Origin of the sequence: Corynebacterium sp. HMSC05D08, from assembly GCF_001807215.1 — a bacterium.
Lineage (GTDB): Bacteria > Actinomycetota > Actinomycetes > Mycobacteriales > Mycobacteriaceae > Corynebacterium > Corynebacterium striatum.
Genome location: NZ_KV788283.1, coordinates 1 through 56807 on the forward strand (window position 1 = coordinate 1; position 56807 = coordinate 56807).

Consider the following 56807-nt stretch of genomic DNA (forward strand, 5'->3'; position numbering starts at 1 on the left):
CCCCCGATGTGTCCACTTTCCGGGGGTCGGGCCCGATCCACACTCGCCGTGGCAACGTCCTACTAACGAAAACACCAACGGGCTAGTCAGAGACTTCCTGCCCGAAGGAAGCGACTTTAGTGCCCTGACCGACAAGGATGTCCAACACATTCAAGACCTTCTCAACGGGCGCCCCAGAAAAGTCCTCAACTGGTATAAACCAGAAGAGAAGATACAAGAACTATTCAAGTGATGCATCCACCACTTGAAACCGCCGAACTTTTTTGCTCACGATTTGGCATCTGGGGCGGTTTCGGCCGCATCTTCGGCGCCGTCTGCAGCGGGTTGTGCGCTCCCACCGTCTTGCGGTTGGGCCTCCCACTGCGTGGTAACCGGCCACATCTCGGTGATGGACTCCCATTCTTCCTTCCAGTCCTCGCCGATGGCTTGGTCTTGGAGCATGCGTACCTGCTGGGCAGGCATCGGCGGCTTGGGCCCCAGCTTCGGAGGCAGGACGGGGCGGTTGACCTTGGGGGCGAAGGGGGAAAGCGGCACGCGCGGAATGCGTGGCTTGCGGGCAGCTAGGCGGCTGGCCTGGTGGAAGGAGAAGTGGCCCACGCGTTTGATGGTGGCATAAGGACGGAAGTACTGCGGGCGACGCAGGCGGCGGGCCACGCGCTCGCCCAGCACAACGCCAGCAGCCAGCGCACCAGCGATGGCAATAGCGCGGGCAAGGTTGGTAAAGCCCACAATCATTTGCTCATTCAGCGAGGCGTACATGCCGCGGTACAAGGTCAGACCCGGCAGCATCGGGGTATAGCCCACGATCATCGTGATGAGCGGTGGCATCATCCACCGGCGGGAGAGCAAGCCACCGGCCAGTCCCACGGCCACTGCGGAAATGCCGCTGGCCACCACAGCGCCCACGCCAAATGGAATGACCACGAAGTAGTAGAAGAGCATACCGGCGCCGGCCGTCAGACCAGAGATGGTGACCTCAATCCACGAGGCGCCACAAGCCAGTGCAAAGGCCGCCGAACCGATGCTGCCGCACAGAATGAGCAGCGGAACCTGGTGGTAGACCGGCGGTGCGAGTGTCGCCAGCGGCGGCAGCGTAAAGCCCATCCAGTCCGAGAACTGAATACCAACGCCAACGCCCGCGATGATAGCGCCCGTGGCTAGCATTGCCTCAAAGAAGCGAGCCGCCGAGGTCACCGGTGCGCGCGTGATGCCGTCAACCAAGCATTGCACCAGCGTAAGGCCAGCAACGAGGACGATGATTCCCGAACCAATAATCTGCGAAGGCGAGAACGTAATGCCCATGCCCGCAGCCAAGTTGTAGAGGATTGCCGCAGGCACGACGGCCAAGAATCCGCCAATAATGTTCTGGTAGAACGGCGGCACTCGGAACTTTGCGGCCCACGTGTTCACACCCATGATGAGCAAAGAGACGAAAAACGCCACGACGCCAACCAAGGCGTCGCCACCCAGCATGACCGCGAAGGAACCGCCCATAACGCCCCAGCCCGCCAGAACCGTGGAGGTGCGATAAGGCGCCTTCATGTTGTTGATCTCATCGAGGACGCGCTCAGCCATCGCCGGCGGGGTGGCGCCCGAACGGATGGAGTAGATCAGGCGGTCTACAGCAGAGAGCTTGGAAAAGTCCACGGTAATAGCCGGTGCCACGCGGAAGACGTGGAGGTTGCGGCGGTTGGCGCCGGTGCCAATTGCAGTGTGGATCGTGATCGTATTCATCATGATGTCCACGTGGCAGTAGTGCAGACCATAAGACGACGCCACGAGGTGAATCTGCGCCTTCGCGTCTGAGTTCGCGGTGCCAGCGCTGATGAGGATTTCACCCACGCGGGCCGCGATCTCCATGACGCCCGTGACTTGGGCGGCATCGGTCAGGTCAACCGGCGCCAGCGGCGATGGTGGCGGCGCGGCCTTAGCCGCGTCGATCGTGGCAACGTAGCCGGAAGAGGCGCTAAAACGCTCTCTCCATGCGGAAAAGAAAGACACCCAACTAACCCTTAAACACGAACCCTAGAAATGACCAAAACTTGCGCGGAGACTATTCCTGCACTCTAACTGTTGTGACTCGCGTGCGCACAGGCCACCCCAGCATTTTTCTAGGGCGCGGTGCTCAGGTACGATTCTTCGCAGCGGTATTAACCGCGGTGCTGGAGTGGCGCAATCGGTAGCGCAACGCACTTGTAATGCGTAGGTTGCGAGTTCAAGTCTCGTCTCCAGCTCAAGACTGCTTTACGTGGAGCTCCCCGGTGTCCAAGAACGCCAGGAGGAGCTCCACTATTTTTTTGCGTGAAGTCGCCGGAATCTTGCGCTCGGTCAGGTGGTCATGCACCCACAAGCCGTTGCCCAACAGCGTTACGATGAGCGGGCTGAGGTTATTTCCGGCTGGGTCGGGCATCCAGCGCTTGTCGACGCCACTCCATTGCTCCATGAAGTCCGCGTGTTGCTGTGAGTGAATGCTCATCAGCAGCTCGATGAGCGGATCGTTCTTGCCCAAGGACAAGATGAGTGCCCGGTAGCGCTCCTTCTCACTGAGCTCCTCCGCCTTCTTGCCACCAGCCAGCGCCTCCAGCTCGTCCTCCCAACGCTGCGCGCAGAAGCGGTGGCAGTCCACCAGCAGCGCGTGCCGGGAGGGGAAGTGGTAGATGAGCCCCGACTTGGAGATGCCGGTGGCGGTGGCGAGGGCGTCGTAAGTCACGGCGTGCACGCCCTCCGCCTCGATGATGGCGAGGGCGGTCTCGAGGGCCTCGGTCTTCTTGCTAATGCGCGGCATTATTGCCTCCAGACTTGGGGTTGTGCTTGAAGCACCAGCCGGTTACTGCGGCTAGAACCAGCATAAAGGCCATGAGCCCGCCCAAGGTGGTGAGGTAGGCCTCGTTGTAGGCGCTGGCGGCGGTGTCGTGGGTCGCGGCGTCGTAAAGCGCCTGCATGCCTGAGATGCCTTCGGGGAGGTTGCGGGCGTAGAGCAACGGGAGGATGGATCCCGTGATTGCGATGGACAGCAACGTGCCGAACTCGTAGGAGACCTCCTCCACGCCCGCGGCCATGCCGGAGCGGTGCGCCGGTGCCGCGCCGATGATGGCCGTGGAGGACACGGACATCGTCAAGCCCGCGCCAATACCCATCGTGAGCATGCCCGCGACGAAGAGCCAGAAGATGCCGTGGTGGCCGGCCCACATTGCGATGCCGATGCCGGCCCCCATGCACAGGAAACCGCCCGCGATGATGGGCAGAAAACCCCAGCGGTGCAGGTTAGCACCGCCCAGCGTGGACATCGGGAGTGCGGCGATGGCCACCGCGGAGATGGTCAGGCCGGCGTGGAGGGGCGAGAAGCCGTCGACAAGCTGCAGCTTCTGGGTAGTGAGCATCTCCAAGCCGGACATGCCAAACATGGCGCCGCCCGCGGTGATGACGCCGCCGGTAAAGACGGGGGAGCGGAAGATGTCGAAGGTCAGCAGTGGGTCCGTGAGCTGGTTCTGGCGGCGGGCAAAGAGGAATGCGCCGACGAGGAAGACCAGCAGCGCGCCACCGGCGAGACTGAACTGGGAGCCCGCGAAGGACTTGATGGAAAGCACCAGCGAGGACAGCGTCACCAGGGCGAAGAGCGAGGAGATGAAGTCCCAATGCTTCTCGGGATTCGGCTGATTGGGAGGTGCGAGAAAGTAGGTCAGGGTCAGAGCAATGAGGACGATGGGCACGTTGATGAGGAAGACCGAACCCCACCAAAAGTGCTCCAACAGGAATCCTCCCACGGTGGGGCCGGCGGCGGCGCCGACTACGGCGACCGAGCCCCAGATGCCGATGGCGGTGTTGCGCTCGATTTCGTCGTCGAAGGTCAGGCGAATGAGCGCGAGGGTCGCGGGCATCATGACGGCAGCGCCGAGTCCGAGCAGCGCGCGGGCGCCGACGAGGAACCATGCGCTGGGGGCGAGGGCTGCAGCTAGGGAGGCTCCGCCAAACAGGAAGAGGCCGATGACGAACATGCGGCGGTGGCCGATGCGGTCACCCAAGGTGCCGGTTCCTAAAAGAAGGCCGGCAAGCACTAGCGCGTAAGCGTTGATGATCCACAGCTGTTGAGTCGAGGTGGTGTGGAGCTGCTCAGCGAGTGCGGGGAGCGCGGTGTACAGGATGGAGTTATCCAGGCCGATCATGAGCAGACCGAGCGAGACCACAGCGAAGAACGTCCAGCGCTGGGCCTTTGTCGATTGGGTGGCGGCGTGATTGTGCTCGGAATCTAGTGTGAACATGCGTGAAACTGTACCGAACGGTCATTGCAATTTCAAACCCGTGGAAGGGCGTGTGCTCCGTGTCACTCGAGTGGCGTGAGCGTGAGTCTTAAGCAATTTGTTGGCATGGCAGTGACTGTACGGGGACACTGGGGTGTGGAGATTTTCTAAAGACTTTCTAGTTACAAAATCCTTAAGACTAATTCTGAAAGAAGCAGTGATATGGCGAAAAATTACGCAGAACAGCTCGTAGAAACTCTCGAGGCGCAGGGTGTCGAGCGCATTTATGGCCTCGTGGGTGACTCCCTGAACCCTATTGTTGACGCAGTCCGCCGCTCCTCGATCGACTGGGTTCACGTCCGCAACGAGGAGGCCGCAGCCTTCGCCGCTGAGGCGGATTCCCTGACCACCGGCAAGCTTGCTGTATGCGCGGCATCGTGCGGCCCTGGTAACACCCACTTGGTGCAGGGGCTTTACGACGCCCACCGCAACGGCGCCAAGGTCCTAGCCATCGCCTCCCACATCCCATCCCGCCAGATCGGCTCCAAGTTCTTCCAGGAGACCCACCCGGAGATGCTCTTCAACGAGTGCTCCGCTTACTGCGAGATGGTCAATTCTGCTGATCAGGGCGGCGTTATCCTGCACCACGCAATCCAGTCCACCATGGCTGGCAAGGGTGTATCCGTGCTGGTCATCCCGGGCGACGTTTCCACGCAGGAGGCTGGGGACGACACCTTCACCACCTCCACCATCTCCGCCGGCCGCCCGGTTGTGTTCCCAGACCCAGCCGAGGCTGCAGCCCTGACTCAGGCCATCAATGAGGCTAAGACCGTGGCGCTCTTCGTCGGTGCAGGCGTCAAGGATGCGCGTGAGCAGGTGCTGGCTCTGGCTGAGAAGATCAAGGCGCCAATCGGCCACGCCCTGGGCGGCAAGATGTACATCCAGTACGACAACCCGTTCGACGTCGGCATGTCCGGTCTGCTGGGCTACGGCGCGGCTCACGACGCCACCCACGAGGCCGATCTGCTCATCCTGCTGGGCACCGACTTCCCGTACAACGATTTCCTGCCGAAGGAGAACGTGGCGCAGGTCGACATCGACGGCTCCCACATCGGCCGCCGCACCAAGATCAAGTACCCGGTCACCGGTGACGTTGCTGCCACCATCGAGAACATCCTTCCGCACATTGATGAGAAGAAGGATCGCCGCTTCCTGGACAAGATGCTCAAGGAGCACTACAACAAGCTCAACCACGTGGTGGAGGCCTACACCAAGAAGGCTGAGAAGATGAAGCCTATCCACCCAGAGTTCGTGGCCAACATCATCGATGAAGAAGCGGCTGACGACGCCGTCTTCACCGTCGACACCGGCATGTGCAACGTCTGGGGCGCGCGCTACATCACGCCGAACGGCAAGCGCGAGCAGATCGGCTCCTTCCGCCACGGCACCATGGCCAACGCCCTTCCGATGGCCATTGGAGCACAGGCCGCTAACGAAGGCCGCCAGGTCATTTCCTTCTCCGGCGACGGCGGACTGTCCATGCTGATGGGTGAGCTGCTGACCGTGAAGCTGCACAACCTGCCGGTGAAGACCTTCGTCTTCAATAACTCCTCCCTGGGCATGGTCAAGCTGGAGATGCTGGTGCAGGGCCTGCCGGAGCACGAGACCGACCACGCACACGTGGACTACGCGGCGATTGCTGAGGCTGCGGGCATCAAGCACATCCGCATCGAGGACCCAAAGAAGGCGCGCAAGCAGATTCGCGAGGCTATGGACTTCGATGGCCCAGTTCTGGTGGACATGGTCACCGACCCGAACGCACTGTCCATCCCGCCGACACTGACCTTCGAGCAGCTGCTGGGCTTCTCCAAGGCAGCTACCCGCACCGTCTTCGGCGGTGGCGTTGGTCAGATGCTGCAGCTGGCGCAGTCCAACCTGCGTAACATCCCGCGTCCGTAGCGAGCTAAAGCTCGCTACGGACGGCCAAGCGGCTCGCTACGGACGGCCAAGCGGCTCGCTACGGACGGCCAAGCGGCTCGCTAGCTTTTGTGCGGATCGCGCACCGGAATGAGGATGAGCGCGCCGACGAGCAGGACCAGGCCGATGGCCAGCACGCCGCCGCGGTCGCCTTGGCCGAGCCACGACACAAACAGGCCGAAGAGCAGGGGAGTCAGCCAGCTCACCGCGCGGCCGGTCGTGGCATAAAGGCCGAACATCTCACCCTCGCGGCCCGCAGGGGCAACGCGGGCGAGGAAGCCACGGGCCGAAGCCTGCGCCGGGCCCACGCATAGGCACAGGACGAGCCCGCAAATCCAGAAGGCCGTGGCGCCCGAAGCAAAATACATCACAATGGCCATCGCCGTGAGCGTGATGAGACAGGTGACGATGATGGCCTTGGGGCCCACATGGTCGTCGATAAGCCCGCCTATCACCGCACCCAGTGCAGCGGCGACGTTGGCGGTAACGCCGAAGATGAGGACGTCGCCAGGCAAAAGCCCATAGACGGATACGCCGAGCACGGCACCAAAACTAAACACCGCGGACAATCCGTCGCGGAATATGGCGGAGGCGAAAAGAAAGTAGACCGCATTGCGGTCCACCTGCCACAGATCCCGCAGCGTGCGGAAGAGCTCCTTGTAGGAATCCACCACGCCGCCGGCCGCACCGCCCGAAGGCGTAATTTCCGGAACACGAAACAGCACTGGCAGGGCGCTCACACCAAACCAGATGGCCGCCAGCAGCGCCACCATGCGCATGTTGAAGCCGCCCTCCGTGGAAAGCCCCAGCGCGCCGCCATCCCCGGACACGAACCCGAAGTAGCAGATGAGCAGCAGCACGATGCCGCCAAAATAGCCCGCGGACCAGCCCAGACCGGAGACCCTGCCCACCTTGTCCTCCTCAGCCACCTGATTGAGCTGCGCGAAGTAGTTGACCTCAGCGAACTGGATGGTCACTGAGCCCACCGCGAGGCCCAGCAGGCCCAGCCAGAAGTACACGGGCGCATCGTTGCGGATGAATGCGAGTGCCGCCATGGCAAGGAACGTCATAAGCGACCAAAAGCCCAGCGCGCGGCGGCGCCTGCCCAGCCGGTCGGAGCGCTGCCCCATGACCGGGGTGACCGCAAAGATAACAAGGCCCGCCACCGTCATGGACCATGACAGCCACTGTGCGGGAGTGAACTGGGAATCGATCTGCTTGCCCACCGAGTCGGTCAAGTAGACGGAGAAGATGAAGGTCACCAGCACCGCGTTGAACGCAGCCGAACCCCAGTCCCACATTGCCCAAGCTGCCACGGTCGCCTTGTCTGTGCGCATGTTTGTGCGCTTGCGCGTGGGCGTATCAAAACCCGTACTAGGAGAGGCGAGCGAGTTGGCCGGGGAGTCAGTCATAAGTCGAAATACTAAGGCCTAGAAAAGGATTCTGCTTGACTTAGGGAAAATAGCTAGCCTGGAGGTTCACAGGTTGCGTCCAGAATCTCTTCAGTGCCCTTGGATGACGAGGTGCCATTATCTAAAAGAAGCTCAAGAGAGAAACATTTAATCCGCAATCTCCCAACATCTGCCAAACGCAGCCACTTAAGGAAGTTACAAGAAACAATGGACGATAGTAAAGAAGTAAAAGTCCTCGTCGTTGACGATGAGCCAAATATCGTGGAGTTACTCACCGTATCCCTGAAGTTCCAGGGATTCGAAGTATTTAGTGCTAACTCTGGCACCGAAGCGCTGCGCGTGGCCCGCGAAGTCAACCCCGACGCCTACATCATGGACGTCATGATGCCCGGCATGGATGGCTTTGAGCTCCTAGGCAAGCTGCGCCAGGAAGGCCTCGACGGCCCGGTCCTTTACCTGACCGCCAAGGACAGCGTGGATCAGCGCATCCACGGCCTGACCATCGGCGCCGATGACTATGTGACCAAGCCATTCAGCCTAGAAGAGGTCATCACCCGCCTGCGCGTCATCCTGCGCCGCGGCGCCAACGTGGACGACGTTAACAATGACGCCACCATCTCCTATGCGGATCTGACCCTCAACGATGACACCCACGAGGTCACCAAGGGCGGCGAAATCGTCGAGCTTTCGCCCACAGAGTTCAACCTTTTGCGCTACCTGATGCAGAACAAGGAAGTCGTGCTTTCCAAGTCCAAGATTCTGGACAACGTGTGGCACTACGACTTCGGTGGTGACGGCAACGTCGTCGAATCTTATATTTCCTACCTGCGCCGCAAGATCGATACCGGGGATACCCAGCTCATCCACACCGTCCGCGGTGTCGGCTATGTGCTGCGTATGCCGCGCTCCTAAGCGTCCTCAAAGTCCGAGAAACTAAAACCTAATGAGCACTTCTGATTCCGCGGCACCAAAGGTACCGCTTGATTCGCCTGAACCGGTGGTAACTACGGGCGCTGCGGCTCTCGTCGGCGAGCCTGCTAAGCGACGCCGCGTGCAGCGACCCAAGGCGATGCCTTTGCGCACTTGGTTGCTCGTGCTCATGGTCTTGGTCTCTGGTCTGGGTCTTGCCGGTTCCTCGTTGGCTGTTTCCTCGATCATGACTGACGTCATGTACGCGAACGTGGACGAGCAGCTCAAAGAGGCCACCAATGGCTGGGTTCGCAACCTGAGCAACGATTCCTACGCGGGCGACTACTCCCGGCGTCCACCGACGGAATACGTTGTTTTGTCCTATCTGCCGGACGGAACCATTCTCTACACCGGCCCCAATGCCAGCATGCCGGACGCCAAGAAGCTCTATATCGATGACGAGCCGGCAACCATCAAATCAGTGGGAGATTCTGAAACCAAGTGGCGTGCCGTGGCCATCAAGCAAAACGGCACGGTCACCATCGTGGCCAAAGACCTGACCCGTGAGACGATCATGCTGCGCGGTCTCGCGATCGTGCAGATCATCATTACAGCGGTGGTCATGGGCATCATCGCTGTAGTCGGTATGTGGTTCATCCGCCGCGCGCTGCGCCCATTGCGAGTGGTGGAGAAAACTGCCTCGCAGATTGCGGCGGGAGACCTCGACAAGCGTGTCCCGGATTGGCCGCTACACACCGAGGTGGGCCAGCTTTCCGCCGCCCTCAACATCATGCTGGGGCAGTTGCAGCGTTCCGTGGTGCAGGCGCAGGAGAAAGAGGAACAGATGCGCCGCTTTGTGGGCGATGCCTCCCACGAGTTGCGCACCCCGCTTACCAGTTTGCGTGGCTACACCGAGTTGTATCGCTCCGGCGCCACGCAGGACGTGGACATGGTCTTTTCCAAGATTGATGATGAGTCCAAGCGCATGTCCCTGCTGGTTGAGGATCTCCTCGCGTTGACCCGCGCGGAGGGTTCGCGCCTAGACATGGGCACCGTGGATATGCTTGAGCTAGTGCTCTCAGCTGGTTCTTCGGCCCGCGCGGCCTTCCCTGGTCGCCAGATCGATGTGGTCAATGAGGCCGCCGATATCCCGCTGGTTAAGGGTGATCCTGACCGTCTGCACCAGGTGCTGCTCAACCTGGTCTCCAACGCGCTTCGCCACGGTGGCGAGGAGGCGAAGGTCAAGCTCACCATCCGCGAGGAAGCGGGGGAGAAGGGCACTGATGTGCTTATCGACGTCGCGGATGATGGCAAGGGCATGGCCCCCGAGGATGCCAGCCACATCTTTGAACGCTTCTACCGCGCGGATACCTCGCGTACCCGCGATACAGGCGGCTCCGGTTTAGGCCTGGCCATTGTGAAGTCCCTTGTGGAACAACACGGAGGCAGGATCTCTGTGGAGTCTGCGCTGGGCGAAGGCTCAACGTTTACGTTGCGCCTGCCCGCGCTGGCTGCCTAGCGGCGGCCTTCCTCGTCAGTGCCGAGGTGCTGACGGATGCGGGCTGCTGCCTCATCCATGGCGGCCGGGTCGGTGGCGTCGGCAGCATAAGCCTTGGCGAAGTCATACTCCTCCATCTTCTCGGTGGGGAAGAGGTGGATGTGGGTGTGTGGCACATCGAAGCCCGCGATGATGTAGCCGGTGCGTGGGGTGTCAAAGGCGGTCTTGATAGCAGCGCCAATTTCCAGTGCCACCGCATTGAGGTGCGCCCACGTAGCTGGGTCAAGGTCAGTCCACTTATCTACTTCCTCGACTGGTACCACGAGGGTGTGGCCGTAGCGCAGCGGTTCGATGGACAAAAAAGCCACGCAGGTTTCATCGCGGTAGACAAAGCGGCCTGGCAGCTCGCCATTAATAATCTTGGTAAATACAGAAGACATGGTGACTAGGCTACCGCCAGTTAAGATAGGCGGCATGCGCATTCTCGTAATTGGCTCGGGCGGCCGCGAACACGCCCTGCTCAAAGGTCTCAAGGCAGATCCACTGACCACCGAACTTCACGTTGCCCCTGGCTCGCCTAATTTCGCGGACTTGGCCACCGTGCACCCTGCGTACTCCAAGGTTGATGACCCAGCTCAGATGCTTCAGCTGGCGAAGAAGATTGACGCTGAGCTCGTCGTCGTCGGCCCCGAGGTGCCGCTTGTGGCCGGCGTTGCCGACGAGCTGCGTGCCAACGGCATCGCCGTGTTTGGCCCCAACAAGTCCGCAGCTCAGATCGAGGGTTCCAAGGCTTTTGCCAAGGACATCATGAACGCAGCTGGCGTGAAGACGGCGCGTGCGGAGCAGCTCGTGCCGGGCACTTCCGATGCCGAGATCGAGGCAGCACTCGACCGCTTCGGCCCGCACTTCGTGGTCAAGGATGATGGACTTGCTGGCGGCAAGGGTGTTGTGGTCACCGATGATCGCGCTGCTGCCAAAGAGCACGTGAACGAGGTTCACGCGGCAGGAAACCCGGTCCTGCTCGAATCTTTCCTCGATGGCCCTGAGGTCTCCCTGTTCTGTCTCGTTGACGGCGAGACTGTAGTCCCGCTGCTGCCGGCACAGGACCACAAGCGTGCCTACGACAATGACGAGGGTCCCAATACCGGCGGCATGGGGGCGTACACCCCGTTACCGTGGCTGCCTGCCGACGGCGTGCAGCGCATCGTGGATGAAGTGTGCAAGCCGGTTGCCGCAGAAATGGTCAAGCGCGGCAACCCGTACTCGGGCTTGCTTTACGCCGGTCTGGCGTGGGGCAAGGAAGGCATTGCCGTCGTTGAGTTCAACTGCCGCTTCGGCGACCCAGAAACCCAGGCTGTTTTGTCCATGTTGGAGTCCCCGTTGGCGGAGGCGCTGAACGCCACCGCTACTGGCACGCTCGCGGAGCTGGACGAGCTGAAGTGGAAGGACGGCTACGCCGTTACCGTCGTCCTGGCAGCAGAGGGCTACCCGGCCTCCCCACGCAAGGGCGACGTCATCACTGGCCCAGGTCTGGATGACCCGAACAAGGTTCTCCACGCGGGCACCTCGCAAGCCGAAGGCTCGCCAGGTGTTGAAGAGGAAGTCGATGTCATCTCCAACGGCGGCCGCGTGCTCAATGTCTTGGGCCAGGGCGCCACGCTCGCCGAGGCACGAGCTGCCGCCTACGAGGTGCTAGAAGGCCTCAAACTGGAAGGCAGCTTCTACCGTCGCGACATCGGAAAGCGTGCCGAAGACGGCGAGATTTCTATCTAGCTTTTTCTAACGCACCCCCGTATAGCCCAGCTTGCTTCCAAAAGGTTCAGGCTGGGCTTTATACGTGGAATAATGTTTCCCGTGGCTGATAAGAAGAACATTTCCAACGTCCTGTCCTCTCGTTATGCTTCCGCTGAGTTGTCCAACATTTGGAGCCCGGAGCACAAGATCATCCTCGAGCGCCAGCTGTGGATCGCTGTCATGCGCGCGCAGAAGGATCTGGGAGTAGATATCCCCGCCGAAGCTATCTCGGCATACGAGTCCGTGATTGACCAGGTTGATCTCGAGTCCATTGCCGCTCGCGAGCGCGTCACGCGCCACGACGTCAAGGCCCGTATCGAGGAGTTCAACGCGCTAGCTGGCTACGAGCACATCCACAAGGGCATGACCAGCCGCGACCTCACGGAGAACGTCGAGCAGCTGCAGATTCACTCCTCCCTGCGCCTCATCCGTGATAAAGCCATTGCTGTGCTTGCGCGCATCGGCAAGCACGCCGCCGATTACCGGACGCTAGTGATGGCAGGTCGTTCGCACAACGTTGCCGCCCAGGCCACCACCTTGGGCAAGCGCTTTGCTTCCGCAGCTGATGAAATGCTGCTGGGCATCGAGCGCGTGGAGTCCCTGCTCGCGCGATACCCGCTGCGCGGCATCAAGGGCCCGATGGGCACCTCCCAGGACATGCTCGACCTGATGGGCGGTTCCGAGGACAAGCTTGCTTCCCTGGAGACCGCAATTGCGGATCACCTGGGCTTCCACCGCATCTTCAACTCCGTGGGCCAGGTCTACCCACGCTCCCTCGACTTTGACGCAGTTTCGGCTCTGGTGGAGCTCGGCGCTGGTCCGTCCTCGCTGGCTACCACCATCCGCCTCATGGCCGGCAACGAGACCGTGACCGAGGGCTTCAAGGAAGGCCAGGTTGGCTCTTCTGCAATGCCGCACAAGATGAATGCTCGTTCTTGTGAGCGCGTGTGCGGTTTCCAGGTCATCCTGCGCGGCTACCTGACCATGGTGGCCGATCTGTCTGGCCAGCAGTGGAACGAGGGCGACGTGTTCTGCTCCGTGGTTCGCCGCGTGGCACTTCCGGATGCATTCTTCGCTCTCGATGGCCAGTTTGAGACCTTCCTGACCGTCCTGGACGAGTTCGGTGCTTTCCCTGCCATGATTAACCGCGAGCTGGAGCGCTACCTGCCGTTCCTGGCCACCACCCGCATCCTCATGGCCGCCGTGCGCGCTGGTGTGGGCCGCGAGACCGCACACGAGGTCATCAAGGAAAATGCCGTGGCAGTTGCACTCAATATGCGTGAAAACGGTGGCGAGCAGGACCTCGTCGAGCGCCTTGCAGCCGATGAACGTCTGCCGATGAACGCAGCGGATCTTGAGGCCGCATTGGCTGACAAGCACGCTTTCATTGGCGCTGCTGAGTCCCAGGTTAATCAGGTTCTCACCCGCATCAACAACCTGGTCAGCGAGCACCCGAAGGCCGCCGCTTATACCCCAGGCGAGATTCTCTAAAAGCGAATTAGGATAAGACTCATGCGCCCAGAACTTTCTTCTTATAAGCACCTTGCATCAGGCAAGGTTCGCGACATCTATGATGTCGATGAAAATACCTTGTTGATGGTCGTCTCCGACCGCATCTCGGCCTACGACCACTCCCTGGACCCGGCTATCCCGGACAAGGGTCGTGTTCTGACCGCGACGTCGAAGTTCTTCTTTGATTCCATTGACTTCCCCAACCACCTGGCGGGTCCGCTTGATGACGAGCGCATCCCAGAAGAGGTCTTGGGCCGTGCAATGGTGGTCAAAAAGCTCGACATGCTGCCTTTCGAGTGCGTCGCGCGCGGCTACCTTACCGGCTCGGGACTTAAGGAATATCAGGAGAGCGGCACCGTCTGCGGCATCGAGCTGCCGGAGGGCCTCACCGAGGCCTCCCGCCTGCCGGAGCCGATCTTTACTCCGGCCACTAAGGCGGAGCAGGGCGAGCATGATGAGAACGTGTCTTTTGACGCGGTCGTCGCCAAGCTGGGCAAAGAACGTGCGGAAGAGCTGCGCGCTGCCACCCTGCGCATCTACTCCGAGGCCGCCCGCATCGCGGGGGAAAAGGGCATCATCCTGGCTGATACCAAGTTCGAGTTCGGTCTCGATGAAAATGGCACCCTGATTCTTGCCGATGAGGTCCTAACCCCGGATTCCTCCCGCTACTGGCCAGCCGATACTTATGAGGAGGGCAAGGTTCAGCCTTCCTTTGACAAGCAGTACGTCCGCAACTGGCTGACCTCGCCGGAATCCGGCTGGGACCAGGCCTCTGATACCAAGCCGCCGCGCCTGCCTGACGACGTCGTCGAGGCCACCCGTGCTCGCTACGTTGAGGCTTATGAGCGTCTTTCGGGAAACTCCTTCTAAGGTTACTTCTAGCCGCAGATTGCGTAAAGTGGGGCGGCATGACTGAATTGACCCCGCCGATTGCCGCAAAACACCCCATCACCCGCGAGTTCCATGGCCGCAGCTTCGTGGATGATTACGAATGGATGCGGGATAAAGAATCTGCAGAAACGCTCGATTATCTGCGCGCGGAGAATGCTTATACTGAGCAGGAGACTGCGCACCTTAAAGAGCTGACTGAGAACATCTTCCAGGAAGTAAAGTCGCGCGTGAAGGAAACGGATATGTCCGTGCCTTCGCGCAGGGGCCAGTACTGGTATTACGGCCGCTCTGTCGAGGGCAAGAACTATGGCATTAGCTGCCGCGTTCCGGTGGCCGAAGGTGCTGACCCGTGGACCGCTCCCGTTATTCCAGAAGAAGGCGCGCCTGAGGGCGAGGAAATCCTCTTAGATGCCAACGAGCTAGCAGAAGGCACCGAATTCTTCGCGATGGGTGCCTCCACCGTCTCTGACTCTGGCAACCTGCTGGCTTATTCCGTGGATACCGCTGGCGACGAGCGTTTTTCTCTGGTCATCAAGGACTTGCGTACCGGCGAGCTGCTCTCCGACCGCCTCGAAGGCATCTTCTACGGTGCGACCTGGGTGGGTGATGACTACATCTTTTACACCACGGTCGATGATGCCTGGCGCCCAGATACCGTCTGGCGCCACAAGGTGGGAACCGAGCAGTCCGAAGACGTGCAGGTCATGCATGAAGCCGACGAGCACTTCAATATCGGCGTCGGCAGTATTCGCAGCGAGAAGTACCTGTTCATCGTCATTTGCTCGAAGCTGACCTCAGAGACCTGGGTGCTGGATCGCACGGACCCGGAAGGCGAATTCCAGGTTCTGTGGCAGCGCGAAGCAGGCGTTGACTACGACGTCGACTATGCCGAGATAGACGGCCAGGCCTATTGGTTTGTTACCCACAACGCCTCAGGCCCGAACTTCACCCTGGTCACCACGCCGCTGGCCGTAGGGGAGGACCTCGCACCGCTCCGCGAGCTCGATGTGCTGATTCCGCATCGCGAGGATGTGCGCCTGGAAGGCGTGGATACCTATCGCGACCAGGTTGTCGTAGGCTACCGCCGCGGCGGCATCGGGCGTGCCGCAATCATGGATGTACGCCATGGTTGGTCCGATTTTAAAGAACTAAACTTCAACGAAGAGCTCTACACCGTGAGCGTTGGCGGCAACCCAGAATGGGATGCTCCGGTACTGCGCGTGAGCTACACCTCCTTCATCCAGCCTTCGCAGCTTTTCGATTACCGCGTTGAGACTGGCGAGTACACCGTGCTCAAGGAACAAGAAGTCCCGGGCGGTTACAACAAGGATGACTACGTTGCCTACCGCATGTGGACGCAGGCTTCCGACGGCACCCAGATTCCGGTCTCCATCGTGCACCGCGCTGATCTTGACCGCACCAAAGCTAATCCGACGCTTCTCTACGGATACGGCTCTTATGAGACCAGCATGGACCCATACTTCTCCGTCTTCCGTCTGTCATTGATGGATCGCGGCATGATCTTCGCCATGGCGCACGTCCGCGGCGGCGGCGAAATGGGCCGCACCTGGTACGACGACGGCAAGCTTTTGCAGAAAAAGAACACTTTCACCGACTTCATCGCGGTGGCCGATGACCTCATCGCGCGCGGCGTAACCACCGCAGATCAGATGGTGGCTGAAGGCGGCTCCGCCGGCGGCCTGCTGATGGGCGCGGTGGCAAACATGGCCCCGGACCGCTTCACGGCCATCCAGGCTTCTGTACCATTCGTGGATCCGCTGACTTCCATCCTGAAGCCGGAGCTGCCGCTGACGGTCATCGAGTGGGAAGAGTGGGGCGACCCGTACCACGACCCAGAGGTCTATGACTACATGAAGTCCTATGCGCCTTATGAGAACGTCACTGCGCAGAACTACCCGGACATTCTGGCGATTACCTCGCTCAACGACACTCGCGTGCTCTACGTGGAACCGGCGAAGTGGATTGCCAAGCTGCGTGATACCGCAAAGGGCGGGCAGTTCCTCCTCAAGACGGAGATGGTTGCCGGCCACGGTGGCGTTTCAGGGCGTTATGACAAGTGGCGCCAGAATGCCTTCGAGTACGCGTGGGCCATTAACAAGGCCACGGGGCTGAAAGCCTAGAAGCTCTTCGCCGCGCGGACTCGCGGTGGCTGTGCGATAATTGCACTTATGCATGGCCACCTTCTAGTTTCGATTTCCAGCATCTTTTCTGACACGCGGAAGCAAACTAGTAACCTCCTCAAAGAACTAGACCGGGAAGAAATCCCGGTCTCTTTGCTGGTTGCCCCACACATTGATGGCAATTGGCACCTGGCCAAGGATGACAAGACCTTAGGCTTTCTCAAAGAGCAGGAATCCGCGGGTAGGTTGCTCATCCTGAATGGCTTCGACCAAGCGGTGCAAGGCCGCCGCGCTGAGTTTGCCAACCTCGACTCGCACGAGGCAGATCTTCGTTTGAAGGGTGCCACGCGGCAGATGGCCAAGCTGGGCTTTGAGCCGAGCATCTTTGCACCTCCACGCTGGCGTATGTCGCCTGGCACCTTGGAGGTCCTGCCGAACTTTGCTTTCGATGTCGCGGCCTCCACGCGCGGCATTCACGAGCTGCGCTCCGGCAAGTTCCACCAGACCCGCAACCTGTCCTTCGGCGAGGGCTTCGGCGCGGCGAAGTGGTGGCGCCGCAACATTATTCGCGCTGCGGAGCGCTCCGCGCTGCGTGGCAACACCGTGCGTCTTTCCATCTCCGGCCGCAACCTTAATGACAGGAAAGTGGTCTCGGACTTCATCAAGGCGGTTGACCGCGCCGCAAGCGCCGGAGCGCAGCCAGCGGACTACGGCGTCTTTTTGGCGAAGCGTTAAAAGCCTCCCGCGGAAGTGCATCCCAAGCGTGCACCGAAGGCACGCCGAACGCGCAAAAGCGCACAATTTGCCAAGCAATCCCGGAAAATCAGCAAATTTTGGCGCACTATTTGGCAAATTGTGCCCACGCGAGGCCTCGGCGCCAGTAATCCCCCGGACCAAACCACCCCCAACCCGCCGCCCTATAGAATTGGTTTTCGTTCCCCGCGGGAAATACTGTGGGCACTAAGTCGACTACCGAGTTAAAACTTGAGCTGAATGAAACTGGAGGCACGATGGTTCAGCGCGTGTACGTGGAAAATCGCGAGGGTGGGCATGCCGCGGCATTGTCGAAAGAGTACGGCGTCAAAGTGCGCCTGCTCAACCGCTATGACGTAGAGGGCACCACGGATGAGGAGTTCGCCACCGCGGTTCAGCTGGTTCTCTCCGAACCGCAGGTAGACACAACCTATTCCACGTTGGACGAGGCTGGCATCGACGGAGAGGTCCTCGCGGTCGAGCCGCTGCCTGGTCAGTTCGATCAACGCGCGGACTCCGCTGCGCAGTGTATTCAGTTCCTTTTTGAAAAGGAGCGCCCGCGCGTTCGCACCGCTGTGGTCTACGCAGTCGAGGGCGCCATTCCGGAGGCCATGCGCGCAGGCCTCATCAACCCGGTGGAGGCCCGCGAGGCTTCCCTGGAGCTGCCTGAGACGCTGGCACTGCAGGTGGCCACGCCCGCTGACGTGGAGACCCTTGAGGGCTTTACTGCGCTTTCCGACGCCGCCCTCCCCGAATTCGTCGCATCCCACGGCCTGGCCATGGACGCTGACGACGCCACCTTGATTCGTAACTACTTTGCTTCCGAAGACCGCGAACCCACCATCACCGAGCTCAAGGTGATCGACACCTACTGGTCCGATCACTGCCGCCACACCACTTTTGAGACGGTTCTCGACTCCATCACCTTCAACGAGCCAGCCGTCGAGGCTGCTTACCAGGACTACCTCGCAGCCCGTGAGTCCATCGGCCGCACCAAGCCGGTGACCCTGATGGACATGGGCACCATCGCGGGCAAGGTCCTGCGTGCCACGGGCAAGCTCGACGCCATGGACGTCTCCGAAGAGATCAACGCCTGCACCGTGCACGTCACCATCACCGTGGATGGCAAGGAAGAGCCATGGCTGCTGCTCTTTAAAAACGAGACCCACAACCACCCAACTGAGATCGAGCCTTTCGGTGGCGCCGCTACCTGTATCGGTGGCGCTATCCGTGACCCGCTGTCCGGCCGCGGCTACGTCTACGGCGCCATGCGCATCTCCGGCTCCGGCAACCCACTGGAGACCACCACGCGCGCGGGCAAGCTGCCGCAGAAGACCATCGCGCGCGTAGCCGCTGCCGGTAACTCCTCCTACGGCAACCAGATCGGCCTGGCCACCGGCCTCGTCGACGAGCTCTATCACCCGGGCTATGTGGCCAAGCACCTCGAGATGGGTGCAGTTGTCGCGGGCGCGCCAGCAGCCAACGTGCGCCGCGAGGTGCCGACCGCAGGTGACCTCGTGGTCTTGGTCGGAGGTGCAACCGGCCGCGACGGCATCGGCGGAGCCACCGGTTCCTCCAAGTCCCACACCGTGGAGTCGCTGACCACCGCGGGCGCGGAGGTGCAGAAGGGTAATGCGCCGGAGGAGCGAAAGCTGCAGCGTCTGTTCCGCAACCCGGAATTCTCCAAGCTCATCAAGCGCTGCAACGACTTCGGCGCCGGCGGCGTCGCCGTGGCTGTGGGCGAGCTGGCTGATTCCCTCGAGATCAACCTGGACGCCGTTCCAAAGAAGTACGAGGGCCTCGACGGCACCGAGCTGGCGCTGTCTGAGTCCCAGGAGCGCATGGCTACCGTGATTGAGGCAGGCGACGTCGACAAGCTCATCGCCCTCGCCAACGAGGAGAACCTCAACGCAGTCATTGTCGCTGAGGTCACCGATTCCGGCCGCATGCGCATGCACTGGCGCGGCACCACCATCGTGGATCTCTCACGCGAGTTCCTCAACACCAACGGCGCGGACAAGCACGCCACCGCTGACGTCGCCCCTGCTGGTGATTGGCGCGGCGCGTCCCGTGAGTGGGCGCGCCAGGAGGACTTCAACGCGTCCTTCCTCGGCATGGCCTCTGACCTCAACGTTGCCTCCAAGCAAGGCCTCTCCGAGCGCTTCGACTCCACCGTCGGCGCGGGTACCGTGCTCATGCCTTTCGGCGGCACGCGTCAGGCCACCCCGATTCAGGCAATGGCCAACACCCTCCCGGCGCTGGGCGAGACCACCAACTGCTCCGTGATGTCCTGGGGCTACAACCCATACGTCACCGAGGCCAGCCCGTACCACGGCGCCTACCTCGCCGTTGTGGAGTCCGTGTCCAAGCTGATTGCCACCGGCGCCTCCTTCGATGAGACCTACCTGTCCTTCCAGGAGTACTTCGAGCGCATGGACTCTGCCTCCGCGTGGGGTAAGCCAACTGCTGCGCTGCTGGGCACCATCAAGGCCCAGCTTGGCCTCGGCGTCGCCGCGATTGGCGGCAAGGACTCCATGTCCGGAACCTTCGAAGAGCTGCACGTTCCGCCAACGGTTATTTCGGTTGCCGTCAGCCACGACGACGCGGGCAACATGGTCCCTAACCACTTCAAGGCCGCAGGCCACCAGGTGACGCTGCTTTCGCCTGCGCTTGCCGACGCCTCCGATACCGCCCTCGCCGGCCTGCCTACCCCAGAGTCGCTGGTGGAGAACTTCCGTACCGTGACTGAGCTGCTGCGCTCAGGCAAGGTCGTCTCCGCGTACACCCCCGGCTTTGGCGGCCCTGCCGAGTCAGTCCTGAAGATGGGCCTGGGTGAGGGCATCGGCTTCGCCTTCGCTGACGACGCCCCTCTCTACGATTACGCCTACGGCGCCTTCGTCCTCGAGTGGGCAGAAGGCCAGGAGCCCGTTGCCGGCTCTGCCCTGGGTACCACCACCGCTGGCGGCTTCAGCTACCGCGGCGCGGAGGTCAGCTTTGCTGACGCTGAGGCTGCCTACTTGGGCACCCTGGAAGAGATTTACCCGACCACGGTGGAGCAGGCTGGCTCTGTTGACCTCGGCGCTGCTGCTAAGGGGGAGACGGTCGCACGGACCATCACCCCGACCTTCGGTGGGGCAAAGGCCACGGCGCTCATCCCGGTCTTCCCGGGCACCAACTGCGAGTACGACTCTGCGGCAGCGCTGCGTCGCGCGGGTATCGAGTCTGAGATTCTCGTGGTGCGCAACCGCACCCCTGAAGACATTGCTGAGTCCGTGGACCGCATGGCGGCTGCACTGGACCGCTCGCAGATGCTCTTCCTGCCGGGCGGCTTCTCTGGCGGCGACGAGCCGGATGGCTCCGCGAAGTTCATCACCTCCTTCCTGCGCAACCCGTCCCTGTCCGCAGGCGTGCAGGGCCTCCTTGACGAGCGCGGCGGCCTCATCCTGGGCATCTGCAACGGCTTCCAGGCGCTCATCAAGCTCGGCCTGGTTCCGTTCGGAGCCATCTCCGAGCCAGGCACTGAGACCCCGACCCTGACCTTCAACAGCATCGGCCGCCACCAGTCGCGCATCTCCCGCGTCCGCGTGGTCAACAACGATTCGCCATGGCTGTCCAAGGTCAATGAAGGCGACGTCTTCTCCGTCCCGATTTCGCATGGCGAGGGCCGCATCACCGCTGGTGAATCTGAGTGGGAGTGCCTCAAGGCTGCCGCAGTGACTCAGTACGTGGACGCTGCAGGCAACCCGCTGATGGATATCTCTGTGAACCCGAACGGTGGCCTCTTCGCCCTTGAAGGAATCATGTCCGAGGACGGCCGCGTCCTGGGCAAGATGGGCCACTCTGAGCGCATCTCGCCGTCGACGTACAAGAACGTGCCGGGCGAGTACGACATGTTGCTCTTTGAGTCCGCGGCGGACTTCTTCCGCAAGTAGTTCCGAGCCCGGACTGGCCTGACGCGTGCCGAAGGCCAGCCGGTTTGGTCCCCCTGGTTAGGTCCCATTCATTGGCTCCCTTTGCTAGCAAAGGGAGCCTTTTTCATCCCAAAACACAAAACTCCACTCGCAATAGGACCCAACCAATGGGACCCAAAGACGGGGACCCAACCGGTGTGGGAGCCTCAGAGCGAGCGATGGTCTGTGCTCAGCTGATCTTCATCTGTTGCTCGAACCAGCCGAAGGAGTGCGCGCCCTGGTCAGTGGAGACAGCTCCTGGGTCATCCGGTTCATGCCTTCTTGGCCGCCCTGTACACCTGGCAAGAGGTAGAAGGTCGGGCGTGGCTGGTCACCACCGGGGAGCAGAACATTGTTGGAGATCCCCTTGAACCCCTGAGGCTAGGCCCGTATAGTTACGGAAACGTAAGTTTAGTGTTGAGGCTAAATAGATTCCCAAAGTAAGGCTTTCTTGATGGCGATCCAACATGGGGTCACGACCCCCGATGAAAAAAGCGAAACCGGCGCTTTAGAAAAACTCATTGAGCGCCGCTATTTCGTGGCAGACCGCGGCGAACGCCCACTAACGCGTGGGTGGGGTCATCTCTTCGCGGCTATTGCTTCCGTGATTGCCTCCACTGTCTTAATTACGTTTGCGTGGATGAGCATCTCGTGGGACCAGGCGCTTGCAGTGACCGTCTATGGCGTTGGGGTGGTGGGGCTCTTCGGCGTTTCGGCCCTCTATCACCGTTGGCCATGGCCCACCGCGCGGGCGGTGCGATGGTGTCGGCGCGCTGACCATGCCACCATCGCGGTGTTTATTGCTGCCACCTATACGCCGCTCTGTGCGATTGTGCTTGAGCCAGTCCAGGCTGCTTGGATGCTGGGCATAGCGTGGGTTGGTGCAATTATGGGCGTCATCCTGAATCTGGTGTGGATTGACCACCCACGCTGGCTCGATGTGGTGGTGTACCTGACCTTGGGATGGTTGGTGTTGCCTTTGATTCCAACGTTGTGGACTGAGGCGGGGCCCGCTGTGGTGTGGCTGCTGTTCGCAGGCGGCGTCATCTATTCCGTGGGCGCGTTGGCCTATGGCTTTAAATGGCCAGGCCGCAACGCCCGGTGGTACGGCTACCACGAGCACTTTCACACGGCGACTATCGCCGCCGCCGTTGTACACATGGTCGCTGTCTGGATGGTCGTTGCGGCCTAACTAGTGGTGCGGCGCTTTAGTTAGTGGCGAAGCGGGTCTACGCCTGCCTCGGTGAGCATCGGAATGTTGGATACCTCGGAAGGCAGGCCGAACGCGTCTACCAAGACCACCGACCAGGGCGCCAGGGAATCGACGAGGTCGTTGATGGCGGCGCGAGCAGCCTTCATACGGCCTGCGGGAAGCAGGTTGTGCTCCTGATACCAGCCGGCGTGTTCCACCAGGGTGGTCAGCACGAATAGGTGGCGCAGCTGCTCGAATACCTGGCGCGCCAGCGAACCCTCTTCCAGGCGCTCCTCTGCTTCGATCATGGCCTGGACCAGCAGGGTATCCACGCGGGCCCAACCAGCCGCGATGAGGTGGTCCTGGCACTTGTCCACGATGGCGGCCGCCTGCACCTTATCCGCCTTGCGGGCTGGCTGGATGCGGCGCACGAGGGAGAAGAGCACGGACTGGGCGCGATCGTCGATGAGCTTGGCCTGGTACACGGCGTCGAAAAGCGATGCCTCATTCGGGTTCACCAAGTCCACCAGCCCCTGCAAGCGAGTGGTGAAGCCGGTGCGGCGGCGGACCACTTCGGTGGCGGTCGTCGCGGCGTAACGCACGGTGTCCCATGGGGACATGTCATTCATCGCGCGGCCATATGCCGTGAGTAGATTCTTGCCCACCATCTGGATGAGGACGGTGTTGTCGCCCTCGAAGGTGGCGAAGACATCCGAGTCGGCACGGTATGTGGTCAGGCGGTTCTCCGACATGTAGCCGGCGCCGCCGCAGGCCTCACGGCATTCTTGAATGGTGCGGATGGCGTGCTGGGTCTGCGCTGCCTTGATGGCGCCGGCGAGGGACTCCATCTCGCGGGAGGCGAACTTCTGCTCCTCATCCGGGGTGGTCACGGACCACGTGCCGGACTCCTGCTGGTCATTCATTTCCTGGTAGCGCTCCAGGATCTGGTTGTGGAGCAGGTGCAGCGCATAGGTACGTGCGAGCGGGATGAGCAGGCGGCGGCGGTGCTGGCGGTGATCGATGAGACGCTTTTCGGAACCGGTTGCGCCTTCGAACTGGCGACGTCGGTTGGCGTAGCGCAGTGCAATATCCAACGAGGCTTCAGTCGCGGCACCGGCAGCGCCCGCCACGCCCATGCGGCCGCGGATGAGCGTGCCCAGCATGGTGAAAAAGCGGGCGTTGGGATTCTCAATAGGGGAGGTGTACTTGCCTTTCTCGTCGACATCGGCGAACCGGTTGAGCAGGTTTACACGGGGAACCCGGACATTGTCGAAGCGCAATGTGCCGTTGTCCACGCCGACCAGGCCGCCCTTGTGGCCGTGGTCGCCCAAGGTGACACCCGGCAGGGAGTTACCCTCTTCGTCACGAATCGGCACGATGATGGCGTGCACGCCGTGGCTGCGACCATCGCTTCCCGGGGTGTAGAGCTGTGTAAAGACCACTGCAGCGCGGCCGTCCTTTGCGGCGTTGCCGATGTAGTTCTTTACCGCGGTGTCCTTTGGAGTGTTGATGATGAACTCATCAGTCTCCGGATCATAGGTAGCGGTAGTCTCCAGGGACTGGACGTCAGAACCGTGACCGCGCTCGGTCATGGCGAAGCAACCAGGTAGTTCAAGGCAGCTTGCCTTTTCTACCCATTCGAGGTGGCGTTCGGTGCCCAGCTGGTCGAGCGCACCTCCCCACAGGCCCCACTGCACGCCGGACTTGATGGCCAGGGAACCGTCGGCCCATGCCAGGCCTTCCAGAGTGAAGGTGGAAAGAATCGGCTTGCCCGGACCGCCATTGTCGCGGCGCAGTCCCTTTTGGAAGCCGCCGAAGTCGCGGACCTTTGCAAGGTTGTTAAAGGTGTGCTCGCGCTGCTCGGCAACCGAGAGCTCAGGACGTGGGAAGAGGCTTGGATTGTCGATGAATTCGCGCAACTCGTGGCGGAAAGAGGCGTGTGGGCCGTCGAGAAGCGCTCCCAGCTCGGTGGCCACGGAAGGCTTCGGAGTGGTGGGCAGGCGGCCTGGGCTGCGCGGCTCGGCTTGGGCTGGTGCAGAACGGCCGTCGCCGCGGCCAGGGTTTTGTTCCTTGTTGGAGTCTCTGCTCAGAGTCTTGGTGAGTGCCATGATGGGTTTCCTTAATTGATTGGGGAGTTTGGGCAGGTGGTCTCGTTGGTGTTCTAGTGCTCGACGATGGCAGCCACGCCCTGGCCGCCGGCTGCGCAGATGGAAATCAGAGCGCGGCCGCCGCCGTTTTCTTCCAGAATCTTGGCGGTGGTGGCCAGGATGCGGGTGCCGGTTGCGGCGAACGGGTGGCCCGCTGCCAGGGAGGAGCCCTTTACGTTGAGCTTAGTGCGGTCGATGGGGCCGAGCGCGCCGGGCAGTCCGAGGCGCTCGCGGCAGTAGGTCTCGTCTTCCCAGGCGGTCAGCGTGGCTAGTACCTGGGAGGCAAATGCCTCGTGGACCTCATAGAAGTCGAAGTCCTGCAGGCTGAGGCCGTTGCGCTCAAGCAGGCGAGGAACCGCGTAGGTCGGTGCCATAAGCAGGCCGTCGCCGCCGTGGATGAAGTCCACTGCAGCGGTCTCGGAGTCCACCAGGTAAGCAAGCGGTTCGAGGTTATGCTGTGCGGCCCAGTCCTCGTTGCCAAGCAGCGCCACCGAGGCGCCATCGGTAAGCGGCGTGGAGTTGCCTGCAGTCATCGTGGCCTGGGTGCCGTGCTGCTGGGCGTCGCGCTTGCCGAAGACTGGCTTGAGTTGTCCGAGCTTTTCCAAGGTGGAGTCCGCGCGCAGGTTGGTGTCGCGGTTGACGCCCAAGTAGCCGGTGGTCAGGTCAGTAAAAAAGCCCTCTTCCCAGGCCTGGTGTAGCTTCTGGTGGGACTCCAACGCCAGCTGGTCTTGGTCGGCGCGGGTGACCTTCAACTCGCGGGCGGTGATGGCTGCATGGTCACCCATGGAAAGGCCGGTGCGTGGCTCGCCGTTCTGGGGCTGCTCGGGCGCCAGCTGTCCCGGGCGAATGGAGCCAATGAGCTGTGCACGCTGGGCCACGGTCTTGGTGCGGGAGAGGTTAATGAGGGTCCGGCGCAGAGAGTCGTTGACGGCGAGCGGTGCGTCCGAGGTGGTGTCGGTGCCACCCGCGATGCCGGAGCTGATGCGGCCCCGGGCGATGGCGTCACCGACGTGGATGGCCGCTGCCAGCGAGGTGCAGCATGCCTGCTGGAGGTCGATGGCTGGGGTAGTGGAGTCGAGCGCAGAACCCAGGACCACCTCACGGGTGAGGTTGAAATCGCGAGAGTGCTTGAGAACTGCGCCGGCGGCGACGAGTCCTAGGCGCTCGTCGTGCAGTCCATAGCGGGCGACGAGGCCGTCGAGCGCGCTCGTCAGCATGTCTTGGTTGGAGGCATGCGCGTATTCCTTGTTGGAACGAGCGAACGGGATGCGGTTGCCGCCTAGGATTGCTACGCGGTGCGAAGTGGTGGTCATTGCGACTCCTTGGTGGGAAATCCTTGCTAGGAACGTGCTAGGAAAAGTTTTCAATCAAATGCTCTACATCACAGGCTGAATGATATTGTTAGTTCTATCACTTAATTAACTAAACTTGCAAGCTACTTCATAAAGGCTTGCAACCTTGTTAAGGGAAGGAATTGAAATGCCAAAAATTAACTTCGCCGAGAAACTGATCAACTCCCCTGTCGCGGCCAAGGCAGGCGTGCCGCAGGGGTATCCATTGCGCCGCTTCACCCCCGGCGAGCCAGCTCTCGACGGCCCGGTTGTCATCGGCGCAGCAGGGGAGGGACGCATCGCCGCATTCCTTAACTCGCAGCTCGCGGTGGACTATCAGCTGTTGTCCGTGACTGCGGAGTCCAAGCGCGCAGCGCTCGTCTTCGACGCCACCGGGATCTGCAAGCTCGAACAGTTGCGCGAGCTCTACGACTTCTTCCACCCGCAGCTGCGCAACCTCACCGCCAACGCGCGCCTGCTGGTCATCGGCACCACCCCGGAGGCCGCCGATACCGTCGACGCCCGCATTGCGGCCCGTGCCCTCGAAGGCTTCACGCGCTCCCTCGCAAAAGAAATGCGGAAGGGCGGCACCGTAAATCTGGTGTGGGTCGACCCGGCAGCCACCGCTGAGGTGGAGTCCACCGTGCGCTTCTTCCTCTCCGGCAAGTCAGCGTTTGTGGACGGCCAGGTGGTTCGCGTTAAGGCTGGTTCTGGCGGCAAGGACCATGATTGGTCCGCCCCATTGGCTGGCCGTTTAGCCGTGGTCACGGGCGCTGCGCGCGGCATCGGAGCCACCATCGCGGAGGTCTTCGCTCGCGATGGCGCAGACATTATTTGCATCGATATTCCGGGCGCCAGCGAGCACCTCAGCGCCACTGCCAACAAGGTGAAGGGCACGGCGCTGCCGCTCGACGTCACGGATGCCGGTGCCGCCGCGGCCATCGCCAAGCATGCGCAGGATCGCTACGGCCGCGCCATCGACGTTATCGTCCACAACGCCGGCATCACTCGCGACAAGCTGCTGGCCAACATGAACGAAGGCCAGTGGGATGCAGTGTTGGCCGTCAACCTCCTGGCACCGGTGCGCATCACCGAGGAGCTCATCGAAAATGGTGACCTCGCCTCGGGCGCAGCCGTTGTGGGCGTGTCCTCCATGGCGGGTATTTCTGGCAACCGCGGCCAGACCAACTACGCCACCACCAAGGCGGGCGTCATCGGGCTTGTCGACGCCCTCCAACCGCTCCTCGCCGAGTCCGGTTCCACTATCAACGCGGTGGCCCCTGGCTTCATCGAGACCGCGATGACCGCCGCCATGCCTACCGGCCCGCGCGAGATTGGCCGCCGCATCAACTCGCTGCAACAGGGCGGCCAGCCTGTCGACGTCGCTGAGACTGTGGCTTACTTCGCGGCCGCCTCCTCCGCGGCCGTTTCCGGCAATACCGTCCGCGTCTGCGGCCAGAACATGATGGGAGCCTAAATGACTGCGCTCAACGTAGTGAACCTGCCCGCCATTCCGGAGCTCAGCGAGCTCTACCGCAAGCAGGTGACTAAAGCGGTTCCCGCCATGGTGCCGGGCCTAAAACCCAAACGCACAATCGATGACCCGGCAACCGCCTTCCGTGTTGATGACGTCTGCATCGATCCCATTCACCTCGCCCGCTACTGCCAGGCAGTGGGATTCCGCCTTGGCAACGAAGCGCCGGTGACTTACCCCTACGCCCTGGCCTTCCCCTTAGCGGTGAAAGTAATGGACTCACCGGGTTTTCCATTCCCCGCGATGGGTATCGTGCACCTGTCCAACAAGATTGAACAGTTCCGCCCCCTCCATATCGAGGACACGTTCACCATCGATGTCCACGCGGAAAACCTCCGCCCGCACCGCAAGGGTTTGGTCCTGGACATGATTACGTCCATCTACGTCGAGGGCGTGTTGGTCTGGCAGCAGACCTCCGCCTTCCTAGGCCCTGGCGCCAAGTTCTCTTCCTCCACCCCAGAAGAAGTTGCATCCCGCCCAGAAGCCACGCGCTTCCTGCCGCAGCCGCAGGCCTCAGCTGCCGGAACCAACCCCGTTTCGACCCTGCGCTTTAGCACCGAGTCCACGAAGGTCTATGCGGAAGCGTCCGGCGATAAGAACCCGATTCACACCTCACGGGCGGGCGCCAAGCTCTTTGGCTTCCCCAGCACCATTGCCCACGGCATGTACACGCATGCCTCGATGCTCACCGCGCTGGAGGGACGGCTCCCCGAAGCCGTCCGCGTCCAAGCCGACTTCTACAAGCCGGTCATTCTTCCCGCGTCCACCGCGCTCTTTGCCAGCGCGCACGACCGCGCGTGGACGCTCGAACTACGCAAGGCCAAGGACGTCGACAAGCTGCACGTGGCAGCCGCCGTCGAATCGCTCAGCTAATCAGCACCTAGCTGGGCTCACCGCATGGCTAGTCTAGGTGCTGGTGCTGCGGTGCCACCACGAGCGGCTTCGGGGAGTATTGTCCGCGCAGGTTACGCAGAATGCCGGCGTGCTCCCACAGCGCCTTGTCTTCGGCCGTCTTCGGCGTGAACTGGCGTGCTGCAATCGGCTGCCAGTCCGCGTCCATCGCCATGTAGGATACCGTGGCGTGGATGGCGGTCTCCAAGTTCTGGCGTCCGCCGCGTGGGTTGCCCGAGCGCACGTGAATGGACATCTGCATTGAGCGGGCGTCGGTTCGCATCATGCGGGCATCGACCTCGATGAGGTCACCGATGGAAATCGGGCGGTAGAAGCGAATGCCGCCGGCGTAGACTGCCACGGTGTGCTCGCCGGACCACTCCATGGTGCAGGCAGCGCCCGCCTCATCGATCCACTCCATTGCCGTGCCGCCGTGGACCTTGCCGCCCCAGTTGACGTCGGTCGGCTTGGCCAGGAAGCGGTTGATCATGCGCGGGGCGTCGGAGGGCCCGTCATAAGTCTGCTTCTCCATCTCTTCCTCGATGGCCTTGCGCAGCTCAATGCGGGATTCCGCGGCTTCCCACACGCGGCGGTGATCGTCGGAGGAAGGTTCAAAGGAAGGAACTGGGGTGGACTTGCCGGTTTCCGGGTCCTTGGCCACGAAGATGACCAGGCAGTCGCACGCGCGGGTGAAGATGCCGTCGCGCGGATCGGCAGATAGCACCTCGTTCACGATGTGCATCGAAGAACGGCCCGTCATTGCGATGCGCGAGCGCACCTCTACCAGGTGGCCCGAAGGGATCGGGCGAGTGAAGTGAATGTGTCCCACATAGGCGGTCACGCAGTACATTCCGGACCACTGCACCGCGCATGCGTACGCGGCCTTATCGATCCACTCCAGGACGCGGCCGCCGCCAATGCCTTGCGCGCCAGCGATGGTCATATCCGTTGGAGCAGCCATGAATCGAAGCGTGATCGATGGCGACTTCCCGGTTTCAGTATTCTCTTGTTCCGGAAGGGTAAGTGACATGCATAGAAAGTTATCAGGGAGGCCGAATTAGCGCATGAAAAATAAGGTAGACTCAGCGGCCACGCGCGCCGCCGTGGTGGCGGTCCAAGACTGGATAAAACACCCCGATGAGGTGGAAAAACCAGGTAGGGCATTGCTTGCCGACGCCGTCCGTCGCACCGCCCGCACCCTCGAAGCCGACGCGCCGGGGCACTCGGTGGAACTGCGGGTGCCCCCATTCGTGGCAGTCCAGTGCATCGAGGGTCCCCGTCATACCCGCGGCACACCACCCAATGTGGTGGAGACCGACGCTTTGACATGGTTGCAGCTGGCTACAGGCTTGCTCAGCTGGGAGGATGCCGTTAGCGCAGCTCAGGTGGATGCCTCTGGCTCGCGCTCAGGGGAAATCGCTGCATGGCTGCCCATCATTCCGTTAGTTTCTCCTGCCCACAACGACTAGGATTGCAGCCGTGGTAGCTGAACTAACTCCCCATATCGCCAATCTCGATGATCACAGCGAGACCGAACCGCGCGAGGAATGCGGCGTCTTTGGCGTCTGGGCCCCGGGCGAAGAAGTCTCGAAGTTGACCTACTTCGGTCTGTTTGCACTGCAGCACCGCGGCCAGGAGGCTGCCGGTATCGCTGTGGGTGATGATGACAGCATCGTCGTATTCAAAGACATGGGCCTCGTGGCCAACATCTTTGATGAATCCATCCTCGCGTCCCTGCAGGGCAACGTCGCCGTGGGACACACGCGCTACTCCACTGCGGGCGGTAAGGAATGGTCCAACGTGCAGCCCATGTTCGGCACCTCGCCGAGCGGCGTCGATATCGCGCTGGGCCACAACGGCAACCTAGTCAACTACCTTGAGCTGCGCGCTGAGGCAATCGAGCGAGGGCTCATTAAGCCGCATGAAGAGTCGGTTTCTGACTCCATGTGCTTGTCCATGCTGCTTGCCGACGGCGTGAGTGAGGACGTTAGCGTCTTTGAATCGGCGCGCGCCCTGCTCCCTCGTGTTAAAGGTGCATTCTGCCTGACCTTTACTGATGGCCACACTCTCTACGCTGCGCGCGACCCGCACGGCGTGCGCCCGCTGGTGCTGGGCCGTTTGCCAAAGGGCTGGGTCGTGGCTTCGGAGACTTGTGCGCTCGACATCGTCGGCGCGCAGTTCATCCGCGAGATTGAACCGGGCGAGCTCACCTCCATCAACGAGGCGGGTATCCGATCGGAGAAGTTCGCGGAGCCAACTCACCACGGTTGCGTCTTCGAGTACGTCTACCTGGCACGTCCTGATACCGACATCAAGGGCCGTTCGGTGAACGCGACGCGTGTGGAAATTGGGCGTCGTCTAGCGCGGCAATACCCGGCCCCAGATGCGGACCTAGTCATTCCTGTGCCTGAGTCTGGTAACCCGGCGGCCGTGGGCTATGCCCGCGAGTCCGGCATCACCTTCGCGCACGGCCTGGTGAAGAATGCGTACGTTGGTCGCACCTTCATTCAGCCCACACAGACCCTGCGCCAGCTGGGCATCCGCCTGAAACTGAACCCGTTGCGCGAGGTCATCGAAGGCAAGAGCCTCGTGGTGGTGGATGACTCCATCGTCCGAGGCAACACCCAGCGTGCGCTCATCCGCATGCTGCGTGAGGCAGGCGCTGCCGAGGTGCACGTGCGCATCGCCTCGCCACCGGTGAAGTGGCCGTGCTTCTACGGCATTGACTTCGCCTCCCCGGGCGAGCTCATCGCTAACGCCAACCCGTCTGATGACCCGGAAGTAGTCTGCAAGACTATCTGCGACGCCATCGGTGCGGACTCCCTCGGCTTCGTCTCCATTGCGGAGATGGTCGCCGCGACCGAACAGCCGCAACACGAGCTGTGCACCGCTTGCTTTGACGGTGTCTACCCACTCGGCCTCCCGGCCGGCAACCCGAACGCTGAGGCCGTGCGCTCCTTGCTCGGCTCTGAATCTTAAAAGACTTGAAGGACTCAACAATGAGCGAGAACACTTACGCCGCAGCAGGCGTCAGCATCGAAGAAGGCGACCGTGCCGTTACCCTGTTTGCCCCGCACGCAAAGCGTGCCTCCCGCCCGGAGGTCATGGGCGGTCTCGGCGGTTTCGCCGGCCTGTTCAAGCTGGGCGATTACAAGGAGCCGGTCCTGGCCGCGGGTTCCGACGGCGTGGGCACCAAGCTGGCTGTGGCGCAGGCCATGGACAAGCACGACACCATCGGCATCGACCTCGTGGCAATGTGTGTGGATGACCTCGTGGTCTGTGGCGCTGAGCCGCTGTTCCTGCAGGACTACATCGCTGTGGGCAAGGTCGTGCCGGAGAAGGTCGCGGAGATCGTGAAGGGTATCGCTGAGGGCTGCGTCCAGGCTGGCGCTGCGCTCCTCGGTGGCGAGACCGCTGAGCACCCGGGCGTAATGGATCCGGAGGAGTACGACGTTTCCGCAACTGCAGTCGGCGTTGTGGAGGCGGACTCCATCCTGGGCCCGGACAAGGTCCGCGACGGAGACGTCCTCATCGCCATGGCTTCCTCTGGTCTGCACTCTAACGGCTACTCCTTGGCTCGTTACGTCCTGCTGGAGCAGGCTGGCCTGCCTCTTGACGGTCACATCGAAGAGCTTGGCCGTACCCTGGGCGAGGAGCTGCTTGAGCCGACCCGCATTTACGCCAAGGACTGCCTGGCGCTGACCGCTGAGTGCAACGTTTCCACCTTCTGCCACGTCACTGGCGGTGGCCTGGCTGGCAACTTGGAGCGCGTTATCCCTGAGGGCCTGACCGCTGAGGTCAACCGCTCTACGTGGACCCCAGGCCAGATTTTCAAGACCATCTCCTCCGTGGGCAAGGTTTCCCTCGAAGAGATGGAGAAGACCTTCAACATGGGCGTTGGCATGATTGCGGTTGTCTCCCCGGAGGACCGCGAGCGCGCTATGGCCATGATGGCTGCCCGCCACGTGGATGCCTGGGAGTTGGGCACCATTCGCGCTGCTGGCGAGGGTGAAGCTCGCGTCATCATGAATGGTGAGCACCCTAACTTCTAAGCTTGCCCAACCACTTCTACTTTCGGCCTTCCAGTCTCTGCCACATCGCGGTGGAGGAGGGGAGGCCGTTTGTGGTTTGCCATTTGGGGCGTCTGTCCCGCGGCCGCCAAATGCAGTCGGAGCCTAGTGTGGCTCCAAATGGTGAGGCCGCACTGTAACCACTGTGACTGCAGTGAGCTCCTGGGGCGGGTGACGCCTCACCTCACCATTTGTTCCTCACCATTTGGAAATGCCGGCCGAGGGAAGGCCGAGGGAAGGTCGAGGGAAGAGCAGGGGCGGCTCAGGCAGACCAGGGAAGAGGCCGTGAAGAGCAGGACAGTGCGGGTAAGAGCAGGGCAACGCGGGAAAGAGCCGGACAGCGGCCAAAAGCAAAAGGCCGCAACCGTGCGAAGCGGCTGCGGCCTACAGCTGGAGTTCCAGCGGCGAAAAGGAAAGCGCCTTAGCGCTTGCCCTCGTCGTCTTGGTCGTCTTCGTCCCACTCGTCGACGTAGTCGGCATAAGGATCTTCGTCCTCATAATCGTGGGAGTTATTCGGGTTTTGGGAGGCGAGCTCCCGCTGGAGCGAATCCAGATCCATTTCGGGCGAATTGTACTTCAGCTGGCGTGCAACTTTGGTCTGCTTTGCCTTTGCGCGTCCGCGTCCCATGTGCATGACCCCCTTGAGGTGAGTAGGGCGTTCCAGGGATTCTTGGACGCCCCATCGGCTTAAATCTAAAAGTGAATCTTCCTGTTAGACACAATAGCCTGTGTGACGAAAAAATTCCGAACCACCCCCTAGTTATTGCAAAAGTAGTGGTATAACTCGCCTCTTTCGGCCATTGAGTTAGCGGCCACGCAGCTTTTCCACGGCCGCGCGCCCAGCCTTGGACCCTTCGTCGGTAGGCAAGGAGTCCTCTTCCACAGACGCGGCAACGTCGCCGATCGTTAGCGTTCCGCCCGTGAGCGCGGAACGCTTGATCAATGCCAGGGCAATCGGGCCATAGTCGCAGTCATCGACAATGGTGCCCAGTCGCCCCACACGGCGCCCGCCCAGTGTTACCTCGTCACCAATCGCAGGCCGGTTCGGAGCCGAGCCATCGAGGTAAAGCATCACCAGCAAGCGCGGGGAACGGCCGAGGTTCTCCACGCGGGCCACGGTTTCCTGCCCGCGGTAGCAACCCTTGTCCAAGTGCACAAAGGCCGGTCCCTGCGAGCGGCGAATCCAGTGCGGTACCTCATGCGCGATTGCTTTGTCGTCCAAGTCCGCGGCGAGCTCAGGTTCCAACGCGCGCACGCGCTCCGCGGTAAATGCCATCAACCCCACGAGGGTTCCGCCGGCTGCCTCCAGCTCTGCCACGGCCTCAGCGAGGCGCGAGCGCGGAATCAGGTGGTCGGTGCGATGGGGCCCGCGCCAGACGACCTCCCGGGAAAGTACCGCATCAGCCGGTGCGGGAAGCGCTTCGCCCAGCACAGTCACCACGGCTAGATCCGCCTCTTCCACGGTTACCTGGGACCAGAAGATCATCTTGGTCAAAAAGCTCAGCAGCGAATCGAACTGCGCTGCAGGCACGTCGAGATAGAAGGCATCCTCGACACGGGAGAGGTCTATCTGGTGGAGTACGTGGCCCTGTATATCGAGGTCGAGTGCGCCGGCGTGGAAGCCAGATGAGACGTCGTCTAGCTTCTGCGAAAGCAGATTGTTTAGGAACGTTGCGGCTTCAGGTCCCGCAACTTTGATGACGCGGCGCTGGGATCGGTCCACAATTGCGGAACCGGTCTCTACTGATCGCTGCTCCACGAGCGGATCGCCATAGTGCCAGGCGATACCGACGGCATCGATAAGCGTGGCGTCTTGGATTTCTGATGCGCCGGGGCGCTGAAGAAGTGGCGAAGAATAACTCACGGGTTCCGATGGTAGGGCATAATGAAAAATATGGAGTTCACGCCTCGAAAAGAGCCGGTCATCTACGTTGTTGAGCCTTATGGCGGCTCGGTGCGCAAGCATTTGCCGTCGTTGCCGCTCGTCTATTGGGATGACGCCGCAGTTACCCGGGGAGACGGAATCTTTGAGTCTCTGCTTATCCGCGATGGCAAGGCCGCGAACCTCGCGCGCCATGGCCAACGTTTTATTAACTCGGCGCTGGCTCTCGAGCTGCCCGAGCCGCAGTTGGAGAAGTGGGAAGAGGCCACCAACCTGGCTATCGCCGACTATTTCGGGCCTGATGGCCAAGGCGAGGCCAAGTGCACCTGGACCTATACCCGCGGGCGCGCCTCGACCGGACACCCCACCGCGTGGGTAGTGGTGCAGCCCATCGACGCCAAGATTATTGAGCAGCGTGCCAAGGGAGTGAAGGTCATGACCACCCCGCGGTTGTGGCAGGTGGCTGAGGAGCTTCCCGCCAAGACCCTGAACTACGCGGCCACAATGGCCACGCTGCGCCTGGCGCGAGGCAAGGGCTTTGAGGACGTGATCTTCACCGACCCGGAGACGGGCTTGGTGCTGGAGGGCGCGACGTCGACAGTCGTGGCGGTACGCGGTGACAAGCTGCGTACCCCGGCGGGCAAGGGAATCCTGCCGGGCACTACCCAGGCCGCGCTTTTCGAGTACGCCACGGAAAAGGGCTATCGCTGCAAGGCCAAGGAGATCACCCCTGGATACCTGGAGCGCTCTGACTCTGTGTGGTTGGTCTCCTCGGTACGTACCGCTGTGCGCGTGACTAACCTTGATGGGACAAGGCTAAAGGCCCCAGATAACGCTGCGGAAATCCGGGACCTCTTGGATGCTGCTCTGGCGCGTTAGCCTGCCACGCGGGTGAGCTCAGCGGACATGTAAGGGCGCATCTCGCCGTCGACCATGCGCTCGTCTACCCAGCCGAGGTTGTTGTTCGGCATCAAGCCGTACATGCGCTTGCCCGGGCCAAAGTTCTTCGGGCCCGTCTCCGTGACCATGGTGGAGGCGGATTCCAGCTGCCATGCACGCTCGTTGAAAGGCTCGCCGTAGAAGATTTCCACGATGCCGTTGGAGGAGGTGTAGGTCATTTCGATCTCGTCCTTGAGCGAGATGCGCCAGAAGCCGCTTTCACGGATATCCGCGCCGCTTGGCTTGCCTTCGGAATCGATGCGCCAGGTGCGGGAACTAAAGGTGAGGTAATTTTCGCCGTCGTGGCTCACGATGAGCTGCTGGCCAAAGCTGTACTGCTCGCCGGTGGTGTCATGTGCTTGGCCTTCGCCCTGCCACACGCCCACGAGGGGAAGGAGAGCCAGCAGGCCGTCGTGCAGGGAAGGGCCCTGGCGCAGGTTAGCGGTCTCTTGCGCGAGTGGGTTCTCCACGATGTCTACTGCAGGGATATTGCGGGAAGCTGCGTCTTTCCACGCCTCCGCGGCGTGGTTTACGGCGTCGTTGCCGTTGATCTTCTGGGTGCTATTTTCGTTGCTATTTTCGCTCATGACGCACCAGCCTAGTCGTCTATGTACGTCAACAACCACTAGGCTGGTTCGCTGTGCGAGTACTAATGATTTCAAATCCAAACTCGACTTCTCAGAGCGATGCCTTGTTCCGGCAGGTCATTCCGCTGCTTCGCGACGTCGAAGGCGCTCACATGCGCATGCAGTTCACCCATTACGCGGGGCATGCGGAGGAGATCGTGCGCGGAATGACACGCACTGATTTCGACGCCATCGTGGTCTTTGGCGGCGACGGGACCGTTAACGAGGTGGTCAACGGCCTGTTGGGGCCGGCTGACCGAAAGGACCGTCCGCGACCTGAAGAGCTTCCTGTCCTCGGCGTAGTCCCCACCGGTTCCGCGAACGTCTTTGTGCGTGCACTGGGAATTCCCAATACCCCGGTGGAGGCGGCCCACGTCTTGGCTCGCCTCATGGAGCGCGACACCCGCCGCAAGATTCACCTGGGTACGTGGAACGACCGTTGGTTCGCGGTCAACGCTGGTTTTGGTTTGGACGCCGACGTTCTTGCCCGAGTCGATCGCGCACGAGAGATGGGCTTTTCGGCCACGCCGCTGCGCTACCTCGCGGTTTCCGCGCAGGCTTACCTGCGGGCGCGCGTCATCCCACCGGAGATTTCCGTGCACGCCGTCAGCCGGGCAGGCGAGCAATTCACCGCGCACAAGGTTCCGCTGATGTTTACCTCGAATACCAACCCGTGGACGTTCCTGGGCCCGCTTCCCGTGGTGACCAACCCGCGCAACTCCTTCGACGCGGGCCTGGGGCTATTTGGAGTGTCTGACTTGGGCGGCATCCATGGCCTAGTGGGCATGCTGCACCTGATGGGCGTGGACCGTCGGCGCATGCTGTCCAAGATCACCCAGGCGCGTGCGCTGCAGTTCGATGATGCACAATCGGTTGATTTGGAGACGCCAACTCCGAAGCGCTTCCAAGCCGACGGCGAGTCCGTGGGCAAGTTCACCGAGGTGCACCTCGAATCGGTGGCAGATGCCATTGAGGTCTTCGCGCCCCTGCAGCCGCGCCCGCCCCACGAGCGGAGCGTGCGAGAGATTCTGCGCGACTTGATTCGCATCAAGTAGGCGCTGCCAGGCAACCGAGTCGCTAGTCCGCGAGCCACCCCCAGGGCTAGCTGCCCTCGTTAACCTTCTCCGCAGTGTCCTCCGCCTTTTGCTCGGCGTCCTTAACGGCCTTCTCCGCTGAGCCCTCTATTTCGAGAGGGGACAGCTGCGTGGACTTGAGCTTGATGTTGCGGCGTTGGACCTCGAAGGTGATCGAGCCGCCGTGGAGCTTGACGGACGTCGCCTGTGCAGGAAGTGGCAGCTCGCGGGTATCGAACTGGAGGGTAAAGGCCTTGATAAGGCGCGGGTCTTCGGTGTCGTAGACGTTCATGTGGAACTGCTCGCCGACCAAGCGTAGCGCCACCTTAGCGGTGGACTTCTTCGTATCGCCCGGCAGCGTGCCCGTCAGCTCAGCCTCTGCCGCGGTGCCTCCGATGGGGGAGATGTTGTCGGGGTTGGCAATCGAGAGATCCGTAATCCCCAACAAACGTCCGAGCGCTACGCCGTCGAGGCTGATACCGCGCGTGTACGTGGATACGGGTGCGCCCTCAAATTTGCCGCTGAAAACCTGCTGCGGCGTGATGGAGATGTCACGCATTGTGGTTGAGGCGTTGACCATGCCGAGCTTGGGTACCTCGACGTCGAGCGACTGTACCTCGAGATAAGGAATCTCCTTGGTTAGCGCAGCCAATGTATAAGGGATGCCGCCAATATAGACGTCGGGAGTGTTCTCCAGGCGCGAGACCGCCTTCGATTCCTGAGCCACTGTGTGCTCAGCGTGCATGGCTACTGCGGAGTCGCTAAGCCAAGCGATGCCGCCCACCAAGGCGACGACACCAAGGCGGACAATATGGCGGTTGATTTGGAGAACAGTCACCCCTCTATTCTTACCGCACGTACCCTGGTGGGCATGAATATCGAATCCCTGAATCTCACCCAAGACGCCGATCTCGCAGACAAGGTACGCGCTGGTGCCGAGCAAGCGCGCCAGGCAGATGGCATCGCGCCCTTGTCCGAGCAGTTCCTGCTTGGCCTGAGCGATGCGCGCTTGGAACACCAGCATTACCTCGCCAAGGAAGGCGAGCAGGTAGTCGGTATCGCCGCTGTGGCCGGGCAGGATGTGGAGCTTTTTGTTCACCCCTCTCATCGCGGGCACGGCCTGGGCCAGGACCTCATTGAACACGTTCGCGCCGCCCAGCCGCATGCCCAGTTCTGGGCGCACGGAAACCTGCCGGCAGCACGCGCGTTGGCGGCCCGCAACGATCTGCACCTGGTGCGACAGCTGCTGGTGATGGAGGTAAACGGGCAGAACCTGGCCAAGCACGCCGCGCTTGACGACGCCCCCTTTACCCACCTTAACTACACCGATTCCGTTCAGCGGTGGGGCAAGGACTGGGCGGAACAGGAATGGGTGCGCGCCAACAACGAGGCATTCTCGTGGCACCCCGAGCAAGGTGGCTGGGATCTTGAGCGCTTGCACCGTGGAATGGAGGCGGATTGGTTCGATCCGGCGGACGTCCAATTCATGTGGGATGAGGAGAAAACCTCACCTCAGGGTGCTCCAACGATGGTCGGATTCCACTGGACCAAATGGCACACAGAAGAAACTCCTGAGTTTGGTGAGGTCTACGTGATCGGTCTTTCGGAGGCTTATCGCGGTCAAAAGCTAGGCGGTCCATTGCTCCACGACGGCCTTCACCGCATGGTGGAAAAGGGAGCTGAGCGGGTAATTCTCTATGTTGAGGCGGATAACGAGCCGGCCGTGAGGGCGTATGAACGTTTGGGCTTCGAAGTTATTGAAGACCATTCCGTCTATTCGGATCGTGATTAGCCTCACGCGGATTGGGGACATGTTCACTTTTTGTTCACCTGAAACTACTACTGCGGTTAACCCGCTCCGGTTAGCTTTACATCCCGTGAGTTAACCGCGGTGTTGGTAATCATCTTTCAGCTCTTTCGCGAAATGCCAATGCGAAGTGCGGTTTCCTCGGACTAACAATCTCTGTTCTTCGTTGAAAGGTTTCCCCGTGACCCGCAACTTCAAGCGCACTGCTGCAATCTTCGGCATCATCGCCGCAACTTCCACCGGCCTCGTCGCCTGCTCTGAGTCCGGCTCCGGCTCTGAGGGCGGCTCTGAGGTCTCCGGTGACCTCACCGGCGAGGGTGCTTCTTCCCAGAAGAGCGCAATGTCCGTCTTTGAGAAGGCATTCCTGGCTGACTACCCAGACGCTAACTTCTCTTACACCTCTTCCGGTTCCGGCGCGGGTGTTGAGGCCTTCACCAACGGCACCGTTGACTTTGCTGGTTCCGACTCCGCTCTGAAGGAAGACAAGGGTGAGGTTGAGGCTGCCAAGGAGCGTTGCGAGGGCAACGACGCATGGCACCTGCCAACCACCATCGGCCCAGTTGCTATCGCTTATAACCTGGGTGACACCGAGGTCAACCTGAAGACCGAGACCCTGGCAAAGATCTTCAAGGGCGAGATCACCAAGTGGAACGACAAAGAGATTAAGGCTGCCAACGAGGGAACCGAGCTTCCTGACACCGACATCACCGTCATCTTCCGTTCTGACGAGTCTGGTACCTCTGACAACTTCCAGAAGTTCCTGAAGACCGCTACCGGTAACTGGGACGACGAGGGCAAGCAGTTCCCAGACGCTGTCGGTGAGGGCGCAAACGGCTCCTCCGGTGTTGCTGACCAGGTTGCTTCCATCGAGGGTGCAATCACCTACGTTGAGGCTGGCTACGCACACCAGAAGGAAGGCGACGGCGTTAAGATTGCCAAGATCGACTTCGGCAACGGCCCTGTAGAGCTCTCCAACGAGTCCGTCGGCGTTGCACTCGACAACCTGGCATTCAAGGAGACCGGCTCCGAGCACAACATGGTTGTTGACTCCGAGGCTCTCTTCGGTTCCGACACCGCTGGTGCTTACCCACTCATCCTCACCACCTACAACATCGTTTGCTCCGCTGGTTACGATGAGGAGACCTCCGCTCTGGTGAAGGCCTTCATGAACACCGTTCTGGAGAACCAGAACGCTGACCTCGAGGCTGCTGGCTTCATCCCAGTCGCCGGCGACCACCTTGACCGCCTGAAGGCTGCGGTCGAAGCAATCCAGTAATCCTCTGGGCCCATACACTGCTTGCCCCCAAATCCGTTCCACTGAGCGCCTTTGGGGGCTGCGGTATGTCTTATAATTTCCAAACTTTCCGTTGAAAAGGATTTCGTAGTCTCATGGCAGACAACAATCTCACCACGGCGCCGGTCGATGAGCAGGACGTAATCACAACGTCCCAGCCTGCACTCGGCACTGACGGTCCTGAGGTAGCTTCCGTTGCTACCGGCGCGGGCGTAAAGCGCCCCGGCGACCGCGTCTTTGAGTTCCTCTCCACTGCTTCCGCAACGCTCATCACGGTGATGATTGCGGCTATCGCTGCCTTCCTGATTTGGCGCGCAGTTCCTGCGCTCAACGTCAATGAGGGCGGATTCCTGGGATTCTTTACCTACGGTCAGCGTTGGGAAACCAACGACACCGACGCAATGAAGTTCGGTATCCCGACCATGTTCGGATCGACGATCCTCATCTCCGTCGTGGCTTTGTTGATTGCCATGCCGATTGCACTCGGTATCGCCATCTTCCTTTCCAACTACGCTCCGGCACGCGCGGTTAAGCCACTGGGCTTCCTCGTTGACATGCTCGCAGCAGTTCCTTCGATTGTTTACGGTCTGTGGGGCTGGCAGGTGCTCGGCCCAGCTTTGTCCGGTTTCTACACCTGGCTGCACTCTTGGGCTGGTGGCTTCTTCCTCTTCACGACGTACGACAACTCGCCGTCCTTCACTACCGGCCGCAACATCTTTACCGGTGGCATCGTGCTGGCAGTGATGATTCTGCCGATTATCGCTGCTACCGCACGTGAGGTCTTTGTCCAGACGCCTCCGGGCCAGATCGAGTCCGCTTTGGCACTCGGCGCGACCCGGTGGGAAGTTATCCGCATGACCGTTCTGCCATTCGGTATGTCCGGCTACATCGCAGGCTCCATGCTGGGTCTGGGCCGTGCACTGGGTGAGACCATGGCTCTGTACATGGTTGTCTCCCCGCTGATTGACTTCCGCTTCTCGCTCTTCGACGGAGGTACTACCTTCGCAACGGCGATTGCTCTAGCAGCTTCCGAGTTCGGTAACGAGATGCGTGCAGGTGCATACATCGCGGCCGGTCTCATGCTGTTCTTCCTGACCTTCGTGGTCAACGCCATTGCCCGTTCCATCGTGAAGAACAAGTAGGAGGAAGAAAACAATGTCTACTCCAGTAAAGACTCTGCCTCAGAATTCCGGTTCTGTCTTCCTCGATATCTCTGCAGGCCGCAAGACTGCCAACAACGTCGCCACCATCATCGTGTGGGCCACGATGATTCTGGCTATGATTCCGCTCGTCTGGGTTCTGTGGGAGCTCTTCTCCCGCGGTGCTGGTGCCATCCTCACCCCCGAGTGGTGGACCCTTTCCCAGCGCGGAATCCTCGACACCGAAGCTGGTGGTGGTGCACTACACGCCATTATCGGTACTTTCGTGCAGACGATTCTCGCGACGCTTATCTCCGTGCCAATCGGAATCTTCACCGCTATCTATCTGGTGGAGTACTCCCGCGGTGGCCTGCTTAGCCGCCTGACCACCTTCATGGTGGACATCCTCTCTGGTGTTCCCTCCATCGTTGCTGCACTGTTCGTCTTCGCAATGTGGATTACTCTCTTCGGCTTCGAGCGCTCCGGTATGGCTGTGGCACTTTCTTTGGTTCTGCTGATGATTCCAATCGTCGTCCGCAACACCGAGGAAATGCTCCGTGTGGTCCCAATGGACCTGCGTGAGGCCTCTTACGCCCTGGGCGTTCCAAAGTGGAAGACCATTGCGCGAATCGTTCTGCCGACCGCCCTCTCCGGCATCGTCACCGGCATCATGCTGGCTGTGGCCCGTGTTATGGGTGAATCCGCTCCGGTTCTGGTCTTGGTGGGTTCCACCTCTTCCATCAACTGGGATGCAATGGACGGCGCTATGTCCTCCTTGCCGCTGATGATGCTCGACATGTACAAGTCCGGTGCACAGCCGGCTGTTCTGGACAAACTGTGGGGCGCTGCGCTCACCCTGGTCCTCATCATCGCAATCCTCAACATTGGAGCTCGCATCATTTCTGCGAAGTTCTCCGTCAAGAAGTAAAACGCCGTCCCACTTAAAACCTCTCAACAGGAGTATCTTTCAATGTCAAAGCTTGAGCTCAATGACGTGAACATCTACTACGGTGACTTCCACGCCGTACAGAACGTCAACATGCAGATCCCAGCACAGGCAGTCACCGCATTCATTGGCCCTTCTGGCTGTGGCAAGTCCACCGTTCTGCGTACCCTCAACCGCATGCACGAGGTCATCCCAGGTGCATCCGTGAAGGGTGAAATTCTTCTCGACGGCCAGAACATCTACGGCCCGAAGGTTGACCCAGTTTCCGTTCGCAACACCATCGGCATGGTGTTCCAGAAGGCGAACCCATTCCCAACCATGTCCATCGAGGACAACGTCGTGGCTGGCCTGCGTCTGTCTGGCGAGAAGAACAAAAAGAAGCTGAAGGAAGTCGCTGAGAAATCCCTGCGTGGCGCAAACCTCTGGGACGAGGTTAAGGACCGTCTGGACAAGCCGGGCGGCGGCCTCTCCGGTGGTCAGCAGCAGCGTCTGTGCATCGCTCGTGCGATTGCAGTCGAGCCAGAGGTTCTCCTCATGGATGAGCCTTGCTCCGCACTTGACCCAATTTCCACCCTGGCGGTGGAGGACCTCATCCACGAGCTGAAGGAAAACTTCACCATCGTTATCGTTACCCACAACATGCAGCAGGCAGCTCGTGTCTCTGACAAGACCGGTTTCTTCTCCCTCGAGGCGACCGGTAAGCCGGGCCACCTCGTAGAGTTCGATGACACCACCACCATCTTCAAGAATCCATCCAAGAAGGACACCGAGGACTACATCTCCGGTCGCTTCGGCTAAAGACACCAGTCTCACTTCTTGCTCGTTCCTGTGAATGAGTGGGGCCCTCGCACTCCTGCGGCTATATTGCTGCGGAATGCGAGGGCCCCTTTTATTCCCCGGATTGCGTGATACCGAATCCTGAAGTGTATTTAGACTTGCGTAGATAATTTATGTGCAAAACGCAGAAACCCGACTTATCCTCTCCATTTGCGGCTTGAAAAGGTCTAGTCGGGTTATTGCTTTTAGCGGCGGAACTGACGCTCCAATTCGGCCATGCGGGATTCGAATTCCTTATCCCGCTCCTCCTCGCTTAGCTTGGCCATGTATTCCTCTGGCGCCAAGCCTGTGGACAGGTAAATGATGCGGCCTGCCACAGCGACGCAGTGGTCCGCGAAGCGCTCGTAGTAGCGCGTCATTTGTGCGGTTTCAACTGCTTCGCGCACGCTTGCTTTCCACTCTCGTTGCGTTAAGTAGGAGAGGAGATAGTGGTTTATGTCGTCGACAGCGTCATCCTCAGAAGCCATCTTCAATGCGGTGTCGGGATCCGGCGTAACGAGGATTTCGCGGAGCATTTTACTCATGTCAGCGACGAGTCGGTAGAGCTCCTCGAAGTAGCCGATGCAGTCAGCAGGGAGGACGGACTCGGGGTGGCGGCGCCGCGCGGCGGAGGCGACGTGCTGCGCCAGGCGGCCCATGCGGTAGAGATCCTCGACGATGTAGATGGAGGAAACTACCTGGCGAAGATCCTTGGCCATGGGGTTTTCGAGGGCGAGGAGTAGCACTGCGCGTTCCTCGCAGCGAGTGCGAACCTCGTCGAGGTCATCGCGCAGCGACAGGGACTCCTCGGCCGACTGGAGTTCGGATTCTAGAAGGGCTTCGGAGGCTTTGGTCATGATGGTGTGGACGATGTCTCGCATGATGATGAGGTCATGCGAGAAGTCGTCGAGGTGTTCGCGATAAGCGGTACGCATGTCGAAAATAATAGACCAATTTTTGGTCTAGCGCTCGTTAAGGTTTTATTTATCCACCGGAGTGCATGATTTCCGCGCCCTCCGGCACGGTAGCGTCCTCTGGGTCGTCCAGCCAACCTTCCGGAAGGACCACCTTGGCGGGTGAGCCTTGACGCCCACGGGCGCCATCCGCGTCGTCGGCAAGCGCCTGCGAATTAGCCCACGGTGCCAATAGTTCCCGCAGGTTATCCACGGATTCGACGCGCGCCAGGCCCGAGCGAACCTCGCCGCCGACTGGGAATCCACGCAGGTACCAACCCACGTGCTTGCGGATATCGCGGCTTGCCTGGCGCTCGCCGTCGTGCTGTGCAAGTAACTCTGCGTGGCGAATCATAGTCTTCGTTACTTCGCCCAGTGTCGGCTCTGCCGGGATGGGCTCGCCGCGCAGCTCGGCGGATAGTTCTGCAAAGAGCCACGGGCGGCCCAAGCAGCCGCGACCGACGACGACGCCGTCGCAGCCTGTCTGCTCCATCATCGCGCGCGCATCGGTGGCCTTGAAGATGTCGCCGTTGCCAAGCACGGGAATGCCCGAGTCGGCGAGATGTTCCTTCAGGCGTGCGATCTCGTTCCAATCGGCATGACCCGAGTAGCGCTGCGCGGCAGTGCGTCCGTGGAGTGCAACCGCGGCTGCACCTTCCTCGACGGCGATACGGCCGGCGTCGAGGTGCGTATGGTGCTCGTCATCGATGCCCACGCGCATCTTTACGGTAACCGGGATGTCGGTTCCTTCAGTTGCCTTTACCGCTGCTGCGATAATGTTGCCGAAGAGGCGGCGTTTGTAGGGCAGGGCGGAGCCGCCACCACGACGGGTCACCTTAGGTACGGGGCAGCCGAAGTTCATGTCGATGTGGTCTGCCAAGTTCTCGTCCACAATCATCTTGGCTGCTTTGTATGTGTACTCCGGATCGACGGTATACAGCTGCAATGAACGGGGGTTTTCTTCCGGCCCAAAGGTGGTCATGTGCATGGTCTTTTCATTGCGCTCCACGAGGGCGCGCGCCGTCACCATTTCGCACACATACAGGCCTGAGACGGTGCCTGTTTTCTCTATTTCTTGTTCGCGGCAGAGCGTGCGGAAAGCCACGTTGGTCACGCCCGCCATAGGGGCTAGGACAACGGGGGAGTTGAGCTCGATTTTTCCGATTGCAAGATTCACGCAGCCAATTGTGCTCTTTTAGCAGGTTGGGTGGCAAGTTGTGGAAGACGGTGTGACGGGGGTGTGTAAGTTTGCGAAGATTTCGGTAAAACCTCAACAAGTTCGCTAATGTGGTGCATGTAACTCGCAGGGGTGGACCGTTACCTAGGTCTTTTCCCGTATAAAAAGGAGGATTTACCTTGTCCGATAGGATCGCATACGCGCCATTTAAGGACCTCGTTGTTTCGGCTGACGAGGCTGCAAAGTTTGTCAACAACGGTGACCGCGTCGGAATCTCCGGCTTCACCGGAGCTGGCTATCCAAAGGCGCTGCCGACCGCCATCGCTGAAAAGGCTAAGGCTGCACACGCAGCTGGCGAAGAATTCAAGATCGATCTCTTCTCCGGTGCTTCCACCGCTCCGGACTGTGACGGTGTTCTGGCGGAGGCAGACGCTCTGCGCTTCCGCTCCCCGTACAACTCCGATCCGATTCTGCGTAACAAGGCAAACGCCGGTGAGATTCTTTACCAGGACATCCACCTGTCCCACTCTGGCCAGCAGGTTGAAGAGGGCTTCTACGGTGACTTCCAGGTCGCAATCATCGAGGTTGTCCGCATCTTGGAAGACGGCAACATCATCCCGTCTTCTGCAGTGGGCAATAACCTGGAATACATCGAGGCTGCAGACAAGATTATTCTCGAGGTAAACACCTGGCAGTCCGAGAACCTCGAGGGCATGCACGACATTTACAAGATCGAGAAGCTGCCTAACCGCCAGCCAATCCCGATCACCAAGGTTGATGACCGCATTGGTACCCCGTACATTGAGCTGCCGACCGAAAAGGTCGTCGCAGTCGTTGAGACCAACGCTCCGGACCGCAACGCGCCATTTAAGGCTCCGGATGAGGTTTCCGAGAAGATCGCCGCTAACTTCATCGAGTTCCTCGAGGGCGAGGTTGCGGCTGGACGCCTGGAGTATGACAAGTTCATCATGCAGTCCGGCGTGGGTAATGTCCCTAACGCTGTGATGGCAGGCCTGCTGGAGTCCAAGTTTGAAAACATTCAGGCATACACTGAGGTCATCCAGGACGGCATGCTTGACCTTATCGACGCCGGCAAGATGACTGTCGCTTCCGCTACCTCCTTTGCACTTTCCCCGGAATACGCAGAGAAGATGAACGCTGAGGCAGAGCGCTACCGCAAGCACATCATCCTGCGTCCGCAGCAGGTCTCCAACCACCCGGAGGTTATCCGCCGCGTGGGTCTTATCTCCTCCAACGGCATGATTGAGGCCGATATTTACGGCAACATCAACTCCACCAACGTTGGCGGCTCCCGCATCATGAACGGCACCGGCGGCTCCGGTGACTTCACCCGCAACGGTTACATCACCACGTTCGTTTCCCCGTCTGTGGCAAAGGACGGCGCAATCTCCGCGATTGTTCCTTTCGTTTCCCACACTGACCACACCGAGCACGACACCATGGTCATCATCACCGAGTACGGTGTCGCTGACTTGCGTGGTCTCGCACCGCGTGAGCGCGTGGAGAAGGTAATCGCCGTGGCACACCCGGATTACCGTCCGATGCTGGAGGAGTACTTTGAGCGCGCGAAGGCGAACAAGTTCGTCCACACCCCGCACGATCTGAAGACCGCATTCGATTTCCAGATCAACTTCGCTGAGAAGGGCGACATGCGCGGCTAATGTGCCCTCGTTGCTCATGCTGATGCCCGTCCCGGAACCTTCGGGGCGGGCGTTTGCGCGTCAGTAGGCAATCGCGTGCCGCGGGGCTAGTGAGCACAGGGGCGAGGAAGTACCGTCACGCTGGGAGTGGCAAGCGCCGCCGAGGCGCCTGGCACGGGAGAGTGGGTGACGAGAATGACGGTGCGCTCTGCACGTGCGCCGGGCAGCGGCCCGCAGGCGAGTATGCGCAGCAGGGATGTGGCATCGGCATCAGCAATGTGCTCGGTGGGCTCGTCGAGAAGCAGGACTTGTGCATCGCTGCACAGCGCGCGGGCGAGCAACAGACGGCGACGTTGGCCAGAGGAGAGCGAGCCGGGGCCATCCGCGAGCACAAGATCTAAGTCGAGTTCGAAGTCGAGGGCGGCAAGCACGCGGCGCATGAGCTTCTCGCTGGCCGCGGGAGCGGCGACGCGCAGGTTCTCGCGCACCGACGTAGCGAAGATCCATGCGTCCTCCGCGCAATAATGACACGAGTTCGGCACGGTAACGGTGCCCGCCCGCGGGCTACGCAGTCCGGCAATGGTCTCGAGGAGCTGCGTCTTGCCCACCCCAGAGGGGCCACGCACGATGACGCGGGAATTTTCAGGGGCATGAAAGTCCCAGGTGGCCTGACCAAATTCGGTGCGCAACCCCGATACTGTGACTGCTGCGGTGCGCTCGCGCGGGATCTTTGTGTGGCGCGGGGTTGTCAGTAGCGTGGATACGCAGCGGAGAGAGGGCGCGGCCTCTACACCGGCGAGAGTTGCTGCCGCGAGTTGGCCGTGGGCCTCGAAGGCCGCGAGCGGCATGAGTACGAGCGCGCCCAACCACATTGGGTTGCCAGCATAGAAATGCACAGCGCAGACCAGCACGCCCCATGCCGCGAGCCCCGTAGCGAGGGTGAAGAGGCTGGTGGCGCGGGCCAAGGGGGCATCGGCAGCAACGCGTGCGGAGCTATCGCTTTCCGATGCCGCCGCGGCGTGGTCCAGCAGCTCTTCCGCGCGCCCCAAGGCCGTGAATTCGACGCGGTGTTCAAGTACGAGATCGAGGCGCTCGATGAAGCGGGCGCGCTCGCGGGCAGCACGGTTGCGGGTGGCAGCGCGAGCGACGAGCCCCGGCACGGCAATGCCGGTGACGAGGAAGGCCGCAAGCATGATCGCCGCTGCATGCAGACTCAGCAGCGCCGTGGTGATGACCGCGAGCACGCTCATGGCGGCGGCGGTACCGGAGGGGAGGAGCCCCCGCACGAGGAAATCGGTGATGGCGTCAGCGTCGCGGACAAGCCGAACGTGGGCGCGTCCGCGGCTGAAGGACGGGGACTCACGTTCGACGAGCGCGGTGAAGATGGCGCTGCGCAGACGCGTGAGGGCGCGAAGCGCCATGTGGTGCGCGTAGAGACGGTCGACGTAGCGGAAGAGAGCACGGGAGATGCCGAGCGCGCGCACGCTCGTCACGGCGACAGAGAGCACCAGCACGGGCGGCATCTGCCAAGCTCGGGTGATGAGCCAGCCAGAGGTGAGCGTGAGCGCTAGCGCCGCAGTGAGCGTTACCGTGCTGAGCGCGATGGCGGCGATGAGTTCGCGTCTGCGCACGCCAGCTGCGCGCAGGATGAAGCGGAGATCGGAGACGAAAGAAGAAGTCATAGCTCAATCACCTCGTCGGCTTTCGCGATAAGGCGCGGATCATGGCTGGCCACGAGCACAACAGCGCCCGCGTGTGCCCGCGCCTGGAGGGCCGCGATGACGTTGGTGACGAGCTCGGGGGAGAGGTGGGCGGTGGGCTCGTCGAGGAGATAGCACGGTGCGTCCACCGCGAGGGTGCGTACGATGCCCACGCGTTCGCGCTGGCCCGCGGAAATACCTGTGCCGCCGGTGGCCACGTCATGAGCGTGCCCCACCCCGAGCGGGACAGCATCCTGCGCGGCGGCGAGCGCGGAATCGGTGGCATCGGTGAGCGCCAGGTTCTCAGCGACCGTGCCAGTAACCAGCGCCGGGCTGGCGGCAAGATATGCGGAGCCTGGAGGCAGGCGGACGGTCCCGGTAACGGCGGCGTCTGGAAGTGCGCCCAGAAGAGCAAGCAAAACGGTGGATTTTCCAGAGCCGTTGGCGCCGCTGAGCACCGTGAGCGCGCCAGGCCGTGCTTTAAAAGTCAGATCCTGAGGCCGCATGCCATCACGGCCAGAGATACTCACGTGAGAGACCGAGACTTCCGAACCAGCCAGCGTGCGATATCCACCCGTGACCTCTGGCTTTGCGGCGGCGCTGTCGATGACCCCGAGGAGCATCTGGGCGGCTTCTAAGCCATCGGCCGCGGCATGGAAGCTGGAACCCACCGCGCGCACCGGGTTGAAGACCTCAGGCACGATGATGAGCACGACCAGCGCGGGGAGTAGCTCGATGGAGCCAGTGACGAGGCGCAGGCCGATATTGACGGCAACGAGTGCCACGGAGAGCGTAGCCAGAAACTCGAGCGCAAAGGATGATAGGAAGGCCAGACGCAGCACGCCCATCGTGGCCTTGGAATGGCGCTCGCCCAGACTTCCCACGGATCGCGTTGGCTGCTTGGTCGCGTGCAGCGCCCGCAGCGTGGGCGCACCTCGCACGAGATCCGCGAGCTGGCCGCCGAGCCCGGCGGTGACGGCTAGGCGTCGCTGCGTGTGTTGCGCGGTGAGCGCGCCGATGAGCACCATAAACGCCGGGATGAGGGGCAGCGTCACTAGAGCGAAGACAGCAGAGACCCAATCGAAATAGGCTATGGTAACAAGCGCCGCAGGGGTCGCGATGCAGACCGCCACGAGAGCGGGCAGAAACTGCGACAGATACGGCCGGAAGTCCTCCATGCCGCGGGTGAGCACGTGGCGCCACTGTCCGGACTCTTCTTGCACGACGCGTGGGTCGCGAGTAGCCAGGGCGCGCAGGGTACGCATGCGCAGCGCGTCGACGGTCTTGCCCACCGCGTGGGCCTGCGCGCGGGAACTCGCCCAGGCAGCGGCCGCATGGAGCAGTACCACCGCGAGTACTGCCAACAGCAGCGGCCACAGTTCACGAAGGTGAGCGTCGGACGTGATGGTTCGCGCGGCCACTGTGCCGATAAGCACGCCGCGCGCGATGACGAGCACAGTATCGAGCGCCTGAAAGCTGCCGGTACGCAGAATGAGGCCGCGCACTGGCGGCACGAGGCGCATAAGCCGCGGATCGAGGGGAGCAGCCATGGCTGGGCTCGCCTTAAGCGTCGACGCCGATGCGCGCGCGGAACTGCCAGTAGGTCCAGCCTTGGCCGATGAGGACGGCTGGCGCGAGCACCACCGCAGCCCACGTCATGATCTTCAGGGTGTACGGGCTCGCGGACGCAGTGTAAATATCCAGGCCTGCCACGTCCGTGACGGAAGGCAGGACGTTGGGGAAGAGCGCTCCGAAGAGCGCCAATCCCACCGCGATGATCGCCGCGGCGGTGCCGAAGAACGCCGTACGATCGCGACCGCTCCACAGGCCCGCGAAGGCGGCGACGAGCGCGAGCGCGACGGCCGCAAGGGCAATCCAGGTCCAGGATTTGCCGAAGTTTAGCTGCATCCACACGAGGTAGATCGCACCGACCGCAAGTGTGGCGATGGCCAGCCAGCCCCGCGCGATGGCGTGGACTTGCGTGCGAACCGGTGCGTGGGTCTTGAGCCCCAAGAAGAGAGCGCCATGGAAGGCGAAGAGCAGCAGAAAGGCCGCGCCGCCCAGCAGGCCGCGCGGGTTAAGCAGCCCCAGGAAACCATCTATCACCGAGTCGACATGACCGGGGGACGAGAAAGCAACGCCCGCCACGATGTTGGTCATGGCTACGCCCCACAGTAGAGCGGGGAGATAGGAGCCGAGCGCGATGCCGATATCGCAACGTTTGCGCCAAGCGAGGGTGTCGACCTTAACGCGCCACTCAAGGCTGACGCCGCGGATAATGAGTGCAGTAACGATGAGTAACAGCGGCAAATAAAAGCCCGAGAAGAGCGTCGCGTACCACTCCGGGAAGGCCGCGAAGATGGAGGCACCAGCGACGATGAGCCAGACCTCGTTGCCGTCCCAGACAGGACCGATGGCGCGCACCGCGGCGGTACGGCGCGCATCGCTGTCCGCGGCGGATTCCCCGCGCAAGAAAGGCAAGAGCATGCCCACGCCGAAGTCGAATCCTTCAAGCACGAAGTAGCCCGTGAAGAAGAAGGCGATGATGATAAACCACACGGTGTTGAGATCCATGACTACTTCCCCTTCTTGTTCGTGGCACCGGCTGCAGCCGCGCCCGCAGCAGAATCGCTAAAGCTCAGAGGCTGTAGCTCAGTATCTTCACCCGGCCCATAAAGAGCCGCAGCCAGGTCTTTTTCATCCCCGTCGCGCAGGCCCGGCTGATTGAGCCCCATCACTGCGTAGCGGCGCATGAGCCAGAACCAGATGACGGCCAAGATGCCGTAGAGCAACGTGAAGACAATGAGACTCGTCCACACCACCCACTCCGGGTGATCGGAGGCGCCAAAGTCCACGATGAGGTGAATCTTTTCTGCTGAACCGGCGGCTTCCGGATTGGGAGCGACGATCCATGGCTGGCGGCCCATCTCGGTGAAGATCCAGCCCGAGAAGTTCGACAGCCACGGTGCGGGCAGCGCCAGCAGTGCCGCGCTGGACATCCACTTCGCCTGCGGCACGCGGTGGCTCCGCGTGGTCCACAGTGCGACGAGAGCCAAGATGACCGGCACCGCGAGGAAGCCGATCATGAGGCGGAAGGACCAGTACGTCACGAAGAGATTGGGAGTGTAATTGCCTGGCCCGTAGAGCGCTTCATACGTTTGCTGCAACTCGTTGACGCCGCGCAGCTCGACGCCGCTGAAGGTTCCCTTCGCCAGGAAAGACAGAACGTAGGGCACGTCGAGCATATGCACGGCGGTCTCACAGTTGTTCATCGAGGAAAACGACAAGATGGAAAATGCTGGGTCCATTTCGGTCTCGCACAGTGCTTCGGCGGAGGCCATCTTCATCGGCTGTTGGACGAACATGAGCTTGCCAAGGAAGTCACCCGTGAGCGCAACGGCTGCCGTACCGACCAGGATGACCCAGGAACCGAAGCGGGTGAGGCTGCGCCAGATTCCTGCTGCGTGCCCATGGGCATCGCCTGCGCGGGCCTCGCGCAGCATCCACCATCCGGCAACGCCGGCAACAAGCGTGCCGCCCAGGATCCAACCGCCGGCGACCGCATGTGGGAAGGCCTGTAGCGCGGTGGGGTTGGTAAGCAGTGCCCAGAAATCCGTGAGTGTTGCACGGCCCTTGACTTCGTCAAAAGCAGCGCCCACGGGGTGCTGCATGAAAGAGTTGGCGACGATGATGAAGTATGCGGAGACATTCACCGCGATAGCGACCGTCCAGATGGCGGCGAGGTGAGCCCATTTGGGCACGCGGTCCCAACCGAAGATCCACACGCCCAGGAAGACGGATTCGAAGAAGAAGGCCGCGAGTCCCTCGAATGCGAGCGGGGCGCCGAAAACATCGCCCACGAAGCGGGAGTATTCGGACCAGTTCATGCCGAATTGGAATTCCTGCACAATGCCGGTGACTACGCCCATGGCGAAGTTGATGAGGAAGAGATTTCCGAAGAACTTCGTGGCCCGGAACCATTCAGGGTTGCCGGTGCGGTGCCACACAGTCTGCATGATGGCCACCATCGGCCCTAGCCCCAGGGTCAGCGGCACAAAAATGTAGTGGTAGACAGTCGTAATGCCGAACTGCCACCTCGAGATATCAACGAGATCCAAAACGCACCCGTCCTTTAATTCCGAATGCGCGCCCCGCATTTTGTGCGGACGTGCGCATTAGTATCAACCCGTGGTGAAAATCCGCGGTTATTTAATATAGTCGCTCCGGAAGTGCGGATAGTTCCGGGCCATGAGCAAAAGCACATTATCGGCCACGTGTTTGCGTCATGCTGGTGTGTAACCCGGAGAAAATACCCACGTTCCGATTGGCTTCTTCTAGAACGAGACGGCCTTGAGATTGAAGCCGTTTGTGCCATTTTTTACGGCAATACTTCCGGCTGTATGTAGCGGGGCCGAAAACATGGGGGCGAATTTCAATCCAACGCGTGCTGCCGGTACAATAACTATCCATTGGGCCTTTAGCTCAGTTGGTAGAGCTACGGACTTTTAATCCGCAGGTCCCGGGTTCGAGCCCCGGAGGGCCCACAAAACGGCGTTTCCCCTAGAAGACTTACTTTCTAGGGGAAACGCCGTTTTCTAGCTCTGGCGAAGTTATCGAGCTAGCGAGAGGGTTTCTGACGCTTTGGTTCTAATGCGCACTAAATCGTGCAAAGAGGGCGAACGTCGTCTTGCCCGCCGTCGACCGGCGTGGTCAGGAAGGCACAGTCTCACCAACCGCGGTTAGTCACGATGAACTTTACGGTGGCCCATTGCTCTGGCGTTAGGTAGGGGGGGGGTGCGGGAGAGAACGAAACCCGAAAGACGATCTGGGTCTCCGATAATGGTGAGGGAGTAGTCCTCGGCGAGGTACGTGACTCGGTAGTTGACCGGTCCGTTTTCGTTCTGGAAGGGAATTCCGGAGAAGTTTACGCGCAACGAAGCGTCACTACGCACACTTGCCGTGCCGTGGATTCCGGATCGCCCGCCCAGGTAGGTTCGGCAGGAATTGTCCACGGAATCGTGCGGGCGTCGATGACCGAATACTTCGCAACAGAGTTGGAGCCGCACTGTAGCTGCGCTGGTTGCGGCAGGGCAGCTACTTAGTACCAGGTTCCTTGAAACTTGTTTAGATTAACCTGACCGCCGAATTCCGGCAGAGGATTAGCGCTGCCGGGAAGGTTCTCTGCGGTGAACTGAGAGGAACCGCCGCCCAACCTGCCGCCGTCAAAAATATCTTGGGCCGAAGCTGGAGGGGCGTTGGCAAACGAGCTAAGCATGGCCAAAACGAGAACAGAAATTTTAAACGCATCGTTGCCCATCGAGGGCTCTCCTAGAGATGGAAAGAGTGGGTGTAGAACTGTCTAGTTCTTTACCAACTTGCGGATAGCCGTCATGGCCTCTTCTAGCTTCTCCTTGGCCAGTTCACCGTCTTCGGCGGCGGCACCGGCTACGCAGTGCTCAATATGGTCTTCGAGTAAGGCCAAAGAGGCATTTTCCAGCGCGGAGGTCACCGCGGAAATCTGCGTGATGATGTCGATGCAGTATTTGTCTTCTTCGATCATGCGGTGGATGCCGCGCGTTTGACCCTCGATGCGCTTTAAACGCGCCAAATACTTCGCTTTGTTTTTGCTATCTGCGTTATATCCGTGCACGTGAGGCTCATGGCAGGCGCAGGTATGTTGCTGGTCAGACATGGTTTTCTGCGTTCATCTAGGGGTTCCTTTCAGGGCGATTTTGTATCGTTCGACATCTCCAGTATATTTTTAAAACGTTGCTTCAAGGCAACGGGCCCCCATCGTCTAGCGGCCTAGGACACCGCCCTTTCACGGCGGCGGCACGGGTTCGAATCCCGTTGGGGGTACGAAGCTCTTTCGCTTCATACCGGTCTTTTTTAAGGCCACAATTCAATATGGCCCTGTGGCGCAGTTGGTTAGCGCGCCGCCCTGTCACGGCGGAGGTCGCGGGTTCAAGTCCCGTCAGGGTCGCCATATTGCAAGCCGGTTCCAGGATTGGGGTCGGCTTTTGTCATGTCCAAGTCCCATTCCGGTGGCGCAATTGTGTTCTGTGTCATGCGCTCTTTGCTTAGATCTTTAGTCGGTATCTGCGTGCAGTGTGTGCCCGAGATAATCGGTGAACAGGATAGGTATGGCAGTGGAGCACGACTAGGCCTGCTAGACGCGGTGGCTGCGCTGGTGCTTGCCCTCACTGGGGTTGCTACCTGGCCGACGCGTGCGGAGGGTGCTGGCGCGACGTCGGAAAGCGCGGCGTTAATTTTGGATGCATTGAGCTCGATGACATAGCCAGGGTCAAAGTCGACCTTCGAGCCAATGGGTTTCGATAGGCCGCAAGTCGCGACCAACGCCGCACGGTCAAACGAGACTCAACGCGAGACCTATGGCGAGGATCGTCCTAACTGACAATTTGAGCATCTCTGTTCGACGATCTGGAGCCTTCGTTGGCAACTGTGCAGGTTTCTTTTTCTTGGCCGAGCGCTGGTCGCGTTAGCCCCGCCGTGGAAGCAAAGCAGCGCCAAATAGCCCTAAAGAATTGTCCTGAAATTGCTGTTAAGGTGCGGATTTGTCTAGCTTTAAGAGTGTTGTGTAGAGTAATTATTCGTGCCAGAGAGCACAGCAACAATAGAATATGGCCCTGTGGCGCAGTTGGTTAGCGCGCCGCCCTGTCACGGCGGAGGTCGCGGGTTCAAGTCCCGTCAGGGTCGCCGAAGTCCTCAGTGGCTTCTGGCCAGATAGCTCAGTCGGTAGAGCACACGCCTGAAAAGTGTGGGGTCGCCAGTTCGATCCTGGCTCTGGCCACAAATCAACCCCCTTCTTCAGAAGGGGGTTCTTTTGGTTTTGCAGAAATGGTTTAATGGGCCACATGACTACTTCTGTTGCACACCAAACTGACACCTCCCGCTTCGTAATTACCGTCGATGGGGAAGAGGCCGGCTTCGCGGAGTACGCCGACACCGCAGAAACCCGCGATTTCCACCACACCGTGGTCCACAAGGGCTTCCAAGGCCAGGGCCTGTCCAAACCACTCATCAAGGCCGCCCTGGAGGATGAATCAACCGCCGGCAAGCGTGTCATCGCCAGCTGCTCTGCCGTCGCGGGCTTCATCGAGAAGAACCCGGAATACCAGCACTTGCTCGAGAACTAAAACCTAAAAGTGGACCCCACGTTCGTCTGGGGCCCACTTTGCCGCGCTTGGCGACGTCGCAAAGCAACAGCTAGATGTAGTAGTCTGGGTCGACCAGTTTGATGCACTCGTCCTTCTTGCGCGGCCTATTTGTGGCCGGAATGCCGATGGCAATGTGCTGTGCCGGCACGTCCTTGGTGACGACCGCGTTTGCGCCGATAGCGGAGCCCTCACCGATGGTGATAGGGCCCAGCACTTTGGCACCAGCACCGATAGTGACGTTGTCCTCAACGGTGGGGTGGCGCTTGGTCTGAGTAAGAACCTGACCACCCAGGGTGACGCCGTGATAAATCATGACGCCGTCTCCGATTTCGGCGGTCTCACCAATCACGATGCCCATGCCGTGGTCAATGAAGAAACGGCGGCCAATGGTGGCTCCAGGGTGAATCTCAATGCCGGTGAAGAAGCGGTTAATCTGCGCCAGAATTCGTGCAGGGCCACGCCATCCGCGCTTCCACATCCAGTGACAGATCCGGTGAACCCAAATCGCGTGCAAGCCTGAGTAGACAATGGCATTTTCTGCATCACCACGGGCAGCTGGATCATGATCACGGGCGTTCGCCAAATCCTCGCGGATCATCTTCAGGATGTTCATGTGGTTCATACTACTGTCATAGAAAAAGCACCCACCAAGAAGACGGGTGCTTTAAATTCAGAAAGCTTATGCTTCGCGGATGTCCTCGAAGAGGACGGTGGAGACGTAGCGCTCACCGAAGTCCGGCAGGACGACCACGATGGTCTTGCCCTTGAACTCTGGGCGTGCAGCCAGCTTCAAAGCAGCGGAGACGTTCGCGCCAGCGGAGATGCCAACGAGCAGACCCTCGTCGGTTGCCAGCTTGCGGGAGGTTGCGATTGCCTCCTCGTTGGTGGCGGTCAGGACCTCGTCGAGAAGCTCGCGGTCGAGAACCTCAGGGACGAAGTTTGCGCCGATGCCCTGGATCTTGTGCGGACCTGCGTGACCCTCGGAAAGAACAGGGGAGTCAGAAGGCTCGACTGCAGCCAGGTGCAGGTCCGGGTTCTGGGACTTCAGGTAACGGCCCACACCGGTAACGGTGCCGCCGGTGCCCACGCCTGCGACGAAGGCATCAACCTTGCCCTCTGCGTCCTTCCAGATCTCCGGACCGGTGGTTGCCTCGTGGATCTTCGGGTTTGCCTCGTTGGCGAACTGGGAAGCGAGGATGGCGTTGTCGGTGTTGGCGATAATCTCGTTTGCCTTGTCGACTGCGCCCTTCATGCCGGCAGCACCTGGGGTGAGGACAATCTCTGCACCGTAAGCGCGCAGCAGAACCTTGCGCTCGTTGGACATGGTCTCCGGCATAGTGAGGATGACCTTGTAACCCAAGGTGGCGCCAGCGAAG

Annotated in this window: 48 protein-coding genes and 6 tRNA genes (1 of these 54 running past the window's edge); 31 read left to right on the forward strand and 23 right to left on the reverse strand. The window is 60.9% G+C overall.

Going from position 1 to position 56807, the window contains the following annotated elements; all coding sequences use genetic code 11:
• Nucleotides 1-267: 267 nt before the first annotated feature.
• Nucleotides 268-2001 carry a threonine/serine exporter ThrE gene (locus HMPREF3148_RS00010; RefSeq protein ID WP_083287660.1) on the reverse strand — a complete coding sequence of 578 codons (1734 nt, stop codon included), beginning with the start codon at nucleotides 1999-2001 and terminating at the stop codon, nucleotides 268-270.
• Nucleotides 2002-2161: 160 nt separating this feature from the next.
• On the opposite strand from HMPREF3148_RS00010, the gene HMPREF3148_RS00015 reads away from it, so the two are divergent.
• Nucleotides 2162-2234, forward strand: a tRNA-Thr gene (locus HMPREF3148_RS00015).
• On the opposite strand, the gene HMPREF3148_RS00020 is transcribed toward HMPREF3148_RS00015, so the two are convergent.
• Together HMPREF3148_RS00020 and HMPREF3148_RS00025 are read right to left on the reverse strand one after the other, a co-directional pair.
• Nucleotides 2234-2785 carry a TetR/AcrR family transcriptional regulator gene (locus HMPREF3148_RS00020; RefSeq protein ID WP_049151435.1) on the reverse strand — a complete coding sequence of 184 codons (552 nt, stop codon included), beginning with the start codon at nucleotides 2783-2785 and terminating at the stop codon, nucleotides 2234-2236. The genes HMPREF3148_RS00015 and HMPREF3148_RS00020 overlap by 1 nt on opposite strands.
• Nucleotides 2772-4259, reverse strand: coding sequence for an MFS transporter (locus HMPREF3148_RS00025; RefSeq protein ID WP_049151436.1), 1488 nt, complete (start codon nucleotides 4257-4259; stop codon nucleotides 2772-2774). The genes HMPREF3148_RS00020 and HMPREF3148_RS00025 overlap by 14 nt, the downstream gene beginning before the upstream one ends.
• Before the next feature lie 201 nt (nucleotides 4260-4460).
• Between HMPREF3148_RS00025 and HMPREF3148_RS00030 the strand changes: the two genes are divergently transcribed.
• Nucleotides 4461-6197 (forward strand): pyruvate dehydrogenase, encoded by a 1737-nt coding sequence (locus HMPREF3148_RS00030; RefSeq protein ID WP_005531311.1) that lies wholly within the window; start codon nucleotides 4461-4463, stop codon nucleotides 6195-6197.
• Nucleotides 6198-6277: 80 nt separating this feature from the next.
• Here HMPREF3148_RS00030 and HMPREF3148_RS00035 read toward each other — a convergent pair whose 3' ends face one another.
• The gene (locus HMPREF3148_RS00035; RefSeq protein ID WP_080969942.1) at nucleotides 6278-7627 is read right to left on the reverse strand and encodes an MFS transporter; all 1350 of its coding nucleotides are present in this window, start codon (nucleotides 7625-7627) and stop codon (nucleotides 6278-6280) included.
• A 207-nt stretch (nucleotides 7628-7834) separates the two neighbouring features.
• Between HMPREF3148_RS00035 and HMPREF3148_RS00040 the strand changes: the two genes are divergently transcribed.
• Entirely contained in the window at nucleotides 7835-8539 is a 705-nt protein-coding gene (locus tag HMPREF3148_RS00040; RefSeq protein ID WP_005531315.1) for a response regulator transcription factor, read from the forward strand.
• Between the two features lie 157 nt (nucleotides 8540-8696).
• A complete protein-coding gene (locus HMPREF3148_RS00045; protein WP_129720810.1) occupies nucleotides 8697-10055 on the forward strand; it encodes a sensor histidine kinase in 1359 nt (452 codons plus the stop codon).
• On the opposite strand, the gene HMPREF3148_RS00050 is transcribed toward HMPREF3148_RS00045, so the two are convergent.
• Nucleotides 10052-10474 carry an HIT family protein gene (locus HMPREF3148_RS00050; RefSeq protein WP_005531319.1) on the reverse strand — a complete coding sequence of 141 codons (423 nt, stop codon included), beginning with the start codon at nucleotides 10472-10474 and terminating at the stop codon, nucleotides 10052-10054. The genes HMPREF3148_RS00045 and HMPREF3148_RS00050 overlap by 4 nt on opposite strands.
• Nucleotides 10475-10508: 34 nt before the next feature.
• Between HMPREF3148_RS00050 and purD the strand changes: the two genes are divergently transcribed.
• The 7 genes from purD to HMPREF3148_RS00085 all read left to right on the forward strand — a co-directional run bounded on the left by purD (nucleotide 10509) and on the right by HMPREF3148_RS00085 (nucleotide 22267).
• Complete coding sequence (purD, locus tag HMPREF3148_RS00055; protein WP_049151437.1) at nucleotides 10509-11807, forward strand: phosphoribosylamine--glycine ligase; 1299 nt, start codon at nucleotides 10509-10511, stop codon at nucleotides 11805-11807.
• A gap of 72 nt (nucleotides 11808-11879) precedes the next feature.
• Nucleotides 11880-13319 carry an adenylosuccinate lyase gene (gene purB / locus HMPREF3148_RS00060; protein WP_046646044.1) on the forward strand — a complete coding sequence of 480 codons (1440 nt, stop codon included), beginning with the start codon at nucleotides 11880-11882 and terminating at the stop codon, nucleotides 13317-13319.
• A gap of 21 nt (nucleotides 13320-13340) precedes the next feature.
• Nucleotides 13341-14210 carry a phosphoribosylaminoimidazolesuccinocarboxamide synthase gene (locus HMPREF3148_RS00065; protein WP_070508534.1) on the forward strand — a complete coding sequence of 290 codons (870 nt, stop codon included), beginning with the start codon at nucleotides 13341-13343 and terminating at the stop codon, nucleotides 14208-14210.
• A 38-nt stretch (nucleotides 14211-14248) separates the two neighbouring features.
• Nucleotides 14249-16372 carry a S9 family peptidase gene (locus HMPREF3148_RS00070; RefSeq protein ID WP_070508535.1) on the forward strand — a complete coding sequence of 708 codons (2124 nt, stop codon included), beginning with the start codon at nucleotides 14249-14251 and terminating at the stop codon, nucleotides 16370-16372.
• Between the two features lie 48 nt (nucleotides 16373-16420).
• On the forward strand, nucleotides 16421-17107 hold the full coding sequence (locus HMPREF3148_RS00075; RefSeq protein ID WP_049192112.1) for a DUF2334 domain-containing protein: 687 nt from the start codon (nucleotides 16421-16423) through the stop codon (nucleotides 17105-17107).
• 218 nt (nucleotides 17108-17325) lie between these two features.
• Nucleotides 17326-21057: a phosphoribosylformylglycinamidine synthase gene (locus HMPREF3148_RS00080; protein ID WP_236081441.1), complete on the forward strand. Its 3732-nt coding sequence runs from the start codon at nucleotides 17326-17328 to the stop codon at nucleotides 21055-21057.
• A gap of 472 nt (nucleotides 21058-21529) precedes the next feature.
• The gene (locus HMPREF3148_RS00085) at nucleotides 21530-22267 is read left to right on the forward strand and encodes a PAQR family membrane homeostasis protein TrhA (RefSeq protein WP_070508536.1); all 738 of its coding nucleotides are present in this window, start codon (nucleotides 21530-21532) and stop codon (nucleotides 22265-22267) included.
• Nucleotides 22268-22287: 20 nt separating this feature from the next.
• On the opposite strand, the gene HMPREF3148_RS00090 is transcribed toward HMPREF3148_RS00085, so the two are convergent.
• Both HMPREF3148_RS00090 and HMPREF3148_RS00095 read right to left on the reverse strand, forming a co-directional pair.
• Nucleotides 22288-24375 carry an acyl-CoA dehydrogenase family protein gene (locus HMPREF3148_RS00090; protein ID WP_070508537.1) on the reverse strand — a complete coding sequence of 696 codons (2088 nt, stop codon included), beginning with the start codon at nucleotides 24373-24375 and terminating at the stop codon, nucleotides 22288-22290.
• Nucleotides 24376-24428: 53 nt separating this feature from the next.
• Complete coding sequence (locus HMPREF3148_RS00095) at nucleotides 24429-25727, reverse strand: acetyl-CoA C-acetyltransferase (RefSeq protein WP_005531337.1); 1299 nt, start codon at nucleotides 25725-25727, stop codon at nucleotides 24429-24431.
• A 166-nt stretch (nucleotides 25728-25893) separates the two neighbouring features.
• Between HMPREF3148_RS00095 and HMPREF3148_RS00100 the strand changes: the two genes are divergently transcribed.
• Both HMPREF3148_RS00100 and HMPREF3148_RS00105 read left to right on the forward strand, forming a co-directional pair.
• Nucleotides 25894-27222 (forward strand): 3-oxoacyl-ACP reductase, encoded by a 1329-nt coding sequence (locus HMPREF3148_RS00100; RefSeq protein WP_049147024.1) that lies wholly within the window; start codon nucleotides 25894-25896, stop codon nucleotides 27220-27222.
• A complete protein-coding gene (locus HMPREF3148_RS00105) occupies nucleotides 27223-28152 on the forward strand; it encodes a MaoC/PaaZ C-terminal domain-containing protein (RefSeq protein WP_049160445.1) in 930 nt (309 codons plus the stop codon).
• 28 nt (nucleotides 28153-28180) lie between these two features.
• On the opposite strand, the gene HMPREF3148_RS00110 is transcribed toward HMPREF3148_RS00105, so the two are convergent.
• On the reverse strand, nucleotides 28181-29131 hold the full coding sequence (locus tag HMPREF3148_RS00110) for an acyl-CoA thioesterase (protein ID WP_236081438.1): 951 nt from the start codon (nucleotides 29129-29131) through the stop codon (nucleotides 28181-28183).
• Between the two features lie 103 nt (nucleotides 29132-29234).
• Here HMPREF3148_RS00110 and HMPREF3148_RS00115 point away from each other — a divergent pair, with 103 nt between their 5' ends.
• Genes HMPREF3148_RS00115 through purM form a run of 3 tightly spaced genes read left to right on the forward strand, consistent with a single transcriptional unit; the run spans nucleotide 29235 to nucleotide 32222 of the window.
• Nucleotides 29235-29639, forward strand: a complete 405-nt coding sequence (locus HMPREF3148_RS00115) for a sterol carrier family protein (RefSeq protein WP_049062720.1) — start codon at nucleotides 29235-29237, stop codon at nucleotides 29637-29639.
• Between the two features lie 10 nt (nucleotides 29640-29649).
• Entirely contained in the window at nucleotides 29650-31149 is a 1500-nt protein-coding gene (gene purF / locus HMPREF3148_RS00120; RefSeq protein WP_070508538.1) for an amidophosphoribosyltransferase, read from the forward strand.
• 20 nt (nucleotides 31150-31169) lie between these two features.
• Nucleotides 31170-32222, forward strand: a complete 1053-nt coding sequence (gene purM / locus HMPREF3148_RS00125; RefSeq protein ID WP_005531349.1) for a phosphoribosylformylglycinamidine cyclo-ligase — start codon at nucleotides 31170-31172, stop codon at nucleotides 32220-32222.
• A gap of 439 nt (nucleotides 32223-32661) precedes the next feature.
• On the opposite strand, the gene HMPREF3148_RS00130 is transcribed toward purM, so the two are convergent.
• Both HMPREF3148_RS00130 and HMPREF3148_RS00135 read right to left on the reverse strand, forming a co-directional pair.
• On the reverse strand, nucleotides 32662-32868 hold the full coding sequence (locus HMPREF3148_RS00130; protein WP_034657466.1) for a DUF3073 domain-containing protein: 207 nt from the start codon (nucleotides 32866-32868) through the stop codon (nucleotides 32662-32664).
• Between the two features lie 177 nt (nucleotides 32869-33045).
• Nucleotides 33046-34104: a CAF17-like 4Fe-4S cluster assembly/insertion protein YgfZ gene (locus HMPREF3148_RS00135; RefSeq protein WP_053087993.1), complete on the reverse strand. Its 1059-nt coding sequence runs from the start codon at nucleotides 34102-34104 to the stop codon at nucleotides 33046-33048.
• A 30-nt stretch (nucleotides 34105-34134) separates the two neighbouring features.
• On the opposite strand from HMPREF3148_RS00135, the gene HMPREF3148_RS00140 reads away from it, so the two are divergent.
• Nucleotides 34135-35001, forward strand: a complete 867-nt coding sequence (locus HMPREF3148_RS00140; RefSeq protein ID WP_370450476.1) for an aminodeoxychorismate lyase — start codon at nucleotides 34135-34137, stop codon at nucleotides 34999-35001.
• On the opposite strand, the gene HMPREF3148_RS00145 is transcribed toward HMPREF3148_RS00140, so the two are convergent.
• Complete coding sequence (locus HMPREF3148_RS00145) at nucleotides 34998-35648, reverse strand: heme-binding beta-barrel domain-containing protein (protein WP_046646033.1); 651 nt, start codon at nucleotides 35646-35648, stop codon at nucleotides 34998-35000. The genes HMPREF3148_RS00140 and HMPREF3148_RS00145 overlap by 4 nt on opposite strands.
• A 65-nt stretch (nucleotides 35649-35713) precedes the next feature.
• On the opposite strand from HMPREF3148_RS00145, the gene HMPREF3148_RS00150 reads away from it, so the two are divergent.
• Nucleotides 35714-36742, forward strand: coding sequence for a diacylglycerol/lipid kinase family protein (locus HMPREF3148_RS00150; protein ID WP_223197348.1), 1029 nt, complete (start codon nucleotides 35714-35716; stop codon nucleotides 36740-36742).
• Between the two features lie 46 nt (nucleotides 36743-36788).
• Here HMPREF3148_RS00150 and HMPREF3148_RS00155 read toward each other — a convergent pair whose 3' ends face one another.
• On the reverse strand, nucleotides 36789-37598 hold the full coding sequence (locus HMPREF3148_RS00155; protein WP_049147018.1) for an LmeA family phospholipid-binding protein: 810 nt from the start codon (nucleotides 37596-37598) through the stop codon (nucleotides 36789-36791).
• 33 nt (nucleotides 37599-37631) lie between these two features.
• Between HMPREF3148_RS00155 and mshD the strand changes: the two genes are divergently transcribed.
• The 5 genes from mshD (at nucleotide 37632) to pstB (ending at nucleotide 42744) form a co-directional block, all read left to right on the forward strand.
• Nucleotides 37632-38552 (forward strand): mycothiol synthase, encoded by a 921-nt coding sequence (gene mshD / locus HMPREF3148_RS00160; RefSeq protein WP_049147175.1) that lies wholly within the window; start codon nucleotides 37632-37634, stop codon nucleotides 38550-38552.
• 196 nt (nucleotides 38553-38748) lie between these two features.
• Nucleotides 38749-39843, forward strand: coding sequence for a phosphate ABC transporter substrate-binding protein PstS (gene pstS / locus HMPREF3148_RS00165; protein WP_005531368.1), 1095 nt, complete (start codon nucleotides 38749-38751; stop codon nucleotides 39841-39843).
• Between the two features lie 113 nt (nucleotides 39844-39956).
• Nucleotides 39957-41003, forward strand: coding sequence for a phosphate ABC transporter permease subunit PstC (pstC, locus tag HMPREF3148_RS00170; RefSeq protein WP_005531370.1), 1047 nt, complete (start codon nucleotides 39957-39959; stop codon nucleotides 41001-41003).
• Between the two features lie 13 nt (nucleotides 41004-41016).
• On the forward strand, nucleotides 41017-41928 hold the full coding sequence (gene pstA / locus HMPREF3148_RS00175; protein WP_005531373.1) for a phosphate ABC transporter permease PstA: 912 nt from the start codon (nucleotides 41017-41019) through the stop codon (nucleotides 41926-41928).
• Nucleotides 41929-41970: 42 nt separating this feature from the next.
• Nucleotides 41971-42744: a phosphate ABC transporter ATP-binding protein PstB gene (gene pstB, locus HMPREF3148_RS00180; RefSeq protein WP_005531374.1), complete on the forward strand. Its 774-nt coding sequence runs from the start codon at nucleotides 41971-41973 to the stop codon at nucleotides 42742-42744.
• A gap of 224 nt (nucleotides 42745-42968) precedes the next feature.
• Here the strand turns inward: pstB and phoU are convergent, their stop codons facing one another.
• Entirely contained in the window at nucleotides 42969-43697 is a 729-nt protein-coding gene (gene phoU / locus HMPREF3148_RS00185; protein ID WP_005531377.1) for a phosphate signaling complex protein PhoU, read from the reverse strand.
• A 49-nt stretch (nucleotides 43698-43746) separates the two neighbouring features.
• Nucleotides 43747-44892 (reverse strand): tRNA dihydrouridine synthase DusB, encoded by a 1146-nt coding sequence (gene dusB, locus HMPREF3148_RS00190; protein ID WP_005531378.1) that lies wholly within the window; start codon nucleotides 44890-44892, stop codon nucleotides 43747-43749.
• Between the two features lie 179 nt (nucleotides 44893-45071).
• Here dusB and HMPREF3148_RS00195 point away from each other — a divergent pair, with 179 nt between their 5' ends.
• A complete protein-coding gene (locus HMPREF3148_RS00195) occupies nucleotides 45072-46574 on the forward strand; it encodes an acetyl-CoA hydrolase/transferase family protein (protein WP_049062715.1) in 1503 nt (500 codons plus the stop codon).
• Between the two features lie 86 nt (nucleotides 46575-46660).
• Here HMPREF3148_RS00195 and cydC read toward each other — a convergent pair whose 3' ends face one another.
• Genes cydC through HMPREF3148_RS00215 form a run of 4 tightly spaced genes read right to left on the reverse strand, consistent with a single transcriptional unit; the run spans nucleotide 46661 to nucleotide 52371 of the window.
• The gene (gene cydC, locus HMPREF3148_RS00200; protein ID WP_049062714.1) at nucleotides 46661-48235 is read right to left on the reverse strand and encodes a thiol reductant ABC exporter subunit CydC; all 1575 of its coding nucleotides are present in this window, start codon (nucleotides 48233-48235) and stop codon (nucleotides 46661-46663) included.
• A complete protein-coding gene (locus HMPREF3148_RS00205) occupies nucleotides 48232-49803 on the reverse strand; it encodes an ABC transporter ATP-binding protein/permease (RefSeq protein ID WP_005531384.1) in 1572 nt (523 codons plus the stop codon). The genes cydC and HMPREF3148_RS00205 overlap by 4 nt, the downstream gene beginning before the upstream one ends.
• Before the next feature lie 13 nt (nucleotides 49804-49816).
• Nucleotides 49817-50827 carry a cytochrome d ubiquinol oxidase subunit II gene (gene cydB, locus HMPREF3148_RS00210; RefSeq protein ID WP_005531386.1) on the reverse strand — a complete coding sequence of 337 codons (1011 nt, stop codon included), beginning with the start codon at nucleotides 50825-50827 and terminating at the stop codon, nucleotides 49817-49819.
• A gap of 2 nt (nucleotides 50828-50829) precedes the next feature.
• The gene (locus HMPREF3148_RS00215; protein ID WP_181815000.1) at nucleotides 50830-52371 is read right to left on the reverse strand and encodes a cytochrome ubiquinol oxidase subunit I; all 1542 of its coding nucleotides are present in this window, start codon (nucleotides 52369-52371) and stop codon (nucleotides 50830-50832) included.
• A 353-nt stretch (nucleotides 52372-52724) separates the two neighbouring features.
• On the opposite strand from HMPREF3148_RS00215, the gene HMPREF3148_RS00220 reads away from it, so the two are divergent.
• Nucleotides 52725-52797 (forward strand) — tRNA-Lys (locus tag HMPREF3148_RS00220).
• Between the two features lie 195 nt (nucleotides 52798-52992).
• On the opposite strand, the gene HMPREF3148_RS13905 is transcribed toward HMPREF3148_RS00220, so the two are convergent.
• From HMPREF3148_RS13905 to HMPREF3148_RS00230, 3 genes are read right to left on the reverse strand one after another with little or no spacing between them, the layout of a single operon-like run.
• Complete coding sequence (locus HMPREF3148_RS13905; RefSeq protein ID WP_371440702.1) at nucleotides 52993-53319, reverse strand: lipocalin family protein; 327 nt, start codon at nucleotides 53317-53319, stop codon at nucleotides 52993-52995.
• A gap of 32 nt (nucleotides 53320-53351) precedes the next feature.
• Entirely contained in the window at nucleotides 53352-53570 is a 219-nt protein-coding gene (locus tag HMPREF3148_RS13910; RefSeq protein WP_005531389.1) for a hypothetical protein, read from the reverse strand.
• A gap of 42 nt (nucleotides 53571-53612) precedes the next feature.
• Nucleotides 53613-53945, reverse strand: coding sequence for a metal-sensitive transcriptional regulator (locus tag HMPREF3148_RS00230; protein ID WP_005531390.1), 333 nt, complete (start codon nucleotides 53943-53945; stop codon nucleotides 53613-53615).
• 94 nt (nucleotides 53946-54039) lie between these two features.
• On the opposite strand from HMPREF3148_RS00230, the gene HMPREF3148_RS00235 reads away from it, so the two are divergent.
• From HMPREF3148_RS00235 to HMPREF3148_RS00255, 6 genes are all read left to right on the forward strand, one after another.
• Nucleotides 54040-54112 (forward strand) — tRNA-Glu (locus HMPREF3148_RS00235).
• A gap of 50 nt (nucleotides 54113-54162) precedes the next feature.
• A tRNA-Asp gene (locus tag HMPREF3148_RS00240) sits at nucleotides 54163-54239 on the forward strand.
• Between the two features lie 39 nt (nucleotides 54240-54278).
• Complete coding sequence (locus tag HMPREF3148_RS13435) at nucleotides 54279-54551, forward strand: hypothetical protein (protein WP_129721160.1); 273 nt, start codon at nucleotides 54279-54281, stop codon at nucleotides 54549-54551.
• Nucleotides 54552-54896: 345 nt separating this feature from the next.
• Nucleotides 54897-54970: transfer RNA gene (locus HMPREF3148_RS00245), tRNA-Asp, on the forward strand.
• Between the two features lie 21 nt (nucleotides 54971-54991).
• A tRNA-Phe gene (locus HMPREF3148_RS00250) sits at nucleotides 54992-55064 on the forward strand.
• A 55-nt stretch (nucleotides 55065-55119) separates the two neighbouring features.
• Nucleotides 55120-55410, forward strand: a complete 291-nt coding sequence (locus HMPREF3148_RS00255) for a GNAT family N-acetyltransferase (RefSeq protein WP_005531391.1) — start codon at nucleotides 55120-55122, stop codon at nucleotides 55408-55410.
• A 70-nt stretch (nucleotides 55411-55480) separates the two neighbouring features.
• Here HMPREF3148_RS00255 and epsC read toward each other — a convergent pair whose 3' ends face one another.
• Entirely contained in the window at nucleotides 55481-56044 is a 564-nt protein-coding gene (gene epsC / locus HMPREF3148_RS00260) for a serine O-acetyltransferase EpsC (protein ID WP_100087528.1), read from the reverse strand.
• Nucleotides 56045-56110: 66 nt separating this feature from the next.
• Nucleotides 56111-56807: the 3' portion of a cysteine synthase A gene (cysK, locus tag HMPREF3148_RS00265; protein ID WP_049064319.1), read on the reverse strand. The gene runs 239 nt beyond the window's last position; only the last 697 of its 936 coding nucleotides appear in the window; the start codon falls outside the window, past its right edge; it ends in the stop codon at nucleotides 56111-56113.

Coding starts and splice junctions, on each gene's coding strand:
- HMPREF3148_RS00065 (WP_070508534.1), top strand. CDS start 13,341: ATGCGCCCAGAACTTTCTTCTTATAAGCACCTTGCATCAGGCAAGGTT.
- HMPREF3148_RS00205 (WP_005531384.1), bottom strand. CDS start 49,803: ATGGCTGCTCCCCTCGATCCGCGGCTTATGCGCCTCGTGCCGCCAGTG.
- pstA (WP_005531373.1), top strand. CDS start 41,017: ATGTCTACTCCAGTAAAGACTCTGCCTCAGAATTCCGGTTCTGTCTTC.
- HMPREF3148_RS00230 (WP_005531390.1), bottom strand. CDS start 53,945: ATGTCTGACCAGCAACATACCTGCGCCTGCCATGAGCCTCACGTGCAC.
- HMPREF3148_RS00075 (WP_049192112.1), top strand. CDS start 16,421: ATGCATGGCCACCTTCTAGTTTCGATTTCCAGCATCTTTTCTGACACG.
- HMPREF3148_RS00095 (WP_005531337.1), bottom strand. CDS start 25,727: ATGACCACCACTTCGCACCGCGTAGCAATCCTAGGCGGCAACCGCATC.
- HMPREF3148_RS00030 (WP_005531311.1), top strand. CDS start 4,461: ATGGCGAAAAATTACGCAGAACAGCTCGTAGAAACTCTCGAGGCGCAG.
- HMPREF3148_RS00020 (WP_049151435.1), bottom strand. CDS start 2,785: ATGCCGCGCATTAGCAAGAAGACCGAGGCCCTCGAGACCGCCCTCGCC.
- HMPREF3148_RS00145 (WP_046646033.1), bottom strand. CDS start 35,648: ATGAGCGAAAATAGCAACGAAAATAGCACCCAGAAGATCAACGGCAAC.
- HMPREF3148_RS00040 (WP_005531315.1), top strand. CDS start 7,835: ATGGACGATAGTAAAGAAGTAAAAGTCCTCGTCGTTGACGATGAGCCA.
- HMPREF3148_RS00050 (WP_005531319.1), bottom strand. CDS start 10,474: ATGTCTTCTGTATTTACCAAGATTATTAATGGCGAGCTGCCAGGCCGC.
- HMPREF3148_RS00100 (WP_049147024.1), top strand. CDS start 25,894: ATGCCAAAAATTAACTTCGCCGAGAAACTGATCAACTCCCCTGTCGCG.
- HMPREF3148_RS00035 (WP_080969942.1), bottom strand. CDS start 7,627: ATGACTGACTCCCCGGCCAACTCGCTCGCCTCTCCTAGTACGGGTTTT.
- HMPREF3148_RS00070 (WP_070508535.1), top strand. CDS start 14,249: ATGACTGAATTGACCCCGCCGATTGCCGCAAAACACCCCATCACCCGC.
- HMPREF3148_RS00255 (WP_005531391.1), top strand. CDS start 55,120: ATGGGCCACATGACTACTTCTGTTGCACACCAAACTGACACCTCCCGC.
- HMPREF3148_RS00130 (WP_034657466.1), bottom strand. CDS start 32,868: ATGGGACGCGGACGCGCAAAGGCAAAGCAGACCAAAGTTGCACGCCAG.
- pstC (WP_005531370.1), top strand. CDS start 39,957: ATGGCAGACAACAATCTCACCACGGCGCCGGTCGATGAGCAGGACGTA.
- HMPREF3148_RS00110 (WP_236081438.1), bottom strand. CDS start 29,131: ATGGCTGCTCCAACGGATATGACCATCGCTGGCGCGCAAGGCATTGGC.
- purM (WP_005531349.1), top strand. CDS start 31,170: ATGAGCGAGAACACTTACGCCGCAGCAGGCGTCAGCATCGAAGAAGGC.
- mshD (WP_049147175.1), top strand. CDS start 37,632: ATGAATATCGAATCCCTGAATCTCACCCAAGACGCCGATCTCGCAGAC.
- purD (WP_049151437.1), top strand. CDS start 10,509: ATGCGCATTCTCGTAATTGGCTCGGGCGGCCGCGAACACGCCCTGCTC.
- epsC (WP_100087528.1), bottom strand. CDS start 56,044: ATGAACATCCTGAAGATGATCCGCGAGGATTTGGCGAACGCCCGTGAT.
- HMPREF3148_RS00045 (WP_129720810.1), top strand. CDS start 8,697: ATGCCTTTGCGCACTTGGTTGCTCGTGCTCATGGTCTTGGTCTCTGGT.
- pstB (WP_005531374.1), top strand. CDS start 41,971: ATGTCAAAGCTTGAGCTCAATGACGTGAACATCTACTACGGTGACTTC.
- HMPREF3148_RS00115 (WP_049062720.1), top strand. CDS start 29,235: ATGAAAAATAAGGTAGACTCAGCGGCCACGCGCGCCGCCGTGGTGGCG.
- HMPREF3148_RS00105 (WP_049160445.1), top strand. CDS start 27,223: ATGACTGCGCTCAACGTAGTGAACCTGCCCGCCATTCCGGAGCTCAGC.
- HMPREF3148_RS13910 (WP_005531389.1), bottom strand. CDS start 53,570: ATGGGCAACGATGCGTTTAAAATTTCTGTTCTCGTTTTGGCCATGCTT.
- HMPREF3148_RS00090 (WP_070508537.1), bottom strand. CDS start 24,375: ATGGCACTCACCAAGACTCTGAGCAGAGACTCCAACAAGGAACAAAAC.
- purB (WP_046646044.1), top strand. CDS start 11,880: ATGTTTCCCGTGGCTGATAAGAAGAACATTTCCAACGTCCTGTCCTCT.
- HMPREF3148_RS13435 (WP_129721160.1), top strand. CDS start 54,279: ATGTCCAAGTCCCATTCCGGTGGCGCAATTGTGTTCTGTGTCATGCGC.
- HMPREF3148_RS00140 (WP_370450476.1), top strand. CDS start 34,135: ATGGAGTTCACGCCTCGAAAAGAGCCGGTCATCTACGTTGTTGAGCCT.
- HMPREF3148_RS00085 (WP_070508536.1), top strand. CDS start 21,530: ATGGCGATCCAACATGGGGTCACGACCCCCGATGAAAAAAGCGAAACC.
- phoU (WP_005531377.1), bottom strand. CDS start 43,697: ATGCGTACCGCTTATCGCGAACACCTCGACGACTTCTCGCATGACCTC.
- cydC (WP_049062714.1), bottom strand. CDS start 48,235: ATGACTTCTTCTTTCGTCTCCGATCTCCGCTTCATCCTGCGCGCAGCT.
- HMPREF3148_RS00025 (WP_049151436.1), bottom strand. CDS start 4,259: ATGTTCACACTAGATTCCGAGCACAATCACGCCGCCACCCAATCGACA.
- cydB (WP_005531386.1), bottom strand. CDS start 50,827: ATGGATCTCAACACCGTGTGGTTTATCATCATCGCCTTCTTCTTCACG.
- HMPREF3148_RS00150 (WP_223197348.1), top strand. CDS start 35,714: ATGATTTCAAATCCAAACTCGACTTCTCAGAGCGATGCCTTGTTCCGG.